The organism is Shewanella rhizosphaerae (assembly GCF_019457655.1).
Classification (GTDB): Bacteria; Pseudomonadota; Gammaproteobacteria; order Enterobacterales; family Shewanellaceae; genus Shewanella; species Shewanella loihica.
In genome coordinates, this window is the sequence record NZ_CP080420.1 from 4259839 (window position 1) to 4315977 (window position 56139).

Consider the following 56139-nt stretch of genomic DNA (forward strand, 5'->3'; position numbering starts at 1 on the left):
AATATCGCCCTCACGCTGACCCTGGCGATCTTGCTCTCGGGCCTCTTGTGTGGCCTGCTAGCCTGGCACTTAGGTAAGCCCCTGCGCGCCCTCAAACAGAGCGCCGAGGCGGTGGCCAGCGGCGATCTCGGCCACAGGGCCGACGCCAGTACCACGGCGCGCAAGGACGAGATAGGTCAGCTGGCGCAATCCTTTAACGCCATGGCCGACGCCATCGAGTCCATGGTCAACAGCCAGCAGCGATTGATCAGCGATATCTCCCACGAACTCAGGACGCCATTGACCCGACTGCAGCTGGCCCTCGCCCTCACCCGCAAGAAGGGCCAGGCCTCGACCGAGATAGACCGCATCGGCTATGAGGCGGAGCAGCTGGAGGCGATGATCGCCGAGCTACTCGAGCTGTCGCGGGTGAAGCTGGATATCCATGAGCACAAACATCGGCTATCGCTGGCCGAGACCCTGGGCCAGGTGCTGGACGATGCCGAGTTCGAGGCAGAGCAGCAACAGAAATCTCTGGTGATCGACATAGACGATAGCCTGATGCTGATGCTCAACCCGCGCCCCCTGGCAAGGGCGATTGAGAATCTACTGCGTAACGCCATCCGCTACGCCGAGCAAGAGATCAGCATCAGCGCCACTGCCGAACCGAATCAGGTGATCCTCACCATCAAGGACGACGGCCCGGGCATAGAGGATGAGGCGGATCTGCAGGCGATCTTCGAACCCTTCTATCGCCCACAATCGGCGCGAGAGCGAGAATCCGGCGGCTGGGGCCTGGGACTGGCCATCGCCAAGGCGGCGATTCAGGCCCATCAGGGCCAAATAGTCGCCAGCAACGCCAAGCCCCACGGGCTGGAGATCACCATCAGGCTGCCGCGTTAGTGTGCTGCTGTTCTATTTGCTGCAGCCAGAGTGAGAAAGTTTGCTTACTGGGAATACGTCTATCTGAATGGCCCATTAACTGGGCCATCGCATAACTAAATTGATAATAGGTTTGCACGTCATCACACCGCTTAAGACCATCATCGCTGTTGATCATAGTACCGCGAATATAATTCTTAAGGAGTTCGTAGCGATCAAATCCAGGACGCTCGCCCACAGCTGAGATGATGTTTTGATTCCACTTACAATATTGTGCAAGTAACTCATTAAATCTATCGCGATACACCTCTGATGCTTGCTGCAACAACTCTTGATTAGGCATGAGACGCTCTATCACAAAGCGCTTTTGCGCTAAGACATCATAGAGGCGCTGACAGTGATGAAACAGATAACATTCAAAGGGGTCTGTATAGCGTTGCTGTTCACTCTCGGCAACCCTGAGCCAACCTTGGTATTGCGCACAGGCTACGGCCACCACCAAATCGGCCTCTGTGGTGAAATGATTGTAGATGGTTCCCTTGGAGATCTGGCTGGCCGCAACGAGATGAGAACGGCACAGTTCAAAACTCTGATGCCCTCTCAGACAGCGCTGCGCCACCTCAACCAGATAGACCTCTCTTTGCTCCCAGCTACTCATATCGACCCCATCACACTTTCCGAAACATCTTAGTTGCAACTTCACAATCAAACGATAACAGTGTTCTGCGCCAGCGGATATTGAGTAATACTGATACCACTATGAACAATCTCAATAGCACATGTTAAAAATCGAATTACTCGAGAGTTTTATAGCGGTAGCCGAGGCGGGCAACCTGTCGAGAGCCGCCGATAAGATCTGTCGCACGCAATCGACCCTCAGCCTGCAAATCAAGAAGCTCGAAGAGAGTGTCGGTCAGCCTCTGCTATTGAGAGACAACAAGGGAGTCACCCTCACCGAATCGGGTGAGACACTGCTGAACTACGCCTATAAGATGATGCAGCTCAACTCCCAGGCGCTGGATGACCTCAAGGAGTGTCAGAACCGCGAAATCATCCGTCTGGGCGTACCGACCGACTATATCAAGCGTTACCTCGGCAGCTGCCTGCTGGAGTTTATTCGCGAATTTACCTGTATCGAACTGGTGATCGACACAGATGTCAGCGGCAACCTCTACAAGCGTTTGCAACAGGGGGAGTTCGACCTAATCGTCGCCACCCACTGGCAGCCGCCGGTCAATGGCGAACTTCTATTCGAGCGTAAGTTTCACTGGGTAGCGGCCAAGGGCGGTAACGCCCACAAGCGTGAAACCATTCCCATGGCTCTCTATCCGGAAAACTGCCCGATACGGGCCCAGGTATTTGCCAACCATCAGCTGACCATGAGGCCGATCAACGTACTATTGTCGACCCCCTCGCCACAGGCGCTATGTATGGCGGTCGAGAACGATCTCACCATAGCTCCCATCGCCGAGTTCAGGGTCAATGACAAGATGCAGATCCTGGATCCTCTGGAGCACCAGCTACCTGTACTGCCTGTGTTTAACGAGTCCCTCTACCTCAACCCAGATACCCAGACAGATGCGACACTGCAGCTGATCACTCTAATCAAGGCGAATGTGCACAATCTGGCTGAAGTAGCTGAAGACTAACGCCATCATAAATTGACAAGAGAAAGCCAACCCTAAGGTTGGCTTGATTCAATCAGCTTCAACTCGCTGCTGGCTAGAAGTAGTAGCCGAAGTTGATGTTAATCCGCTTATCCCAGCTGTCGCCAACTTCGGGCAGGCCCACATGGCCATTGTCACGGGTGGAGGCGTACATATTCTTGCCTACTATGAAGTCGACCATGGTATAGGTGGCACCTGCCGCGATGGCGCAGCCGGTGACGTTTTGATAGCTGGTATCGTAGCTGTCATCGGCCACATCCGGAGTGACCATGCCAAAGTCGTTATAGAACTTCAGGCTGCCCCAGTCGGTGGCTAACGTCTTGGCAAGGTTAACGCTATAGGCCAGGGCCTTAGCGGCGATCTCGTACTGCCAGTTGTAGGCCGCTACGGCGATCTTATTGCTATCTAGCGCGTCTGCCGCATCATATTCATACTGCATCGCCTGCAGTTGTAGGTTCCAGCCTTTGTAGCTGCTATCCATGTGCAGTGCAACGGCATAACGGTCGCCATTGTTGCCCGTCTTATTGTTATAGATCTGGCCATATTCGACCGAGGCACCAAACAATGTCTTGCCACCTTCATAGCTCATCTCATAGGTTTGACGAAGGTTTAACTGGTTGGTCTCCTCGTTGTGATATTCGGTGCCATTGACGACACCGCTATAGAGATCGGTCGAGTAGCGATCGGCGCGGCTGGCACCATATTCGGCATTCTTGTAGAAGGCCATTTCCGTGCCCCAAGCACCACTGGTATATACCCCTTTGATACCCAGGTCATAGTCATCCTCGAAGCCCAGGTAGTAAGGCACGCCAAACCAGAAGCTGTTGGAGATAAAGCCTGGATTACCGAAAGGCACCTGATTCACCCCGAACTGCAGTTGCCACTCGGGATTGAGGTCGTAAAATCCATAGCCATAACGCAGCGCCTGCCAACCATCATAGAAGCGATACTCACTCGCCAGCCCCCAGTCGCCGAGTTTGCCGTTAAATTTGACCGCCGCCATGTCGAAGGCAAGGTCACCGCCTTTGTCTTTTGAGCTCTCGCTGTAATCCTTGTAGGCGTAGTTCACCCTCACGGTGCCCGTCACATCGATGCCATCTTCTTGTTCTTGCGCCTGGGCCACTCCCGCCAAAGCCAGGGGCAACAGCGCCACAACGAAAGACACATTAAACTTCTTCATCATTTCACCCTTTATTGTTAATTGCCGTGCAACAAAGGCGCACGGCGAACCTTAAATTGGCCATATGCTTGGCCTTATTGTTTGTGCCGTTACCACTTCAGATGAGTCAGGTCGCACTGAATAATCTCATCCTTATTGGCCGGTGTGCCGGGATGCTTAGCCGATTCGCACAGGAGCGTGGTGCCGTAATCGTTACGCTTGTCGTGGGCATTACTTCTGGCCCAGACAGAGACTATGGCCCGCTCCTCAGGCTTGGCCTCGCAGCTGCCGTCCACATCGAAGGCGTGTATGGTGTTTTGGTGGAAGTAGAGCAGTGAATCTTGCTGGGAGCTGCCTGCAAGCCACTGGGTATGGCCGTTGTGCTGGGCGGCATCGAATTGCACCCTGCGCATCTTGTCATCTTCTTTGACCGTGGTAAGCAGAGGCGAGTCTGCACGTACGGCAAAGCTCTTAAACTGATTGGCACACGCGGGGACGCGCATGTTGTAGTAGATCTCAGAGATGGCATGGTTATGGTAGGGGTAAAGCGTATCGACCGACTGCACCGTCATCCCCACCTCGGCGCCCACCTTCTCATCATTGATCTCATCGATGCGCAGCAATCCCCAATGACCGAAGATCTCGGCGTAGGCATAGCCACCACGAATATTGTTGAAGTTCTTGTCGTTACGCTTGCTCTCTTCGGCGTACATAGGGAACCAGCCCGCCGCCGCCCAGAGGTTTGGCAGGGCATTGGCGCTGATGTCATAGGGGAAGGCCGACGGCATCTTCACTTCATCACCGGTAACCATCTTGGCGAAGTTTTTAGTAAAGGTTTTCCCCAGTTTCTGCACCTCCTTGTTGGTCACCTTGGTCTTGAAGAACTCATCGAAGGTGGTGCGCTTAAAATGTTGTGCCACGGGAGAATGCTTGGTGAGCTCGCCACCCGGATTGTAGATCCAGTTGACCTCTTCACGGGCACCGAAACACTGTTTGGCCTTGTCAGGGTTATTGATCACCTGATAGATGTTCTTCACCATCTGCTTCATGTCACGGCGATCCATGATGCAGATCTTCTGACCGCCCTGGGTCGAATCGACTATGGCCTCGTCTGAGTTCAGACAGTGGCTGTTCTCACCATTAGTTAAGGCAATGGCATAGGCCTTGAGGTAGGTCAGCGTCTCATCCCACAGCATGTCGACATACTTCTGATCCGCCTTGGTGTGCTTGACCGGTTCGCCCAGGCATTTGAACTCGGCATTGTCGATATCCTGCTGATCAAGAAAGTCGGGAAGGCTCGCCGCCATCGCGCCATTGGCCGACAATAATGACAACGCAATAATGGTCTTTTTCATTCATCTCATCCTTATTTACATATTATTTTTCACCACTTACTGAGCGGCATAATATGCTTGGAATCCGTTCCAAAAATGTAATCAGCACCTATTTGCAACAATCTGAATGGGGAAATAACAACCCAGCTCACACATTTGATAACTTTATGTTTATAAAGAAATTATTTGATTATCGATGCATAAAAAAAGCCCCTAAGCCATGTCTAACAAAGGGGCATATAAAGCGAAACGGCCAACGGTAAATTGTCTTTGCAGGGATAATTAACTGTCTTTGTCGCTCGAAGATGTTGCACAAGCCTGAGGGGAAGCTGTCAGTGCTCGTGACACCCGCTTTACAGCGGAGGAGATGCAAGATGAGAGAAGCCCATGAAGCTCATGGGCCTCTCTTAGAGGAAGTTACTCTTTATGCTTGTCAAACTTGAAGGTATGACAGTTACTGCATAAAGGTTTCTTCGACTTATGTTCGCCATGACATTCCTGACAAGGCAGGTCTTTACCATAGTGAAGGTTGTTGTGTGGATTCTGCCACTGATCCTCTTCGCTACGGGCCGTCTGTGCGGCCAGGTCATCGACATCATGGCACTGCAGACAGGCCTGATCCGATGGGAACTGTTTAATGCCATTGTCATGGCACACCTTACAATCTTTGCCGATCACCTCTTTGTGCCAGGCACGTTGCTCTACCGCCTGGGCCGACAGACTCACTAAGCCAGCTAAGACCAGCGCGAGTACAATATTTACCTTTTTCATTATTGATTCCTCTTAATAACCGGTCGTTAAGCTTTCATGACGCTGCGCGCAGCCGTCATACCCATTACCATACACTCAGGAATTGAGCAGCTACCCAGGCGACTGACGCCGTGGATACCACCACATACCTCGCCCGCGGCGTACAGACCAGGAATCGACTTGCCGGTGAAGCTGTCTTTCACCTCAGCCTTGGTATTCACCTGAACACCGCCCTGGCAGTAGTGCACTTTTGGCCATAGGCGAACCACGGTAAATGGCGCCTCGATATACTTATCTTTCGCCTTGGTCATGTTCTTGCCGAACTGCTTATCTTCACCGCTCTTCACATAGCCGTTGTACTCTTCAATCTGCGCTTTCAGCGGCTTCAGAGGTACATCGAAGTGTTTCGCCAACTCTTCGATGGTGTCGAACTTCCAACCCACGTTGTATTTGATCACCTTCTTGGTGTTCGGATGCTTCTTAGAATCCTTGTAGCTGGTGATCAAGATTGGCGGTAGCGCGTTACCCTGCTCGTCACGGCATGCCAACTCGGCATCGGCGCGGGTCTTGCGGTCGGCAATCTCATTCATGAAACGCTTACCCGTCAGGCGGTTGATCGCCATAGAGTGTGGGAAGTTGTAGATAGAGTAGTTAGACACATAGCCAAAGCCCCCCTCATCAGGCGATGCCCAAGGGCCAGACTGAATGTGTGCCAGATGCACTGGAATCGCGCCCAGGCGGAACATCTCATACATGCCTTCACCTGTTGCGCCTGGGGCATTGGTACAGCCCACCTCAGAGGTCAGTGTCGGGTCCTGCGCCATACGCAGATCCACGTTTTGCGCGAATCCGCCGGTTGCCATGATCACCCCGCGCTTGGCACGGATCTTCAGCACTTTGCTGGGCTGGTCTTCGCCGAAGTGGTAGTTCTCACGCATTTTCACGCCGAGCACTTCGCCCTTGTCGCCCACCAGGAAGCCTTCAAACTTAGAACGGTTATGGGTGTGAACACCCAGCTTCTTACACTCTTTATAGAGGGGCTGAGTAATACCGGCGCCACAGCTAACGGTCGTCTGGTAAGTACGAGCCACAGAGTGACCACCAAGCTGTTGCAGGTAAGGATGGAACTCGGCGCCCGCATCTATCGTCATCTGCAATGCCTCGACGGCGTGCGAAGCTACATGGCGCAGCAGGGCTTCGTCGGCGATGCCGCGGCCGGACTTGAGCTGGTCCGCCACCATACGATCGACCGAGTCTTCTACCCCCTCCTTCTTCTGCATCGGCGTACCAGGCGCCGCAAACAGGCCACCATTAATGGCAGAGTTACCACCGAAGTAGGCCATTTTCTCGAAGATATGGACATCTTTCGCGCCCTTGCGCGTGGCTTCAATCGCGGCCGCCAAGCCTGCGAAACCTGAGCCGATAATCAATACTTCAACTTCTTTGTCCCATTTCACACCGTCAGCTTTCTCGGAAACTGCCATCGCAGGCGCGGCCATTGCGACACCCGCAGCGGCTCCCATACCCTTAATGAAATTACGGCGTCCTAGCAGATCTACATTGCTCATCTGTTATCACCCTTTTGGTTTTATTCGACAGCACCATCTTAGGGCTGGAATGGGTTCCAAAACGGGAGTGAATCAACACTTGTTTTTAAAACAACTTGCTTACATAACCAAACTTGTAGCCAGCTCAAAAATCACCCAGAAACACTACCTTGTGAGTATTTTGGAAACCATTCCAAAGCATGACGCCGCAGTCCATAACCCCCGAGAGGAGTGAGACATGGTTCAATGGCAAGATAAAAAGTCAGGCAAGAGCTGGCCCGCACTGGTAAGTTAGGCCCTATGTAGACCTACCTCAGCCGACCTATGGAACTCGAAGATATCTATCGACAGGACTTAAGCCTATTAATCGCCCTGCAAGTCTTGGTCGAGGAGTGCAGCGTCACCCGCGCCGCTAAACGGTTACACCTGAGCCAATCAGCCACCAGCCGCATCTTGGCACGGTTAAGGCAAATGCTGGATGACCCGCTATTTTCTCGGGTGGGTCAGCAACTGGTACCCACTCAGTACGCCTTGGACTGCTACCGTCAGCTTCAGGGGCCGACCAGCGAACTGCTCACACTCTTGACGCCGAATGCTTTCGTGCCCGGCCAATGCCGACAAACCTTTACCCTGGCGGCCACCGACTTTGCCATTCAGGGTCTCTTGCCCTTCATCCTGCCGGAGATCTATCAACAGGCGCCAAACATCAGGCTGAACATCCTACCGGTACAGCACCAGACGCTCGCCTCGCAGCTCAGCCTGCAAGGGGTAGATATGGCAATCTGCCGCGCCTTGGGTCAGGTGTCGCCACTTGCCAGCACGCCGCTGGGTCGTGTCGGTGTTAGCTGCCTAGTCTCCAGCTATCACCCGGTGGCGGATCGCCCATTAACTCTCACGGATTACCTGCACTATCCCCACGCCACCATCGCCATCAGCGACGGGGTTAAGGCGATCGTCGATGCAGCCATCGCCCAACATCCGCCCCGGCACGAGTGCTTGCGCACCGCACATCTAGACAGCGCCCTGGCCCTACTGTCGATTCATCCCCTCATTATCACCCTGCCCGAGGGACTGGCAGAGATGGCCGCCGCCCGCCACCGACTCAGGGTCAAGCCCCTGCCCTTTGAGATCGCCGCGCTCAACTACAGCCTGTTTTGGCATTCGCGCTGCGAGCTGGATAAGGCCCAGGCCTGGTTGCGGGGCAAGATCACCGAACTCATTCGGCCGCTGCTTGGCCAGCAAGGGAAGCCCTAGGCGCGGCGAGCCACGCCTTAGCGGTAGAGATACCATTAGCCGATGAGCAGGCAAAAAAAAGTGGCCAAATGGCCACTTCTATATCTGAGAGTAAAGGCTACACCTTAACTAATACTCGGCCGGTGACCTTACCTTTGACTATCTTGTCGGCGTACTCGCCCAGCTGCTCAAGGCCTATGGTCTGGCAGGCCTGCTGATAGTAGCTTTCGGGTAGGAGTTCAAGCACCTGATCCCAAGCTTTTATCCGCTTGTCGATCGGGCAGGCAACAGAGTCTATCCCCAACAGATTAACCCCACGCAGAATAAAAGGCATTACGGTTGTCGGCAGGGCGAAACCGCCCGCCAGACCACAGATGGCGGCGCTACCACCGTATTTCATCTGCGCCAGCGCCGTGGCCAGAACCTTGTTGCCTACGGTATCGACCACACCAGCCCAACGCTGTTTCTCCAGTGGGCGGCTATCCAGTTCAAGCTCGCTACGATCAAGCACTTCACTGGCACCTAAAGATCTTAACCAGTCGCCGTTAACCTCGACGCGGCCCGAGCTGGCTACCACGCGATAGCCAAGCTGAGCCAGCAAGGTCACGGCCACCGAGCCGACACCGCCGCTGGCACCTGTCACCAACACATCCCCCTGCTGAGGGCTAACCCCCGCTTGCTGTAGCGCCTGCACACACAACATGGCTGTTAGACCTGCCGTGCCTATCATCATCGCCTTGGCACCATCGCAGCCCTTAGGCATGGGCACCAGCCAATCTGCTTTGACACGCGCCTTCTCAGCCATGCCGCCCCAATGGTTCTCGCCAACACCCCAGCCAGTCAATATCACCTCGTCACCGGGCTGAAAACGAGAGTCGGCCGACTCGCTCACCACACCGGCGAAGTCTATGCCCGGCACCATGGGGAACTCGCGAATGATCTTACCAAGGCCGGTGATCGCCAGGCCATCCTTATAGTTGAGCGATGAGTAACTCACCTCCACCAGCACCTCACCCTCGGGCAGATCGCTCTCAGGCAGCAGTTTCACATCGGCTTGGGTCTGTCTATCTAGCTGGGTCAATACGAGCGCCTTGAACATGGGGCCTCCTTAACAACAAAATGGACTGACAGATTAGTGCATCTGCCATCATGAATACACTGCACATTTTGCATGAACTGCATGCAGCTTGCGCATAGCTAGATCAGGGTTTGAGCCCCAAGGCCTTGAGTTTTCGATACAAGGTATTGCGGCTGATCCCTAAGTGTTTGGCACAGCGACTGACATTGCCCTCAAATCTGTGGAAGCTGGAGACGATATTGGCGTTGACCATCAGGCTAAGCTCGCTCTCGCAGGCCGCCATCTGCTCGTCCGCCTGCTCAGGCCCCTGCAGCTGGGCCTGCAGGGTGTCGGGCAGATGCTGCCAGTTGAGCTCGGGATCGCCATCGGCCATCAGACAGGCCACCTGCATCAGGTTATCCAGCTCCCTCAGGTTGCCCGGCCAGTCATGGGCCAGCAGACGCCTTAGCAGCTGAGGGCAGAGCTGCTGCGGCGCCTGACGATAGCGCCTATGCAGCTTGTGAATGATGCGCTCAATGTCGCTGCGCTGACGCAGGGGCGGCAGTGACACCTGCAGGCCGTTGAGGCGATAGTAGAGATCCTCCCTAAACGCCCCCTCACTCACCAGCTGGCGCAGATCCGCGTGGGTCGCGGCCACGACCTGAATATCCACCTTGTAGCTGCGATTGCCGCCCACAGGCACCACCTCGCGCTCCTGCAGCACCCGAAGCAAGCGGCTCTGGGTCGCCAGCGGCATCTCGCCTATCTCGTCGAGAAACAGAAAGCCGCCGTCGGCCTGACGTATCTTGCCCTCGAACCCCTGACGGGAGGCGCCGGTGAAGGCCCCGGCCTGATAGCCGAAGAGTTCAGACTCCACCAGATCGGCGGGCAGCGCGGCGCAGTTAACCGCCACCAGGGCCGCCTGGGCGCGGGCACTCTGTCCATGGAGCTTCTTCACAAACTGCTCCTTGCCCACCCCTGTCTCGCCGCAGATAAGCAGAGGAATATTGCGCCCCACCACTTTGTTGGCCTGCTGCCAGGCACGCTCTAGCTTAGGGTCGCGAAAACGCACGCCTATCTGCTGGCTCACCAGCTGACTAGGCCGAGTTTCGACCAGCTGCTGGGTCTTGAGGTGCAGGCGTTGGTCCTGACACACCTGCTCACCGCTGTTCCAGCTCGCACCCAGGTGACGGTCGATATCGTCGCCGATGCGCGGCCTGTGTAGCAGACGCTTGGCCATGGCGTTGCAGCCCAAGAGCTTACCGTCGACATTGGCCACCACTATCCCCTGCCAGCCTGAGGTGATCAGCGACGCCTGCTCGGCGAGATCGATGCGGTAGTGACTGCCGGGCAGATGACACAAGAGCGCCGTCTCTATCTGTTGCACCAGACTGGCGATGAGCACTAGGGTCTGCTGGGTGTGACGCTGCTGCTCGCTGGTGATGTCGATGGCGCCGAGCAGTTCTCCCTCGGGGGAGAAGATGGGGCTGGCGGTACAGCTCATAAATCTGTGGTGACGGATGAAGTGCTGCTCGCCTATCACAGACACCGTCTGCCTGGCGGTCAGGGCCGTGCCTATGGCGTTGGTGCCCTTGTGCTCCTCACGCCAATTGACCCCCACATCCAGGGCGACGTTGGCCAGCTTGTCCGAGTAGCGGCTGACGCCCCAATGGCAGAGCACATAGCCGTCGCGATCCGAGAGGATCAGCCGGCTCTGGCTGTGGGCCATCATCTGATTAAACAGGGGCAATGCATGCTGTTTGGTGAGATTGATGAGTTGCTTGTTGGCGTGATGCCGCTCGGCGAGCGCCTCGGCGTTGAGTCGTAATTCTTGCGGTAACTTGGCTTCGCTTAACCCTGCGCCCTGACTACGAGACCATGAGTCAGACAACCAAGCCTGTGTCTGTGGAGCTATCGTCATAACAGTGTTCCATTTTGGCACACCCGAGGTGCGCACTTATGTCACAGTGCATGCCAACTGCCAGTGCTACACCATCCTGGACCACGCACATTCGGACATCAAAAATTAGTTTTTCATCATACTGTTACTCCAGCCACATCACAACTCCTGCCAGTTTGGCCTAGGCTTTGCGTTAGCTAATCGGAGTCTGCGCCCTATTGAACACAAGCATGACACTCAAATGGGGCACAGCTAAAAAATTTAAACCTGTTGTTTTTTAAACATAAAAATAGGGCGCCCGGCAGAGGCGTCTTTCGACAAGACAAAAACCATACAAGGAAGCTCAAGATGATCTACAGCAAGCCAGGCACGACAGATGCCATAGTTAACTTCAACTGCCGTTACGATAACTTCATTGGGGGGCAGTGGGTCGCGCCTGTGGGCGGGGAGTATTTCGATAACCGCTCACCCGTCGATGGCCAGGTGTTCTGCCAGGTCGCCCGATCGGACGAGCGCGATATCGAGCTGGCGCTGGACGCCGCCCACGCCGCCAAGGATGCCTGGGGCAAGACCTCGGTGACCGAACGCTCCAACTTACTACTGAAGATCGCCGATCGCGTCGAGCAAAATCTGGAATTTCTGGCCGTGGCCGAAACTTGGGAGAACGGCAAGGCGGTACGCGAAACCCTGAATGCGGATCTGCCGCTGTTTGTGGATCACTTCCGCTACTTCGCCGGTTGTATCCGCGCCCAGGAAGGCAGCGCCGCCGATATCGACAACAACACCGTCAGCTACCACTTCCCCGAGCCGCTGGGCGTCGTCGGCCAGATCATCCCCTGGAACTTCCCGCTGCTGATGGCCGCCTGGAAGATCGCTCCGGCGCTGGCCGCCGGTAACTGCATAGTGCTCAAGCCCGCCGAGCAGACACCCGTCTCCATCCTGGTGATGGTCGAACTCATTCAGGATCTGCTGCCCGCCGGCGTGCTCAATGTCGTCAACGGTTTCGGTACCGAGGCGGGTCAGGCGCTGGCGGTTAGCAAGCGCATCGCCAAGCTGGCCTTCACCGGCTCGACTCAGATTGGCCACCATATCCTCAAGTGCGCCGCCGAGTCGCTGATCCCCTCCACCGTCGAGCTGGGCGGCAAGTCGCCCAACATCTACTTTGCCGACGTGATGGAACAGGAAGACGAGTATCTGGATAAGGCGGTTGAGGGCATGCTACTGGCCTTCTTCAACCAGGGCGAGGTCTGTACCTGCCCGTCACGTGTGCTGATCGCCGAGTCCATCTACGACAAATTTATCGACAAGGTGATCGCCCGCGCCAAGACGATCAAGCAGGGCAACCCGCTGGATACCGACACCCAGGTAGGTGCCCAGGCCTCCCAGGAACAGTTCGATAAGATCCTAAGTTACCTGGAGATAGGCCGCAACGAGGGCGCCGAGGTGCTAATTGGTGGCACCAGCTGCCAGCTGTCTGGCGATCAGAGCAGCGGCTTCTATATCGAACCCACCATACTCAAGGGCCACAACAAGATGCGCGTCTTCCAGGAGGAGATCTTCGGCCCCGTTATTTCGGTCACCACCTTCAAGGATGAGGCCGAGGCGCTGGCCATCGCCAACGACACCGAATATGGCCTGGGCGCAGGCGTCTGGACCCGCGACATGAACCGCGCCCAGCGCATGGGCCGCGGCATTCAGGCCGGACGCGTATGGATCAACTGCTACCACGCCTACCCTGCCCACGCCGCCTTCGGTGGCTACAAGAAGTCAGGCATAGGTCGCGAGACCCACAAGATGATGCTCAGCCATTACCAAAACACCAAGAACCTGCTCGTCAGCTACGACGTCAACCCGCTAGGTTTCTTCTAACCTCACTATCCGTTAAAAGCATAGAGCCTGCCGGGACACAATCCCGGCAGGCTCTATCTTTTCATAAAGATACCGCTAACTTGAACTGGATATCTTTATAATTTTGTTACTTCCACCTTTTTTCACATAGTCGATGGATACACATTGCCCATCTTTTAGAAAATTATCCAAGTGATCTTTGCTATGAAAATATAATGGGTCATCATAGTTTGAAAACTCGAAATCAACATTCCCCACATTAAAAGACTCGACAATAGTACCTTGCTTTGGCTTTTTCACCTTGTAATTTGTTAGGCAACCTTTGACATTTGAGTACGTTTTATTTTCGACTATATTTTGCAACTCGACTTGCCTCATATAACTAAAAATAAAGGCTATTACCCAAAAAGCCATTAAACCTGTGAATGCACGAACCAAAGTAACTCTTTTTATTTTGGTTACTTTAGATGCGACCTCCGAGAACACTGGATACTTGAGAACAATCGTGATTAGTAAAAAAATAAAAATTGGTGTTATCAATAAGTCGACACTTGCGTTTGTCGTAACTTCGAAATATGTAGTCAAACTATTTTCATCCAGTTAGCGCCCGTATAAGAGACCAAAAAAATCACTTAACCACATTTGCAACAAAGGAGCACATGGCAAGCATTTTCCATCCATTCCCCAATGGTACTTGTTAGGTACACTTTGCCATTTTATCCTTAACGACATAGAACAATAACAGCAAAACATAGCGATAAAACCACCATAATAGAACTCTTGATATGGAGCGTAAACAAACGCATCACTAAGACCGCTAAAGCGGATAGTTTCAGCACTACCAAAAAATATAAACAACACTAGTAAGATTGAGTTGTGAGCTTTTGTTCGAGGCCCCAATAAATAGCCGCAACTCACAAATAAGAAACCGGTCAGTAAATCAGGCCAATATCCGCAAATAAAAGCATTGTTTTCAACCGAGCAAGCATCAAAAGCAGGGCTAGGGAAAAGCAACAAGCAGAACAAAGCTACCGAAATAGCGCCAATACTCCTACCAATTTTTAGAATTCTTCCGTGACTTGCCATGTTTACCTAATGCCCACATTTGGGACAGCCGAAGCGCAGCATAAGCCGTCCCAACTCGTTGGGAGACAATATACACTTGTTAAATATTTTGGCACCAAACATCCAGAGTACCTTTTGTATACAAGCCAGAGTTTTCGGAGTAGATGCCATTTACCACTTGGCTCAAGTCAGTTAAATTTAATTTGCAGGAAAAAGGCAACTTACCATGAGATTGACTAACCGCAGATATACGAATTTGACCTGCCTGCTCTTCAAACCATGCATAGAAAATCATATTTAGATCACGGCTCTTTCGTTGGTAAAGATCTGCACAACCGGTTAAAAACTCCTCTGCTGATTCTCTACCCAACTCTTTGAGCAGTTCTTGATTAAAGCCAAACGACACCATATTTGATTGTGCCTCTTCATTGATTTCATCTGAGACACAAATCTTAGCTTCTTCCTCAAGCTCCTCGAGCCATTTATTGCATGTGGTATGTATTTTCTCTGACATTTAACACCCGCCTATTGGGAAAATTGAGTTAGCTAAACTTGAGCGACTCGAAAAACCTGTGAAAATCAGATGCGACAAACTAACCAATTAAATCAATATCTTACACCTTTCACTTATACATCCACCAGTAAAGCACATATAAATACAATACTGCTAATAACGCCATAAGCAACACATTTAGCATTACGAATTTGATGCTGTTTAGCTAATAAAAATAAATTCAAGTTATTATAGCGCTGATAGATGATTGCCATAACGACAAAAAACGCAATTACGACAGTAGCAATATAATGCTTCTCGCTAAATAAAACATTGTTTAGACTTGTAACTAAACCGCCAAAGAAATACTCGCTAAACAGTAACATTGACCACAAGTTTAGAAGTATAAAAAATGACAGAGTTGTCGAAGCGGATATAGCAGAATAAAAATGCGTACCGCCTTTATTTATTTCTCGAAGTGCTAAAGATAAGAATAGTGATTTCAACATCTAAACCCTCTGATACACCTAACTCTTAAATAAGGGGCGATAACGCGTAGGGCATAATAGCTAAGCGGCCCTGCATGTTAGCGTGCCAGCGAGCGATAGCGAGTGACTTAATTTTATTGTTATGTGCCATTGCTCAATAATACCTGCAGTTTGACTTTGGTAAGCTTTGCACTTCCGGTGATGACTTTACAAATGTCACAAACTCGGACTGCTCATTGTCTAACAGAGTAAAACAAGAGGTCGACGTACGAGAGTTAATGTTAAAAATAGTCACCTCAAACGGGTAGCTACTAACACAGATTTGCTCTATTTCATCTGAGTCTATAGTTCCTTTTGTTATATCCTCTTTAGCTAGCTCCAACATTTCTACACCGTCACGTTGATCAAAATGAATTTTGACTTGAACGGTGTCTTGTTCACCATTGCATAAACTACGTTCAAAAACATTATCAAGTGTACTAAAACTATCTGAGCCGGCCCGAAATGTTGCATATGTTTGTGTTCCTGTGCACGCAACGAACAATGGTAATGTCAGAATAAACAGGAATTTCATAGTATTTACCTTGGCACATAACATTTTATTAGTGGGCATGTGCATTTACCTCGTTAGAGCAGTGAAAATGCGCATTATTAACTGATTGTATTACAAAGAAGTTATCACCTTTGCTTCAAATAAACCATCCAGAAAAACGCGCACGAATACAGGCTAAAAATCGTTCAAAATCCTTATAATTTTAATATGACAGTATGCTGATTCAGTTTTTAATGGGGGGTAGTGAATTACATCACAGGAGTGTAACGATGAATATCTTTAGATCAGAAAGTAGGTTCGTTGCTGAACCACCGACAACGAGCTAACTCATTTTAGGGCATAAATAAGTCAGCGCTTTACCTCCCTTCTCTCCCCAACACCGCCAAATCGAAGAAACGATAGATACCGAGTGTAGATGCATCTGCGGACGTCGATGGCAGGGATGCCATCGTCGAGCCTCCAAGGACGGATTCACGGCGTGTAGCAGATGTATCTGCACATAAGCGAGCCGCAGGCTATTGACAGAATTTGAATGATCGACCTTCAAATCCCTATCAAACATTAACTCAGTCAGACGCTAAACCGTGACAACTAGAGCCCTAATGTAGTGAGGTTAGCTATGAATATCCTGGAGTGTCGACACCACCCCATCCAATACCGACAACCAACTTTCTACCGACTTATTCGTTTTCCAAACAGACGAGAACCCTGACTTGCAGGGCGTTAACATCAAAGCGTGGCTTTCTCCCTCATCACTGTAGGTGATCTTTATGTACTTGAGAGGAAAAGGTTTAGCCGTGCGTGGGTAAATCCCAGATTCAATATTAGAGATTGAATTCAAGGGGATAACAAATGCGTTTTTCTGACTCTTAAATGTTATCGATTCAGCTGTCAGCGTTAGCTCGCCCCTATCGGTATAGATATAAAACCATCGGCCGACAAAGGTTTGCATATGCTCTAATGTGGAGAGGTAACAGCCTTCTTGCTTTACAACATTTTCTTCCATGACTTCAATCCGTTACTTAGTCCATTACTTAATCTATTACTTAGCCAATGTATCATTCTAAGCTAATTGCACCGATTGGCTAACTCCTGATGCATGGCCACAGTAAAGGATATTCAGTCTAGGCGCTAGTCGCCCAGCTTTCTCCATCGGCCTACTCGCCGGAGCGATCCCATATATTCGGCATCACACTATTCGAATACCCAGATATAAATGGCTTCTTACTCCCGGTATCGGGGTCATAAACATGGCGCTGCACCGCACCTATGTTGCCGCCATAGACATGAATGCTAATTGATACTCCCTCCAATAGAGCATTAGAAACCCTATGGATATCGCCGATATCGGGCGAGACCAGATCGACACCGCCAACGGGCAACTCATGACTACCGCTGGCCCGCAAGCAAACCGCAGCCTCGTCCAGCTCATATTCCTCACAGCGCTCGGCGCCGCGCAGTACGCCCACCATACCCCACACAGTATGGTCATGAATGGGCGTGGTCTGCCCCGGTGACCAGACGAAGCTCACCACAGAGAAACGCTCCAGAGGATCGCAGTAGAGCAGATACTGCCGATAGCTCTCAATACTCGGCTGAGCAAAAGCATGGGGTAGCCAGTCATCATGAGCAATAAGCTCCGACAGCAGCGACTTGCCGTCGGAAAAGATACGCGCCTCATCGCCGCCGACCTGCTCGACCAGCCGAGTAAAGGACTGAACAAAATCCCGCAATCTGCCAATGTTTTCCATATACACTCCCTGGCCTTAATACCATCAATCAAGGCTAGGTGATCTGCCTTAGGCAATAAATAGGCAATAGGTCGATAGCGGATAAAAGCCACAACGACTAACCAGCCTCCCCTCATCAGTCAGGCCACAACCTTCTGCAAAAGGGCTGTTTTCCCCCATCCCCATTTCCCTTATAATCGCCGCTCATCCGTTCAAAGGTAAGCCAAGATGTTCCATATCGCCCTCTATGAGCCAGAGATTGCCCCCAATACCGGCAATATCATCCGCCTGTGCGCCAACAACGGCTGCCAGCTACACCTTATCGAGCCATTGGGTTTCGATCTTGAAGAGAAGAAGCTGCGCCGCGCCGGGCTAGACTATAGCGATCTGACCCGGGTTACCCGCCACAAGGACTTCGAGAGCTTCTTGAGCGCCATGGCCGGCAAGCGCATCATGGCCTGCACCACCAAGGGCAGTCGCCCACACAGCGAAATCGCCTTCGAGAAGGACGATGTCTTGCTATTTGGCCCCGAGACCCGCGGCCTACCGATGGAAATCATAGAATCTATTCCCACCAGCCAGCGCCTGCGCATCCCCATGGCCGCCAGCAGCCGCAGCCTCAACCTGTCTAACTCGGTCGCCATCATCAGCTATGAGGCCTGGCGTCAGCTCGGCTATGAGGGCGCCTGCTAAACCCTTGCTGTGGAGTTTATGAGGCAGGATTAAGGGCGATGCCGCGATAGACTTGATAGTCGTCATCGTCCTGATCCAGATATTGCACCTTCTGCAGCCATAACCAGCCATCTCCCTGCGGCGCGAAGCTTAAGCGGATCATCGCCGGGCGCTGCTGCACCAGGCCCTTGCCCAGCAGGGAGAAGCCACTCTCCTCCCGATACAGGGTAAAATAAAGCGTCTTATCCGGGTCGACGCCGTTGAAATAGGTAAGCTTTATCTCGCCATCTCCCTCGCGAAACCACCAGGTCTCGCTCAGCGGGTGGCTGGCGTGTTCGCTCACCGAGAGTGTCAGCTGACGCCGATCGCCGCTACATAGCCCCTGCACCTGTACCGCTTTTACCTGGCCCTTGGGCCTGGAGGCCTCCCCCTGCCAGCTCCCCGCCAGGGCCTGACAGAAGTCGGGCAGAGCTATCTTGCCCGCCGAAACCGAAGGCGAGAGTAAGATAGCTGAGAATAAAATGAGCGATTTAAAATAGTTCAACATCTTGTTTTGTTTGGTGTAAATGAGTTTCTCGATAGGCGTTTAGCGCCTCGTGTATCGGCACGCCCTCAAGCAGGGCCGCAAACATCTGCCGTTCGCAATCGAGAGAATAATGCGCCTGTATCTCCCCTTGCAAATTTGCCCACGCCGCCTGGGAGTGGCGCCGCTGCTCGTCCCCCAGCATGGCCTCCATCAGGCTCAGCGCGGTGATCACATGATTCAGCCGCTGGGAGATGCGATCGTAGAACTGAAACGCCATCACCCCGCTGTCGATTGCCTGCATCAGGCTGTCGCTGTGGGCCAGAATCTCCGCTGGTGTATCGGCCATACCATGAAGGTGTCGATTGACCTCGGTGAAATGCCCGGCCATCTGGGTAAACAGCTGCCCTAGGCCGGTGACGTTATGATCGCCATCGGTGAGCGATAGCTCTATCTGCGCCGTCGCCAATAGCAGCAGCTTAGTGGTCTCCTGCAGGTGGCACCAGTCGGTGTCATCACAGGCGCATGTGTCGCAGCGAGGCAGTATAACCTGGGTCATGGGCATCTCCTGATAGGGCTGGGCTAAGACTTGGTTAAGGTGTTAGTTAAGGCGTTAGTTAACCCTAGATGAAAGCCCATCGAAATGCGAACCGCTAACCCGTATATGCTGGTGCTATTCACCGATAAAAAAGGCCCGTCAGCGTTAGCCGACGAGCCTTTATGATTTAGCCTAACTAGCTATCTCTTATTAACAATCCTTACTGCGAGAAGCCGACCGCATTGATCTCCACCTGCTTCACCTCACCATACTGGGCGGCGATATCGGCGATCTTGCTGGCGTTGCCGATCAGCACATATTGCAGCTTATCCTGTGGGAAGTAGCTGTTCACCAGACGCTGGGTCTCCGCCAGGGTCAGGCCATCGACATTCTTCTGGAAGTCGTTGATGAAGCTATCGTCGAAACCGTAGAGGTACATGCTCGACAGCAGGCCGGCCAGCTGTTCGCTGGTCTCGAACTTAGGCGGGAACTGCCCCTTCACATAGGCCTTGGCCGAGTCCAGGGTCGGCTGATCTATCCCCGTCTGCCAAAGACGCGAATAGGTCTTCAGCGCCAGATCGATCGCCTCCTTGGTAGTATCGCTCTTGGTGAAGGTGCTGATCCTGAATACGCCCCCTTGAGAATAGGGGGTAAAGGCCGAGCGAGCACCATAGGTCAGGCCGGCATTCACCCTGAGCTCGTCGTTGAGCCATGAGGTGAAACGGCCACCCAGGATAGTGTTGACCACCTGCAGCCCAACGTAATCTGGATTGTTACGGCTAATGCCCTTACCACCAATAAGGAAGGTGGTCTCGATGGCATCGCCCTTGTTGACCAAGAGCACCTTGCTGGCATCCAGCGACGGCTGGCCTTTGGCCAGGTCTTGCTTGGCGATCGCCTCGCCGTTGTGCCAATCGCCAAACAGCTTGTCGAGTCTTGCCTTCATCTCGCCTGGCTTAAAATCACCGACGACCGAGATGGCAATGTTCTGTGGCTGATAATAGCTCTTGTGGAAGGCGCGCAGCTGGTTAACCGTCAACTCGGCCAGCGAGTCACGGGTACCCGATGCCGGATTGCCGTAAGGGTGATCGCCAAATACCAGCTTGTCGAAGTAGCGATGGATCACCACGCGTGGGCTCTCCTTCTCCTGGGCCAGGCCCGCCATCTCACGTTGACGCAGCTTGTCGAACTCGCCGCCGTCGAAATCAGGGGCGCGCAGCAGATCCCGCACCAGAGGCAGCATCTTGTCTGTGTCTTTCGCCATGAAGTCGGCATCGATAAAGCTGCCTTCCTTACCCGCATCGGCGGCAATTGAAGCGCCTAAGAAGTCAACCATCTGCTCGATATCTGACTTGCTCTTACCGTTAGCGCCCAGCAACAAGGACTTGGCTGTCATGTTGGCCACCCCTGAGGTGGTGTCCTTGACCGCACCGGCGCGCACCACGGCGCTGACGGTGATCAGCGGCACCTCTGTCTGTGGCATCAGATAGACAGTCATGCCGTTACTCAGTTGATACTGCTCGTAGGCGGGCATGCTGAAGCTGCCGGTGTCGACCGTCTGGCTCGTTGTCGTCGCGGCGCAGCCCGAGAGTGCCAGGGCGCCGGCCACCATGGCCGCCGTGCCCAGCTTGGCAAAGCCTTGGGGAATTTGAGTCAATAGGGTCTTCATTGGTCACTCTCCTCTGTGGCCGCCAGTACGGCAACGGTGCGGTTGGCGCGACGTAGATAGGTTTGCGCAACACGCTGAATATCTTCTGGGGTCACCTTGTTATAAGCCTCAGGCGCATTGAACAGCTTGTCGAAGCTGCCGAAATAGAGCTCGTAGGTCCCTAAGGTGTTGGCCTTACCGTTAATGGTTTCCATGGCGCGGTAGAAATTCATCAGCTTGATATTCTTCACCTTCTCAAGCTCATCCTGGGTCACACCGTCGCGGGCGATACGGTTGATCTCACCGATCATGCCGCTCTCCAGCTCCTGGGCTGTGATGCCTGGGTTGGCAACGCCCATCACATAGAAGAGGTTAGGGTCGAAGCTCATCGGCATATAGGTTTCCACCTCGATGGCCACCTGCTTCTCCACCAAGCCTTGATACAGGCGCGAGCTGTTGCCCGTGGTCAGGATAGAAGACAACAAGTCCAGGGCGTAGTAGTCCTGATTCGAGGTCGCCGGCACATGGTAGGCCAGCATCACGTTCGGCGTGCTGACCGAGGCCTTCTGTACGAAGACGCGGCGCTCACCCTTCTGCAAAGGCTCGACCGTCTTCACCTCGCGGGGCGGAGTCTGGGCGGGGATCGGCGCAAAGTACTTGTTGGCCAAGGCTTTGACTTCGTTAAGCTTTACATCACCGGCAATCACCACTACGGCGTTGTTGGGCGCATAGTAGGTCTTGTGATACTGCACCAGATCGTCCTGGGTCCAGGCGGCGATATCCGACTCGTGACCTATGACAGACCAGCTATAGGGGTGTGCGCGAAATGCGGCACCCTTGATCTCTTCCTGCAGGGTGCGCCAGTTAGAGTTTTCCAGGCCTGTGGTGCGCTCGGAGGCGACCACGCCACGCTCGCTCTCTACCATCTCAGGATTGATATCCAGATGGGCGATACGGTCGGCCTCGAGATCGAAGATGGTCTCCAGGGCATTGGCCGGGAACCAGTCGGTGTAGACGGTCAGGTTTTCTGTGGTGTAGGCGTTGTTGGCGCCGCCCGCCGCCTCCATGGTGCGGTCGAACATCTTAGGACCAAATTTCTTCGAGCCGTTGAACATCATGTGTTCGAAGAAGTGAGAGATCCCCGTGATGCCCGGCACCTCGTTGCGGGATCCCACCTTCCAAAATAGATACATGTTGGCATTTGGGATCGAGGCGTCTTCTAGCACCATGATTTTCATGCCATTATCTAACGTGAAGCTTTTTATGTCTTCGGCTTGAGTTGCCTGCGCCCCCATGGAGGAGAGGATTCCCCCAATGGAAAGGCACAGTGCGATAATCTTTCGCATCATCTGTCGTTCCCTCATTCGTGAGCAGATAGAATTTTTCTCGGTATCTGGTGGCATCGTTTGTGAGCCCCCAATCATCGACAACTATAAGAGGCGAAATTATAAATAAGATCAAGTCTGTTGTAGCCAGTATCACGCGAGAGAATTGTAACTTATTGCTTTTGTGCCATGCTAAGACACAAGTATGACGACACCTAACCCGAGGGAGAGTACGCCTTGCCACAAGCCACAGAGATCGATTTAGCCTACCTAAACCGTATCAACTGCAACACAGAGGCGCAGCTGCAGGTGCTTACGCCGCTCAGGCCCATCAGGCTCAAGACCCGGCTGATCGGCATAGACCCGGACAACGCCATCATTCTCGCCCTTGGCCAGGACAAATACTGGCAGGCCGCCCAGGACTATATTACCCAGGGACAAGGTGTGGTGGTGCGCCTGATCAACAGCGACGATCCCGAGGCCAACATCCTCGCCTTTCGCAGTCAGATCAAGACCCTGCTCAACAATGCCGGGCGCTGGTTAGTGGTGAAATACCCCAAGGTGCTGCAGAGCGTAGCCCTGAGACAACACTGCCGCATTCCGGTCAATCTGGCCGCCTCGATACATGAGCGCACGGCAGAGAGCCACTCCACCCATGTCTGTTCCAGCGGCTTTCTGCAGGATATCTCGGTCAAGGGCGGCGCCTACATAGGTGATGAGATTGAGGGAGGCGCCCTGAATCAGGGCTATCGTTTACAGGTCAAGTTTGAACAGTCGCTGGAGACCCTCAGCGTGCCTATCCTACTCAAGAACATCCAGCCTCCAGGCGTGGGGCGCAGCCAGTATCAATATGGCTTCATCTTAGATGAGAGTCAGGATGAGGAGACGCTGGGCGACTTTGCCCAGAAGGTGATCATCAATCACCTGATGCAGCAGCCTAAGGCATAGCCCTAAACATGAGTCTTTAAGGCCACGACCTGATGCTGAATCTGAGACTTAATCTGAGGTTTAATCTTAGGCTTAGGGTTTAGTAAAGAAGACCACATCCTTGTCGATCACCTCGAGCCGCCAGTTAAACGCTTTAGCGATCCACTCGAAGGTGGCCGTGCTGTAGAAGCGGATATGGGTCTGATCCTGCTTGTAATGCCAGTTGGCAAAGGCGGTCTCATCCAGCACCCGCTTGGTCATGACAGCCAGGCAGGCCCCCGGCTTCATCATGGCATCCAGCCTCTTCAGCAGGGCCGAGGCATCGGCCACATGCTCTATCACCTCTGTCATGGTGATAAAGTCATATTGCTGCTTCAGCAGCTGCTCGTCGGGAAAGTAGTAGAGATCATAGTTATCCATGGTAATCCCCGCCTCGCCCGCCATCACGCTGATGGTCGGCCCCGGGCCACAGCCAAAATCCAGCCCTCTATGCTCGCTGGTCAGTCGCTCACTCAGGGGTAACCAGGTGCGCCCCAGGAAGCGCCGATAGCCCTGATCCTTACTGTCGTTTTGGTGATGATCGTAAAATGCCTTCTCGGCTTCGGCACTTAACAGGTACTGGTCGGGAACGCTCACCAGCTGGCACTGATTACAGATCTCATATGCTCTGTGCTTATCGCGATGAAAGCACGCCAGGTTATCACTATGACAAAGGGGACAAAGACTCACAGGGCTTCCAATTAGCTTTGGGGTTTGGGAATTTTTCTTTCTTGGGCCGCGGCTTCGCGCGCCTCTTTTAAGTACTTAGACTCTCGACTCTCGCGCTCGTTAAACTGACGCTGCGCCTTCTCGCGCTGGTCTTCCTGCCATTCACCCGATTGCTGACGTTCGAGCACCGCCTGCTCTCTCGCCTGGGTGGCGTTGGCCGCCTTTCTGGCCTTCTCCAGCTGCTCCGCCTCCGTCTGGCGGGCAATCTTGCTGGCCTCCTCGGCCTTAGGGCTCATGCGCTTATGCTCCTTCGCCGCCAGATCCCAGCTCAGGCTAGCGAGCAACACCAAGACGATACAAGAAATTGAGCGGGTCAACATGACAGTTATCCTTAACCAGATGAGGGTCTGTGGTGATTCTAGCACTATCGCGAGCGCAAAGCTGAAAAACCTCAGGCTCGGCTTCCCGAAGGCATTTGTTAACAAATGTCATAAAAATGACTGAAAAACCATGCGAAAACCTGTCCTTAGGTTTGAGTCTCTTATCGATTCGCGGTATTTTTAACCCAATTGGCACAGAGAAGACCAGCGCAGGCAAGATATAAAGCTGCTCTATGCCCCATTTGCGAGCCATCTCTTGGAGCACCCTATGGGCCCTTGGTTTACCTTATTGGCGCAGCTTAGCAGCGCACAGCCTGAGATTCAGCGGCAACTCGACAGTTGGCGCCAGGATGAGTGCGCTTACCTAGCCGTTCTCAAGGGACACGCCTTCATCGGGGCCAGTCAGGGCACGCTGGATTATTTCGACACCCAGCGCGACAGCTTCATCACGGCCACCCCCTACGACTTCTCCCCACGGATCCAGGCCAGCGGCATCAACAGCATAGAGGTGGCGCAGCAGCTGATCGAACGCGTCCATCAGGGCGAGGTGGTCAGCATCAACTGGCTGCACATGAGCCAACTGGGGCGTGAGCTGCCCACCAAGGTCACCATGTTGCCGGCAGATCATGAGGGCAGCCAAGTGATATTGGCGCGTTTCGACCCCGCCGATCGCAGGGCAAAACGGCGCGAGACGGTATCCAACGGATTCGATCGCCTGCCGGCACAGTTGGTCTCCAGCATATTGGAAGACAGCGCCGAAGCCGTCTACATCAGTAACCACCAGCATGAGATAATCGCGGTCAACAAGGCGATGTGCCGCATCTGCGGCTATAGCGCCGACCAACTGTTGAATAAGAGTCCGCTGGATCTACAGGGATTTTGCGAGGCCAGCCAAAGACAAACCGATTTCCTACAGAGCCTGGAAGATCGCGGCAGCTGGCAGGGCGAGACCCTGAAGACCCGCTCCGATGGCAGCCAGTTTCCCGCCTGGAAGAGCTGCCGCAAGCTACAGATAGACGGTGAGATCTTCTATGTCACCCTATTTAGCGACATCAGCGCCAAGAAGCGGCTGGAGTCGCGCCTGACCGAGCAGGCCATGGTCGACACCCTGACCGGCCTGCCCAATCGCCACCAGCTCAAGCTGCATCTGGATCAGGTACTGGCCGATGCCATGGAGGTAGGCGGTAAGCCGGGCGCCGTGATGTTTATGGACCTTAACGGCTTCAAGAATGTGAACGATTGCTTCGGCCACGCCACAGGCGACAAGGTACTGCAACTGGTCGCGGCACGCCTCGAGGCCAGCTGCATCGACAATGCCCATATCGCCCGTCTCGGCGGCGACGAATTTACCTTGGTGTTAAACGATTGCCAGGATAGCGAGGAGATAGAGGCCATCTCGCAGCAGCTTCTGGCGATATTCGACGCGCCCTTCGAGATCAACGGTCAGAAGTTCTTCCTGGGGACCAGCATAGGCATAGCCTGCTTCCCCGAACATAGCGACCAGGCCGCGCAACTGCTCAGCTTTGCCGATACCGCCATGTATTGTGCCAAGAAGAGCCCTAACCATGTGCTCTTCTACGACAGCCAGATGCACAGGGATGCCCAATACAAGCTGAAAACCATCAACGACCTGCGCCATGCCTTTAGCCTGAACCAGTTCCAGCTGGCCTATCAGGTGATCGTCAATCTCGATGGCAGCCAGGTATTGGGAGTCGAGGCGCTGCTGCGCTGGCACAAGAGTGATACAGAGATAATCGAAGCCAGCGACTTCGTCCCCCTGCTGGAAGAAACCGGCCTGTTGATCAACATAGGTCAGTGGGTGCTCACCACTGCCTGTGAGCAGGTCGCCAAGTGGCGCAGCGAGATAGATAAACCACTTCAGGCCTGCGTGAATGTGTCGGCGACCCAACTGGAACATCCGGATTTTGTGAAGCAGGTGACCCATGCGCTCGAATCCAGCGGCCTGCCCGCCAACGGCCTGGTACTGGAGATCACCGAATCGGCCCTGCTGCGCCAACCCAAACGGGTGAAAGCCACTCTCAATCACCTCAAGGCTCTAGGGGTGCGTATCGCCATCGACGACTTCGGCGCCGGGCTCTCTTCCCTCAGCAAGTTGGGCAGCCTGCCCATAGACACGCTCAAGATAGATGCGGGCTTCGCCGAGCGACTCAACGATCCCCAAGGGCGCGAGCTCTGCCAGGCCATGATACAGCTGGCTCAGGCGCTAAAGATCCAATTTGTGGTGGAAGGGGTCGAGACGCTGGAGCAGAAGCAGATATTGGCGGGCATGGGCCAAGGGTTCGCCCAGGGGTACTTTTATGGTTATCCGACGGCGGCGGAGCAGTTCACCAAGGCAAACTTCATCCTGCATTGAACCGATAACTGTGTCAGCGCCTCGAGGGCATACTGCCTCCCTGCATGGACAGTAAACTGACACAGCTATCTGACCACTCTATCTTGAGTGACTCAGGCTATTAGACCTTAATTCGTTTCAGATTATCGTGATCTACCCCATAGGCTTTTCCGGCAACCTATAGCTGGTTCACAGTTTTATCACCAAGTTATTTGGGCTCGTATCTTTGCCTCACCGCCGCGGGCATGGCCGCCAAGCGTTTCTCCACCAGGGCCGCCAGGGCGTCATGAAGTGGCGACACATCGCAGCCAGGTTCTAGCGTCTCTATGGCCAGCGCCGCCGCCTCCAGGGTCGACAGACTATCCTCGCGTTTGGCCTTACGTATGGTGTACTTGGAGGGGGCGTCGAGATCCAGATGTACCCCAGTAAACTCAAGCAGCCAAGGATTTAGCTGCAGCAACTTGTAGGCCTTGCGCCAGGTGCCGTCGAGCAGCAACAAGATCGCCTCATGATCTGGCACCGAGGCCTCGAGCGGCTGGCTGGTTTCGCTGGGGTAGAGCAGACACACAGGCCGGGTTTGCGCCGCAAGATAGGCTCTGAGATCGGCAAAATCTTCCGGCGTCTCTCCCACCACCAACCGCAACTGCTCCCCCATCACCGCCTGCATCAGCTTGACACTGTTCTTAGCATGAGACACCTCGCTGGGGTGCTGCAACACGATCAGCTCGACGCGGGTAGATAACGGACGAATGCTGTCGCACAGACAGGCATTTACCGGGTATTGGCATTGGGGGCAAACGGGACGGCTCACAAGATCCTCAATAGCGATGGCTGAGTGCGATATCTAACCGAGCTGACGCATTACACGACTCGGCCACTTAAAACTCACGCATAAAAATCAAACCTTTACACAACAATCAATTAACAAATATAATCCGGCGCTGGGCAATGGCTCGTCTTAAAGCAAGATTATAACGGGCAGCTGAGTGTTATCACAGCATGGACGCTGCCAATATAACTACAAGGAAGAAGAACATGAAAAAACAGCTACTCACACTCCCTCTCCTCCTAGGGTTAACGACACAGGCGTTTGCCGGTGAAGCCGTTAATACCTTTCAACATGAAGCCAATGTGAGCTTCGGCACCGACACAGATCACTTCGAGGACGGTGTCTGGAACCTTGACTACCGCTTCTATTTTAAACCTGTAGAGAAGAACAATGCCCCCCATGCACTGGCGGGATTCCTAGCGCAATCCTCCTATCTTGGCGGTATGTATGCTCAGGAAAACGCCTATGACGATACGGTTCGCTACACAGTGGATGGCCGATATGTGATGGACTCCAAATGGTTTATCGGCGCCAATTATCTCTATCTCGATGTGGCTCAAGACGATTTGATTGCATCGGTTATAGATGAAGATCAAACCGGTTATGGCATCAACTTCGGCTACTATTTTAACGACAGCTCCGAAGTCGCCATCTATTACCAGTATCAAGGTAACTCAGATTCTTGGAGCCTGAGCACAGAGGAAGTCGTTAATTACGATCTAGACAATAGTCTCTATGGCGCTCATATCCGTACCTACTTCCCGCTGCAATCGACCACAGGCTTAGATCTAAAAGCCCAGATCGAATATGGCAAACTAGAAAGCAGCAGTGTCATACCTTCCCAATCGATAGAGAGTCGCTATGAAAATGACACGACTCACGTGAGCCTGAGCGCCGACTGGTATATAACCCCGGCCTGGTCCGTTGGCGCCGGTTATAGCTGGTTCAATAGCGATGCAAAAGCCCAGTTGCCCACCCAGGATAATACCGTTTACACATACAGCTATGATGACAGCATCAACCTGTTTAACCTGTCGACGAAATATTGGTGGCAAATCTCCAACAACTTCGCCGCTAACTTCGCCGGGGTTAAGCGATTTTCCGATGAAGATTTAGCAGATGAGTTCCTTATCGGAATTGGGGTAAACGCCCGCTTCTAACATCAGACCCAAAAAAAGCCTGCATTGAGGTCACTAATGCAGGCTAAAAGGGTGTTGCTAATGGATTAGGTTGCACCTATCAGTGGGCGTGACGCTCCTGGTGCCAGGTGTCTAGTCGACTCATGTTCATGGCAACCAGCAGTAGACTCGCCAGGCCACCCATGACGACGACTACGGCGTAGGGTGCGGTCAGCGAGGTCTGCTGTACCAGACCCGCCAGAATCGAGGCGCCACTCATCTGAATAAAGCCAAGCATGGCGGTCGCCGTACCGGCACGCTCACCAAAGCCCGCCAGGGCCATGCTGGTCGCCGGACCAAGCAGCAGGGCGAAACCGATACACAAGAGCATCATAGGCAGCATGAAGCCGAAGGCGGCCTCGAGTCCGGTCTGTGGGCCTGCCCACTGCACCGCAAGCTGCAGCAGTGCCGAGACCAACATGGCGCTCAGGGCGACGATAACGGTCGGGCGATTACCCAGCTTCTGAATCACCACGGGCGCGGCGAAACAGGCACCGATATTCACCAGGGCATTAAGACCGAACAGGCCGCTAAAGGTCAGCTCGGACACACCTATGGTTTCGATAAGCCACACGGGCGAATAGGAGACATAGGCAAGAATCGCCGCCATGCCCGCCATACAGGCGAAGGCATAAAACATAAAGTGCGGGTCCATCAGCACAGGCTTATAACGAGACCAGCGATAGAGCGGCCCTTCGGTAACCGTGTTGGCCGGGCGCGTCTCTGGCAGACGATAGCCGACGATGATCATTATGATGATGGCGTATAGTGTCATAAACACGAAGGTAGAGCGCCAGCCAAATTGCAGCGCCAGCAGGCCACCCAGAGTCGGTGCCAATGCTGGGATCACGCAGATCACCCCGTTGAGATAGCTGTAGTAGCGGGCGCCCTCTTTAGGTGTGAAACAGTCTCTGACGGCGCTAAAGACCACGATAGAGGTTGAGCATGCCGCCAGCCCCTGCAGCACTCGCGCCAGTTGCAGCCATTGAAACTCCATCGCCACCGCAGCCAACAGGCTGCTGGCGATATAGAGCAGCAGACCACCCAATGCGATAGGACGACGACCATAACGATCCGCCAGCGGGCCGATCAGCACCTGACCGACACCCATGGCAAACAGAAACAGCACCAGCGTCGACTGCACCTGACTGGCCGACACGGCAAATTCGGCCGCCATCACGGGCATAGAGGGCAGATAGATGTCGATGGCTAATGGGCTCAAGACCACCATCAACATGAGTATGGGTAACAGGTTCCGACGCATATTTCTCTAATTTTATGTAGGGGTAAAGGTAATGAAGCTTATTTTAGACCAGCCAAGTTATGAACAGAAATGGTATAATTTCAAAAGCTAATTTCCTGTAAGGAATATCTATGAATCTCGACAACTTGGCGCGTATCGACCTCAATCTACTGGTGATGTTGCAGGTGTTACTGGAGGAGCGCAGCGTGACCCGCGCCGCCAGCCGTCTGCATCTGAGCCAATCGGCCCTGAGCAAGAGCCTCAACCGGCTGCGCGATACCCTGGGGGATCCCCTGTTTATCCGCACCGCCCACGGCCTCAAGCCCACGGCCCACGCCGCCCTGCTGGGCCAGCAGCTGCCTGACATGTTGCAGGGACTCTACCAGCTGACTCAGCCGCCTAGCTTCAATCCCGCCAGCAGCAGACGCCAGTTCTCCTTCGCCATGGTGGAGAGTGCCTATGAGACGCTGATCCCCTACTTCATCGGCCCTTTGCTCAACAACGCCCCCAATCTCAGGCTGGACTCCTACCTGTGGACGGAGAAGTCTCTCTCCTCCCTGCAGAAGGGCCAGATAGATTTCGGCATCACGGGCAGAGACATCAACCCACAGTCGGATCTCATCATCGACAGGCTGCCGGAAGGGATCGCTCACCAGACACTGTTTACCGATCATCAGGTCTGCCTGGTGCGCCAAGGCCACCCCATGCTGCCGGCCATTCGTAATCATCAATGGGATCTCGACATCTATCTGGAGATGTCCCATGTACAGGTACGCTGCGAGGGCAACGAGTGGTGGGCGCTGGACTATTTTCTGGCGAAATCGGGGCAGAGACGTCACCTGAGCACCACAGTGCCCGACTTCTATGGTGCCGCCAGCGTCTGCGCCCATAGCGATCTTATCTTTACCCTGCCCTCCAGCTTCGCCGCCCACGCCCGCAAGCTGTACGCGCTGGAGGAACTGCCGCTGCCGTTCGACTTCCACTCTCTGGCCTATGTGCTGCTATGGCACGAGCGCAACGATGACGAACCCGGGCACAAGTGGATCCGCGAGACCATCTGCAAGCGTGTCTCCCAGGCGGTCAACCAGCCCGAAGAATCACTATCTGCATCCGGTTCAGCTTAGGTTAACCTTATGGCGGTTAAGATAAGTTTCTGCCGCCACCGAGACATTTGGTAACAGTTTAGGAAGAAGATTAAGCGAATTTAACGTGATCTCGTGGGGCGAATATGGGCACAATCGAGCCATCGCCATGAAGGAGAAACTATGATTTATCATCAATTTCAACAGACGCCTTTCCAGCATAGGTTCTCGGGCACTAAAGGCTGGATGGCCTTCGCTATCGGTTTAGTTGTGATGACATTGGTCTTGCTAGCGCTTCCCTTTGTCATTCTTGTCGGCGCCTTAAGCTTCATCATCCTGAGCCTGTTTGGCCGGGTCTTTCTTAAGCGCCAGCTGGCCAAGTTCCGCCAGCAGGGGAATGCCGCCTTCGGCGGACAGACGCAAGGTTTTGATCAAAAGGGGTTTTCGTCGCGGCCGTTTGAGACCGCTTCGCCCTTTGGCAAGGCCCAAGCCCCACGTCAGGGTCGCACCTTCGAGCACGACCCTAACGAATAATCCCACTCGCCGCCCTTGGCCTTGCTAGCAGGGCGGCAAACACCTTCCAGGCCTGTGCGTTATCACGGGCCTGATTTGTAACATATTCCCCAACGCTCGCCTCACCATGGTGATAGTTGAGTACATAGCTACGATTAGCCTGATAGAAACGCACCCGCTGCGCCGCCTTTTCTGGCGTGTAGAGGGCAAACTCAACCAGTAACTGCGCCGCCTCATCAGCCTGAATCTCGGCGTCGATCAATTGCCTGCACACCAGCGTATCCAGATTAGCAAGCTCTTTGTAGGCCGCCATCACCTCATGATAATGCTGCAGATCGCCCTCTATGCCAGCCATGGGCATCAGCACCCACTGCTCAAAATCGATTCTCTCCTCCTTAGTCATCAGCAGCGACAGCCCATAGTTAGCACTGCCCTCGGAGAGAAACGAGATGGGACTATAGAGGGGATAGATGGCATATTCCCACCAGCCAAGCCCCTTCACCAGTTCACGCTCCTGCAGCAGGTTAAACACGTGATGGCCTGGATAACCCTCGTGACTGGCCAGCTCCAGGGCGCGCTCAAGATGCAGGGGATGATCCTGATTGAGCTGGATCAGGCTGGCGTAATTTCCCTGGTACCAGTTATAGGCGGTCCAGATCTGATCTTTAACGAACTCGACCCTGAACTGCTCCCCTTCCGGCAGAGTAAGATGACGCTTTGTCAGCAACCTCGCCTGCTCCACTGCGGCGGTGAACACTTGAGGCACTCTGTCTGCCGGCACGATAAACTGACGCCGGTAAGCGTCAAAGCGTTTGGCCAGAGTGTCCTCTCCGGGCAGCAGGCTATCGATTAGTGCGAGCACCTCACTGAAGTCACTCAGATTCAGTTTGGGCGCCAGGGTATCGTAGAGGAGCCGCGACTCGGCATCGAAACTAAACTCCTGACCCATCAGGCGTTTCAGGTAAGTCGCCACAGCGCCAAGCTGCTTGCTCAGGAAGCCATGACGATCCCTAAGGAGCTGACAGGGCAGGTCCTGATCGGCATTGGCCAGCTGGTTCACCAGTGAAGCGCAGCGCGAAGCCAGCTCTGGCAGGGGCAGCATTGAGGCTTCGGCCTGCCACTGGGCGGGACCATAATAGGCATCCACATAGAGGGGCTCATGATGGCCTATGGCCAACACCAGCTTAACGTATTCTGCGGCGTGTTGGTTGAGAGTGTCGTCGTGCTCGGCGCACTGCGTCAAACAAGGTGTCTGCTGGCAGAGATGACAGCGAATAGGTTGGATTTGTGACAAGGCGACTCCACACCGGCTGAGAACAGAGGCGCACATTTAGCCACAAACGGATATTGTATGCAATGACTGTTAATTGCTAGCTATTGGGCGGGATCGCTCAGCAGCTCCCGTGCGCGCTGCAGGGCTCTCTGCTCCTCGGCGTCTTGGGTGACACTCAGAACCTTATCGATCTGCAGAGACAGCGACTCCCACAGTGGGGCTATCACCTCACGTTCGCGTTCATTGCCACGCTGACGCGCCATCTTCAGCAGTGCCGCCGAGCCCACAACGTCGATGCGCCCCAATATGCCGTCGGCCAGGGCGATGCTCAGCTCTATCATGGCCGGCACGCTGTGGCCATATTTCACCGCCTCCCTCAGGTAACGTTCGGCCAGAGAGAAGTCATTGCCCAGGGCATTCTCGTTGTTAAGCATCTGCTGGGCACAGTGCAGCATGGCATCGAGCTGCCCCTGCTCGGCGGCCTCGGCCATCCACTGCTCGCTGGCCAAAGGATCGGCCTCACAGCCCTCGCCCCTCGCCAACATGAGCGCCAGGTGATACTGGGCATGGGGGAATCCGGCCTGAGCGGCACTGGAGATATAGTGAAACGCCTGGGCATAGTTGGCCTGCTGATAGTAGAGCACGCCGAGGTTAGCCATGGCTTCCGACTGCTCGCGATCCGCCGCCGCCTGCAGGTATCTATAGGCCAGCTGAGTATCTATGCTGATTTGCTCACTACCGACCAGATAGAAATAGCCCAGCAGGGCCATGGCATTCACCACCCCGGCCTTGGCCGCGGCTATGATGGCACTCTCACCCGCCGCCACGTCCGCCTTGCCGGCATAGCCGTGCAGCAGGCTGACGCCATGTTCATATTTCGCCTCGGGCAGATAGGGCGCCGCCAGGGCAAACCAGTGGGCTGCCTGCTTGAAGTTGGCCTCGCTCTGAGGGTCAAGCTCTTGCTCCGCCTCATCATGCAGGGCTTGCTCCTGCTCTTTCTGCATCAGGGCGCGGGTCTTGAGCGACATGCCCACCAGATACTGCGCCTGAGGATCGTTTTCCATCACGGCCCGGTAGCAGAGATCCCGCCCGGCGAAGGCGTCGAAAGGCTCGAAGCGATACTCGGGGGCTGGCCCATTGCAGAGCAGGGGATAAAGATCTTCCACCAACTTGACCAGACGTTCGATCGCCTTCTCGGCCAGCTGCTCGAGCGCCTCGGCGGTGAGGTGATATTTCTCGGGATGGGCCCCACGGTTGCCGTCACTGCGCAGCCTATGCAAGGCGCGGGTCAGGCGCACATTGATCACCCGCTGACGGTTGAGCTGTTCGATACGGTCGTAGAGGTTGGGACTGTCGAAGACCAGCTGCTGGGAGGCCGCCAGCTTATCGGTCAATCTATGGGTGAAGCTACGCACGTGTAGCAGTGCCTGGGTCGGCACGTCACGCACATAGCTCTTGGCCACACGGTAGTCTTCACCCAGGTCGTGCGAAAATTGGCTAACCAGTTCGATATCGCTGAGCAAGGTGAGGACTCCGTCTGTGCTGTATTTAAAAGGCGCTGCTCTTTAGGATCACACCTGCTCGTCTATGCTGGGACGCGACACCATGTAGAGGCGGAACAGAGCGACGTTGACGAACAGGCCGAAGAAGGCCACCAGCACCTCGACCACCAGTACCAGCGGGAAGCCTACGGATTGTGCCAGGCTAGACAGGGTGCCGCCGATGAGCGACAGCGGAATATAGAGCATGAGTACCAGCAAGGTCTTAAAGGCGATAGGGCCACTAAACTTGAAGCTCCCCTTGATCGCTTCTAGCGGCGTCAGGCGCTCGACCACCACCATAAAGTTCACATAGGCCAGGCGAGCGAACACATAGATGCTGATCACTAAGCCCACCAGCCAGATAGGACCAAAGGCGGCAAACAGCATCACAGGAGCCAGAATTGCCAGACCAGAGAAAACACCGGCCAGCAGCAACGGCGGCACGAAACTCAGGCTAGTCTTGAGCAGTATGCCGGTCGAAGGCTCATGCCCATGGGATCTCACCTCCATAAACAGCGTCAGGGCGGCGATAAGCAGTGAAAAGACCAACAAGAGCACCATCATAGCGATCATGTGGGGCACGCCAAACTGGGGATTCTCCAGATCTGCGCTATTGATCTCCATGCCTAACCACATCTGAATCCCCACCTGTAGGAATAAGATAGGCACGGTAAGTGCGGCTAACTGGCGGATATGGTTACGAAAGAAGTTATAAGCTTCGGTCAAAATCGCTGATAATGACATGTGACTTTCCATTAGATAGATATAAACCAACTTGTGAGTGCGACAGGATACCGAAATTTCGCCGCCAATGCACAACACATGTCTAAAAATAGATACAAACTTGTTGCCAGGCTAGGCTAGAATAGGTCGCCTATCTAGCACTTAATCACCATGGGATGGCGATTCATGAAATTATCCACTATCAGCGCGGTTATCTTAGGCTCATTACTGCTCAGCAGCCCGGCGTCGGCTGGCTGGTTTGACGACCTCACCAAGAAAGAAGAGGCGCCTCAGGTCGCCACCCAGACACAAAACAACGATCTCGTTGGCACTGTGATGTCTCAGCTCGGTCTCAACCAGACCCAGGCGGAAGGTGGACTGGGCAGCCTGCTGTCGCTGGCGAAGACGACCCTTGGCGGCGACAGCTTCGGCCCTATCGCCGAGGCGATTCCTGGCATAGATGGCCTGCTATCGGCGGCGCCCCAGCTCGACAGTGACTCTGGCATGTCGGGCCTACTCTCTAAGGCGGGCGATCTCGGCAGCTCACTTCAGGGTGGCGCCCAAGTTTATGATTCTTTTGAGAAGCTTGGCATCTCCAAGGAACTGGCTAAGCCTATGGTCGATATCGTTAAGGGGTATCTCGACGCCAACGCCGGCGCCGGTACCACAGATCTGCTGATGCAGGGGCTGGGCGCCCTGCTCTAAAGATTGGATGAAACAGAGTTCATCTACACAAGATGAACTCTGTCCTTTCCTGGGACTCTAACTTCTACCCAAGTCTTGAAAGGTATGCGCGATGATCGCCAAGCTGAAACAGTTTCTCACCGCCCAGACACATGCGGAGTCTCCCGAGGAGAAGGCCAAACACCTGCAGTTGGCCGCCGCCTGTCTGCTGCTAGAAGTGGTGTACGCCGATCAGACCCTGGATGAGCAGGAAGCCGCGCTGCTGCCTGAGCTGCTGACCTCGGCCCTATCGCTGAGCATGCAAGAGGCCCAAACACTAATTGCCGAGGCAAGGCGGGTGCAGGGCAACGCCACCTCACTGTTTGAATTTACCAAAGAGATAAATGACCAGTGCACGCTGGAGCAGAAACAGCAACTGATCCTCGCCATGTGGACCCTAGCCTACGCCGATGGCAACCTGTGCCGCTATGAAGATCAGATCATCCGCCGCACCGCCGAGCTCCTCTACCTCAAGCACAGCGAACTGATCCAGCTAAGAAACGCCGCCATCAACAAGACGCGTTAGGGTTGCCTACTCGCAATCTCAATACCCAGCTTTCAAACTCGCTCTCAAACTCGCTCTCAAAAGCTAGGGCTTCACAAACTAAAGCTTCACAACTTAGGCTTCACAAACTTAAGCACGTAACGGCTGGTCCTGCCGCGCACCGCCTCATCGAAGGCCGACAGCGTCAGCTTATCCTCTGGGTTTTCCAGCACAGCCAGACTCCCTTGCAGTTTAAATCCGGCCGCCTCCATGGCATCTACCACATGGCGCTTAGCCAGACGGTGCAGCTCATGGGCCGTGTTGATGTCACTTTCCGGTGCGGCGTCGTGATCGATAATCGCCACGATACCGCCGGGTTTCAGGCTGACGAACATCTGCTGTAATAGCCTTTCCCTGTCGATGGCCGGCCAACCTGGCTCATGATAATAGGTGTCGTGGAAGCCCAGAATGAAGAAGATGCGGTCAAAGCTCGCCGCGGGCAATTGCAGCTCGTCGGCTTCGCTAATAATCACTTCGGCATTGGGCAGACGCTCTTGATAGTGGCGCTCGGCCAGATCTTCCTTGGCAAAGGGCAAATAGGCCTGATTATTGTGTACCAACACACTCCCCTGCTCGCCCACCACACGGGCCAGCAGCTCGCTGTAGTAGCCACCACCGGAGAAGAGATCGAGCACTCTCTGCCCAGGCGCCACCTCGAAGAAGTTCAAGATAGCTTCGGGATGCCGGCTGCCATCGCGCGCCTTGTCCCTTTCTAGCCTAGCCTCATGATGCACAGCTGCTTCAATTACCTTCGCGGTATCCTCGGCAATCACTTGCCCTGCCATGCTTAGCATTACGCCTCCTACAAAGTAACTAAATAATCGACTCGAAATGTTCATTATGCCCCCATGGCCATATAATGACAGATAGCCAAGGGTACACATTTCTTATCAGATAAAGGTTACAAATTTGTAATCAAACGTATCCTATGCAGGACATCAATTTACTTATCAGCTTGCCCGACAGGTCTGCTTACGCACCAGGTGAGTCTTCTGCCACCAGAGTAGCGGGGCAAGCACAGACACCAGCAACAGGGCGTAGAGCATGTTGGCGCCCAGCGCCACGGCCATGGCAAGACAGAAGGCCACGCCCATGATCACCAGAGGCAGATAGCGCTTACTCAGCAGCCTGGCCGCCGCCAGCATGGACACGAGATAGATGAGCACGAACACCCCATTGGTCCAGGCGATAAGATGTTCCAACTCCTGGCCTAGCAGATAAGTCAGGCTGATAACCGTGGCCATGGTGATCAGCACGGCCACCAGCGCCCGTACCGGCACTCTGTGTTGATTGAGCTTGTCGAAATAACGGGGCAGCACGCCTTCGCGGCTGAAACTCCAGATCAGCCTTGCCACACTGGCGGTATAGACGTTAACCGTAGAGAGCCCGCCGGCGATCCCCAGAATTCCTATCACCTGAGCACCATAACCGCCAAGCAGATGATCGAAGGCGGTCACCATGGCGAGCCCTTCACCCTTAGGCACAAACAGCAGGAGCAAGGTGCAGGTGACATAGACCAGGCCCACCAAGATGGTGCCTATGATCATCGCCGGCAGCATATCTTTGTCCGGACGCTTGAAGTCATTGGCCAGATGGGTCATCGCCTCGATACCGAGAAAACTCCAGAAGGCGATACCGGCCGCCGCCATCACCAGTCCCATATCGCTTCCCGCCTGGGGCGCCGCCAGTTCGAGATCGCCAAGCTTAGCACCACCGGCGCCGAACAGGATCACCACCACGGAGACGATGGCCAGAGTCAGGGCAAACTGCAACTTGGCCGACACCTGTATTCCCTTGAGGTTAAGCGCGAGCAGGAGCAGCAACAGCGCCAGCTCGGTCATCAACTGTTGCCAACCCACCAAGGGCACCAGGGCATTGATGAACTGGAAGGTCATCAAGATAGCGGCGGGTGTGCCTATGGGCACCACCAGGAGGAAGATAAGTCCCGTCGTGCGTCCGGCGGTGCGGCCGAAGGCCTTCTCGACAAAGTAGGCTGGGCCGGCGGCATGGGGAAATACCCCCGCCAGGCGAGCAAATACCAAGGTCACAGGGATGATCGCCAGGGTGAGTAATATCCAGGCCAGCAAGGCACCACTGCCCGCGGTGGCAATCGTCATCTCCGGCAGGATAAATACGCCTGTTCCAAGCAAAGTGGTGGCCATCAGACCGGCACCTTGCCAGCGACCAATAGTACCGTGATTATGTTCCATCTTAGGTTCTGTTAGGGTTATCTATGGGGATAGTATAGACTTAGCGGGTCAAACAATCTGTCAAAGATTTCCGCCGAAACTCAAAATAGAGCCGACACTTTGACGGAATTTTATCAATTTGCCGACACTTTGTCGGTTATATGCTTGGTCAGATACCAGAGAGGACAGCTTGGACAAGTTTGATAAGGCCATCATCAACGCCCTGAGACAAGACGCCAGACAGAGTGTTTCCAGCATCGCCGAGACCGTCAGCCTGTCGCGCAGCGCGGTTTCCGAACGGATCAAGAAGCTGGAACAGACGGGGATCATCCGCGGTTATCAGGTGCTACTCAGCGAGTCACAGAAAGAGGGGGTCTCCGCCTACTTCGAGATCCAACACCGCTGTCCCCGCTGCGCCGATGTGGTGCATGTGTTCCAGTCTATCCCCGAGGTGATCACCTGCCGCGGCATCACGGGCGACATGGATCTCCTGGTCTATGTACAGGCCGACTCCATGCGCCGCCTGCACGAGATCCGCGAATATATCGATGCTCAGACCGACATCATCAAGCTCAAGACCCATGTGGTGATGAGCGAATGGATCGACAATCGCGGCTAACGACCGTACTAACATGGATATTTCTCATGCCTGAACATGAGTAACAGTTTAGGCCTGTGGTTTCCTTTACTATATGCTTAACGATAGACTATCGTTTAACTCTTTCATTGGTTAAACCATTATGCAGATTGAAAAAACCGCCGAATTGAACCTTCTTTGGGGCTCGCTAATCCTCGAGGAGCTGGCACGCCTTGGAGTGCAACATGTCTGCATGGCGCCCGGCTCTCGCTCGACCCCACTCACCCTGGCGGCGGCCAAACAGACCAAGCTCAAACAGCATCTTCATTTCGATGAGCGTGGCCTGGGCTTTCTCGCCCTGGGACTGGCCAAGGCCAGCCGCGCCCCTGTCGCCATCATCACCACCTCGGGCACGGCGGTCACCAATCTCTATCCGGCCATAGTCGAGGCCTGGCTGACCCAGGTACCACTAATCGTCTTGTCCGGCGATCGCCCGCCAGAGCTACTGGGCTGCGGCGCCAATCAGGCGATCGTGCAGCCGGCCATCTTTGCCGACTATGCCAAACAGGTCAATCTGCCGACACCGGATATGGCGATACCGCCCCAGGCGCTGCTCACCCAGCTGGATGAGTCGGTCGCCAACGCCAAGGGGCCGATACACGTCAACTGCATGTACCGAGAGCCCCTCTATCCGGGCTCCATGAGCGCCGATTTCACCCACTATCTGAGTCCGCTGGGCAACTGGCAACATAGCGCCCTGCCCTATAACCTGTTTGCCGACGCGCAGCTGATCAGCGCGCCGACGCCTGACGCCCTGGCGCGCTTCGTTCATGGCAAGGGCGTGATCATCGCGGGCACCCTGGCGCCCGAGCAGCAACCCGAGCAGCTTATCGAACTGGCGCAGAAGCTCGGCTGGCCGCTGCTGACCGACGCCCAGTCTCAGCTGAGGCAACATGGCGCGGCAATTGGCAACATAGATCAACTCCTGCTACAACCCAAAGCCAAGGCGCTACTGCAGGAGGCCGACACTGTACTGGTGTTCGGCGGACGCCTGCTGTCGAAACGTCTGATTAGCTATCTTAGCGAGCAGAAATGGAAACGTTACTGGCAGGTGCTGCCCCAGCAGACCCGGCTCGATCCTAGTCATAGCGCCAAACAGGTGTGGATAAGCCCACTTGCGGCCTTTGCTCAACTGCCCTGGCCGAGATCTTCCGAGGCCAACTGGGCGCTGCAACTGATTAAGGCCAACGAGCAGCTGGCCACCCTGTTCCAGCAACAGATTGACGACGCCGAATTTGGCGAGGCCCAAGTGGTGCGCACCATCGCCGGGCGCGGTGAGCAGCAGCTGTTTATCGGTAACAGCCTGCCGGTACGACTCTACGACATGTACGCCCCCATCACACCTCTCGCGCCTCGCGTCTTTACCAACCGCGGCGCCTCGGGTATCGACGGCCTGCTGGCCACCGCCTGTGGAATAGCGGCCCACAAGGCCAGCCCGACCACGCTGATCATAGGCGATCTGTCACAGCTGCACGACCTCAACTCACTGGCGCTGGCGGCGAAGCAACAGGGCACTCTGGTGATCGTCATACTCAACAACGACGGCGGCAACATCTTCAACCTCTTGCCCGTGCCCGACGAGAAGCTGCGTAGCGGCTATTATCGTCTGGCCCACGGCCTGGAATTTGGCTATGGCGCGGCCATGTTCGGCCTGCCCTATAATCGCGTCGAGGATATCGTGAGTTTCAACGAGGCCTACGATGATGCCCTCGCCTACCCTGGCGCCTCAGTCATCGAGGTATGTGTGGCGCAGGACCAAGCCAGCGAACAGATAGCTCGCCTCGCCGCCTGGATCAAGCAAAGCTGATGCTGGCCTACCGATGCGATGGCGACAGCCAAAGACCCGTCTTAGTCTTATTGCATGGACTGCTGGGAGATAAAGATGACTGGCAGGCCATCCTCCCTAGGCTCAGTCACCATTTTTGCTGTATCGCCCTGGATCTGCCCGGTCATGGCAACAGCCCGGCGCTGGAGGGCGAGCCAGACTCGTCAGGCTTTCAGCGGGTCGTGACCCATATCCTCTCGACACTGGACGAGCTAAAGATAAACCGCTTTCATCTGCTGGGTTACTCCCTGGGCGGCCGCATCGCCCTGCATCTGGCGCAGCATCTTGCAAAACAGGCACCCGAGCGTCTGCTCAGCCTGCATTTGGAATCTTGTCACCCAGGGCTTGGCAATGACGAAGAAAGAGCCCAGAGGCTGGAGCACGACAGGCGTTGGCAGCAGAATTTACTGTCGCTGCCCATCACAGATTTTCTCGCCCTCTGGTACCAACAGGGGGTGTTTGCCTCCCTAAGCGACGCGCAGCGGCAGAGACTCATCCAGAAGCGGGCCCATAATAGCCCCGAAGCGCTGGCCAGCATCTACCTGCCCACCTCTCTGGGTCAACAGGCGGAACTGGCGCAGTTACCCAGTGAGCTGACGATCCCCTGGCACTACTATGTCGGCCTGCAGGACGATAAGTTTCTCGCCCTGGCGAGCGCCTGGCAGGCGAGACAGGGAATATCCCTCACCAAGGTGCCAAAAGCCGGACACAACGTGCATCTGGCGCAGCCCGAAGCCTTTTGCGATGCCCTTATCGCTAATCTCAGGATACAAGCATGATACTCAGCCAACTCAGCCTCTATCGCTATCAGATCCCCCTGGACAAGTTGCTGCCGGTGGGCAAGCAGCGTATCGACCACCGTCAGGGGCTGGTTCTCAAGGCCAGCGCGGTAACCGAGCAGGGCGAATCTGTAACCAATGAGGTAGAAATTGCCCCCCTGAGCGGCCAGGATGTGGACGAACAGCCCCTCAAAGGCTTTAGCCAGGAGTCGCTGAGCCAAGTGGTCGACCAACTCATGCCCCAGCTGGATGAGCTGATAAACCAACCGGTCGACGAGCTGGCAAGACTGGCCCAGGAGACACAACTTCCCGCCTTGGCATTTGGTCTTTCGCTGCTTCACGCCAGACTCTCGGGCCGATTACCCGCCGCCAGACGAGGCGCGCGAACCATCCCCCTTATCTATCAGGCTCAGGATGAATCGCCCCAGGCGCTGGATGCCCGCATCGATGCCTTAGAAAACTCGACTCATGCGGTGAAGGTCAAGGTGGGACAGACCTCGATGGAGCAAGAGGTCGCCATGATCCACCGCATCCTGGCCCATCGCCCCGATCTCAAGCTAAGGCTGGACGCCAACCGCTGCTTCTCCCTGGAAGCGGCAATCGATTTTCTCGCCTGTCTGCCGTTGGAGGCGATCGAGTATATCGAGGAACCTTGTGAAAACCCGGGCGATAACACGGCCCTGTATCAGGCCTTAGGCGTGGGATTTGCCTTGGATGAGACCCTGAGTAGCCCAGATTACCGATTTACCATGACGCCGGGGCTTAGCGCCCTAATCGTCAAGCCGATGATCTTAGGCTCGCTGGCGGATCTTCAGGCCCTGACCCAGGAGGCCCACGAGGCGGGCGTGCGGGTGATCCTCAGCGCCAGCCTGGAGGCCAGCCTGGGCATCAATGCACTGAGAGATCTCAGCGAGGCCCTGACCCCGGATGAGGTGCCAGGACTGGATACCCTAAGCGCCTTTAGCGCCGATCTGCTGGTATCTACGGGTAAGAATCGCTGCCTGACGCTGGAAAACCTGATCTGCCTGAAAAAGGTCTCGCGGGAGGCGGTGTGAAACACAGCAAGGAAATAATTAGTCAGGAAAGCATAGACACCTCGCCGCTGCACCTGATGGCGGCCAAGGCGCCCGGGCAAGTCGCCATGCATCACTGGCATGATGGCGGCTATCGCGCCATCGACTATGCTCAACTCGCCCAAAGGGTGCGACAGTGCGCACGCCAGCTGCATGATCTGGGCGTAACGTCAGGCGACAAGCTTGCCTGCGTCGATCAAAACTCTCTGGCGCTGGTGGTCCTCTACTGGGCCTGTATCGATCTCGGCGCCATCTTCTGTCCGTTAAATCCCAGATTTCCCAGGGCGCAGATAGCCAGGTTGGCCGAGCGCTACGATTTCAACTATTTCTGGGCTGGCGAGGCCTATCAAGACTTGCTGCCGGAGCCAGGCCTGACGCTCAGCTTAGACGCCGAGGCGTCACTCGCCAAGACTCGCGATAACCAAGTAGAAGCGACTAAAGTAGAAGCAACCAAAGCAGAAGTAACTAAAGTAGAAAAAATCAGGATAGACACGGCGCGGCCCTGCAACATCATACTCACTTCTGGCAGCAGTGGCATGCCCAAGGCCGCCGTACACTGCCTCAACAATCATATCGCCAGCGCTCTGGGCTCGACCCAGAAGATCCCCCTAGTTCGCGGGGACAACTGGCTGCTCTCCCTGCCGCTGTTTCATATCGGCGGCCTGGCCATAGTCAATCGTTGCGCCTTGGCCGGCGCGGCCATGACCCTGCCGGCGCCCGATCTGTCGTTGGCAAAGCAGCTAAAGGCAATGCCCCTGACTCACCTCTCCCTGGTGGCAACTCAACTAGTGAGATTGCTTAACGACGCCCCCGAGAGTCTCAAAGGGCTCAAGGCACTGCTGCTGGGTGGCGGCGCCATAGATGAGCAGCTGATCGAACGCCTGACACCGCTGGGCATTCCTGCCTTTACCAGCTACGGCATGACAGAGATGAGCTCGCAGATCACCACGGCCAGGGCCAATGCCCAGGGCAGTTGCGGGTTTGCCTTGCCCGGACGCGAGCTAAAAATTATCGATGAGGTGATCTATGTGCGCGGCGAGACACTGTTTCTCGGTTATCTGGGCGATAAACCACCCCATAAGCTCACCAGACCGCTGGATGACGATGGCTGGTTCTGCACCCAAGATCGCGGCCGATTAACGCCAGGTGGTGAGCTGCTCATACTCGGGCGCACAGACAATATGTTTATTTGCGGTGGCGAGAACATTCAGCCCGAAGAGATAGAGGTGCTGCTGAGAAGTTATCCCGGCATCGAAGAAGCATTGGTGTTTGGCGTAGCCGACGAGGAGTTTGGCCTGCTGCCGGCGGCCATCATCAAGGGGAAAGTCGCGTCGCCTGCAATGCTCGAAGCGTTCCTCTGCCAGCATATCGCCCGCTTTAAACGCCCAAGGCGCTATTTCCCCTGGCCCGAGGTTGAACAGACGGGGCTCAAGTTGCCCCGAAAACTCGTGATACAGGCGGTGGCAGAGCACCATGGATTAGCTACAAAAAAACCTGCTAAATAGCAGGTTTTTTCATTCTTAGTCATTCACACAAGGGGCGTTACATTTCCATGCGGCCCTTGAGCTTATTCATGGCGTTCTTCTCAAGCTGCCTGATACGCTCGGCAGAAACTTGATAGGTGGCCGCCAGCTCTTGCAGCGTGGTCTTCTCTTCGTCTAACCAACGCGCCTGGAGAATATGCTGGCTACGCTCATCAAGGGTCTTGATGGCCGCCAGAAGACGGGTTTGGTTATCGGCTTCGAAGTTGTCATTTTCGACCTGAGAGGCGATATCCGACGAATGATCCTCAAGGTAATGCACTGGAGCATAGTCCTGATCGTCATCGTTGTCGCTGGCCAGATCGAAGGCTGGATCCTGCGCCGCCATGCGTGATTCCATCTCGGTCACGTCGCTCTTCGAGACGCCCAGGTTTTCGGCAACCATGGTCACTTCTTCATCGCTGAACCAGCCAAGACGTTTCTTAGCCTTACGCAGATTGAAGAACAGCTTACGCTGCGCCTTGGTGGTCGCGACCTTAACGATACGCCAGTTTTTCAGCACGTATTCGTGGATCTCGGCTTTAATCCAATGCACGGCAAACGAGACAAGACGTACACCCACATCGGGATCAAAGCGCTTTACCGCCTTCATCAGACCAATGTTACCTTCCTGGATCAGATCCGCCTGTGGCAGACCATAACCCGCGTAACCTTTGGCGACATGAATAACGAAACGAAGATGAGACATAATCAACTGCTTCGCAGCCTGAATGTCACCGGTCTCCTGCAGACGTTTCGCCAGCTCATACTCCTCATTCGCCTCCAACATAGGAATGTTGTGCGCAGAATGGATATAAGCCTCTAAGCTACTGCTGCTTTGAGGTACCATTAGTGCCATTGATTGCGTTTGATTTGTCATTAACGCTCCTAACTTCTTATCTAGCTTAAATTTAACGCTTTGTGTGCTCAGCACCGCCTGAAAGCGGCATTCCGTGGGAGTATAAAGAAAGGGGATTACGCCCAGGGACAAGCTGATGAACTATTAACTATCTGACAGTCTATGTCAACACTCGAAGCTGAACAGGGTTTAATTTCACCCGATTCTATAGACATTGCAAGTGAAAATTAGTTCATAAATTCCTGGGAGTCCAACGTCCAGGCCTGCCTATTTCTGCGGCGACAAATGCCAGGCTGAACCTGTGTGGCACAACCCCTAGGAAGGCTCAATCGCCCTCAGGTGTTGACGCACAGACAGGTAGGAACCTAACCAGCCGAGGAAGGAGGCTAAGAGTATCAACTCGCCCAGCTCGATCAGGGTCAGCGACTGCATCTCCAGCGTGCTGCCATAGAGGCCGAGCAGGCTCGCCAGGGCGCCGTCCAAATACCAGACCAGCAGATTGATGATCACCCAGGCCAGTACGCCGCCGATCACCCCAAACCAGATCCCGGTGTAGAGGAAGGGACGCTGAATAAAGGCCTCTGTGGCGCCCACCAGCTTCATCACCTCGATCTCGGTGCGACGGTTCATGATCGCTAAACGTATGGTGTTACCTATCACCAGCACCACGGCCAACACCAACAGGGCAGCGATGGCCATCACTGTGCGCTCCAGCAGCCTCACCACGGCCTGTAGACGCTCCAGCCACTCAATATCCAGGCGACCAAAGCTTACCTCTGGCTCTAGCTCTAACTTCTTTAGCAGCTCGCGGGCGCCATTAGGGCTTGCATACTTGATACTTGGGGTTACCGTGATCACCGCAGGTAGCGGGTTCTCATCCAGATAGGCCAGGGCCTCGCCAAAGCCTGACAGGCGCTGAAACTCCTCCAAGGCCTTGTCGCGGTCGATATAGCGAACGGCGCTCACCTCAGGATAGGCGCTGATACGGCTGATGAGGCTCTGTATGCTGCGCTCGCTGCGGCCCTCATCGATAAACAGGGAGATCTCGGCGGCGCTGTTCCAAGACTGAGTAATGGTCTCGGCATTCTTCACCAACACCTGCAGAGCCGCCGGCAGGCTAAGACTTACCCCCAGCACGGCCATAGTCATCAGTGAGGAGACGGGATTGCGCCACAACTCCCCCATGCTGCCCATGGCATGTTGAATGTGACGGATGAAAAACATCACGATACGACCGCTGATAGGCAGCTTACTGCGCACCAATTGAGGTTGCTGACTCATCTGACTCTCCTCAATTATTGGCCGAAGGCGCTGGCAGTTGTGTGAGTGCTCGCCAGCTCGTCACCGCCCAGGATACGCCCCTGTTTTAGGGTCAGGGTGCGATAACGCATTCTGGCTATCAGGCCCAGATCATGAGTGGCGATCAGCACGGTTGTGCCGGCATCGTTAAAGGTCTCGAAAAGGCGCAGGATATCCATGGACAACTTAGGATCCAGGTTACCCGTGGGCTCGTCGGCCAACAGCAGAGGCGGCTTGTTGACAATGGCGCGGGCGATCCCCACCCGTTGCTGCTCACCACCGGATAACATGATGGGATAGTGACGCTCCTTGCCATACAGGCCCACCATATCCAAGGCCGCCAGCACCCGCTTCTTGATCTCGTGCAGGGCGAAGCCCTCGATCACCAAAGGCAGGGCAATATTGTCGAAGACGCTGCGGTCCATCAGCAGGTGATGGTTTTGGAAGATCATGCCGATATCCCGGCGCAGGAAGGGGACATCCTTGGGGCGTATGTTAGCGATGTCATGGCCATTGATGGCGACACGGCCAGCGTTAGCCCGTTCGATCACTGTGATCAATTTAAGCAGGGTACTCTTGCCCGCCCCGGAGTGGCCGGTTAAAAACGCCATCTCACCGCGTTTCAGATGAAAACTCACGTCGGTGAGGGCCTTCTGACCACCGGGATAAACCTTGCTAACCTGCTCAAATCGAATCATAAGTACCCAATCTTAGATGCTGCAATAGTGTTTTGATGGACCAGCCGAAATCGGCTGGCCCTGGCTTTACGCCTAGCCGTTTGCTACTTGGCCTCATCCTCATGGCTGAACAGGGCGTCGATAAAGTCTTTCGCATCGAAAGTTCTTAGATCGTCAATCTGCTCACCGACACCTATGTGCCTAATTGGGATGCCAAATTTATCTGCGATGGCAAAGATCACCCCGCCCTTGGCCGTGCCATCGAGCTTGCTCATGGTGATACCCGTGACGCCAACCGCCTCTTTGAACAGCTGCGCCTGGCTAATGGCATTCTGACCCGTACTCGCATCCAGGGTCAACATCACCTCGTGAGGGGCGCTCTCATCTTGTTTCTTCATCACACGCACTACTTTCTTCAGCTCATCCATCAGATGGGCCTTGTTCTGTAGGCGTCCCGCCGTATCGGCGATCAAGATGTCTATCTTACGGGCACGCGCCGCCTGCAGCGCATCGAACAGTACCGAGGCGCTATCGGCGCCTGTGTGCTGGGCGATCACAGGAATATCGTTGCGTTGACCCCAGACCTGCAGCTGCTCGACGGCCGCGGCGCGGAAGGTATCACCCGCCGCCAACATCACCGACTTGCCCTGCTGTTGATACTGCTTGGCCAGCTTACCGATAGTGGTGGTCTTACCCACGCCGTTTACGCCGACCATAAGGATAACGAAGGGGCCTTCGCTGTTTTCCGGCACCAGAGGGATGCTCACCGGCTCCAGGGTCTTCTGCATCTCTTCACGCATCAGCTCATAGAGGGCCTCGCCATCTTTGAGCTGCTTACGGCTTGCCTGCTCGGTCAGGCTGGCGATCAGGCGACTGGTGGTTTCTACCCCCACATCGGCGATCAACAGCTGCTCTTCCAGCTCTTCGAATAGCTCATCATCAATCTTCTTGCCCTTGAACAGGCCGATGAAACCACTACCGATATTCTCGCTGGTGCGCTTCAGTCCGCGTTTAAGGCGAGCAAAGAAACCCTCTTTAGTCGGCTTCTGCTGCGGCTCGGGCTGTTGTTCAACCTGCTCCTCTTGCGCTGCCTGTTCTGCTTGCTCGGCGACTAGACGCTCCTGCTCTGCCTGCTCCTCTGCTAAACGCTCTTGCTCTGCCTGCTCGGCAGCAAGACGGGCATTCTCGGCTTCGACGCGGGCCTGCTCTTCAACTAGACGTTGCTGCTCAGCTTGTTCGGCTGCAAGGCGTTCTTGCTCAGCTTGTTCGGCTGCTAGGAGCTCACTCTCTGCTTCGAGACGGGCCTGCTCGGCAGCTTGACGAGCATTCTCCGCTTCGACGCGGGCCTGCTCCTCGGCGATGCGTTGCTGCTCAGCCTGCTCCGCAGCTAGACGCTCCTGCTCAGCTTGTTCGGCTGCAAGGCGCTCACTCTCTGCTTCAAGACGGGCCTGTTCGGCAGCTTGACGGGCATTTTCCGCTTCGACGCGGGCCTGCTCCTCGGCGATGCGTTGCTGCTCAGCCTCGACACGGGCCTGTTCGGCGGCCAGACGGGCATTCTCCGCTTCGACGCGGGCCTGCTCGGCGGCCAAACGGGCATTCTCCGCTTCGACGCGGGCCTGCTTCTCGGCTAGACGCTCTTGCTCTGCTTGCTCAGCAGCTAGACGCTCATTCTCTGCTTCGAGACGGGCCTGCTCCTCGGCTAGGCGTTCCTGCTCTGCCTGCTCGGCAGCCAGACGTGCATTCTCTTCTTCGACGCGAGCCTGTTCGGCTTCTGCCTGGGTCGAAACTTCTACTTCTGGTGCCGCCGCTTCCTGCTTAGATTTATCTTTGCGGAACCAAGAAAAAAAACCTTTTTTTGCCATGTGTAATACCAGTACTCAACTAACTGATTCAAAATTCGCTATAAAGTCGTTTTGCGCCCGTTATTATAACCAGATAGCTAGGCTATTGACGCAGAAAAACACGGCATTTTTTTCGCTAATGCCCCGGGCTTTACACCTTTTTATTATGCTTTACGTTAAAATAGCGACCTCAATTTAGCGCAACAGTCTAACACTTAATCTGGTCAGGCCAAATTCCGCTAAATGAATCCACAAAATACAGGTAGAAAATGGCAAGAAATCGACCCGCAAGCGGACAGGTGAGGATCATCGCCGGACAATGGCGTTCCAGAAAACTCCCGATCCAAGATCTCGAGGGGCTAAGGCCCACCACAGACAGAGTCAGGGAAACCCTGTTTAACTGGATCGCGGGGGATCTTCCCGGTGCCCGCGTGCTCGACTGCTTCGGCGGTAGCGGCGCCCTCTGCTTCGAGGCGCTCTCTCGCTACGCCAAGTACGCCAAGGTATTCGAGCTACAGGCCGGCGCGGCCAAACAGCTCAAACAGAATCTTGCCACCCTCAAATGCGACTGCGCCGAGGTGGTACAGGGCGACACCTTAGTGCAGCTCAAAACGCCGCCCGCCGAGGGCTTCGATGTGGTCTTCATCGATCCCCCCTTTCGCAAGGGGTTGGCCCAGGCCTGTATCGACGGCCTGAATGAGCAGGCATGGCTCAATGAGGATGCGCTGGTCTATGTGGAGACAGAGCGTGAGCATCCGCCGCTAAATTTGCCTGGCCACTGGCTCCCTCTCAAGGAGAAACAGGCCGGTCAGGTGACCTATCGTCTTTATCGCGTCGAGCGCCCGGAGGCTGAATAATGAAAATGATCATTCTTATCGGCAAGGGGATCACCCTGTTTGCCTGGGCCGTGATGCTCTACAACCTGTTTGTCCCGGCAGAAGGCAACATAGGCATGCTGCTGACGCTGCTACTTGGGATCACCCTGGTGATGCACGGCCTGCAGACGCTGATCTTTCGCACCCTGTTTAAGCCGCTGATGACCATAGGTTACGGCGATTACCTGAGTGTCATGCTGTTTGGCGTCTTCAGCCTGCTGGAATATCGCCAGCGTGTGATGCAGCAAGCCATCACCGACAATCAGGCCTAAACGCTGGTCTTTTGCTAAAGATTAGCAGTCATTAAAAAAGCCCCGTAGAGGGGCTTTTTTGTATCTTAATCTCAACCACTAGAGGCCGGGAACCCGCCCCTGATAGTTGATCGGGTAGTAGCCCTGGCTGTCGCGTTTACCGAGGAAGCTTAGCGCCTGCTTAAGATCGTCGGGCTGCGCCTCTGTCTCTTTGATCTTGGCGGTTACCTGCACCAGCTTGTCGGCCTTAAGCAGCGCATGGCCACTGAGGCCTAAGGCATTCATGCTGTCATCCGTCTGCACCTTGATGTTGCCATCGACGCAGCTCAGCGCCACGGCGACATCACCCAAAGGATACTTACCGAACTGATTATTCACCTGCAGCTGCTGGGCAAAGAGTTTACCCGTAAGCTGCTGACACCAGGGTACGCCCTGCTCCAGGTCTTGCAGCATCAGGCTGAAGTTGCCCCCCACCTGAGTACGAAACGGCAGACGCGCGTTACCCACCAGGAACTCGCTCGGCGCGTCGAAACGCACGCCGCTGGCATCGATACCAGACATGGACAGGCTCACGAAACCCTTACCATTTACGGCGGTGGCGCGGCTGCCCACCACGAAATCGATGTTAGCCCTGCCGGTCAGCAGGCCCCAGGGGCTCAACTGCCAGCTTACCTGCTCCAGGCGACGCTTCTGCAGCATTAAGCTATCAATCTCACCAGACCAGATGGTGCCTGAGATCCCAGAGGCGCTCACCTGCTTAGGCAGGGGCGCTAACTTAACCGCCAGACTCGCCGGAAACAGGGCGATCAGAAACACCAGATAGACGAAAACGCCGATAACAATTTTTTTCACTAGACTCACAAAAAACCCTTACTACTTTGTTACTGCGAGAACTGGATGCGACGCACCTTGACGAAGCCTTCGGTCTCACCATCGGCCAGATCGATATTCTCCAGGGAAAGCCCCTTCTGTTGTACCAGATCGCTCAGGTAATCCAAGAGCGAATCGAAGGGCACCTCGTCCATCCACACCTGGATCTTGTTACCCTGGGGCTGCATGCGGGTGATCTCCAGGCCATAGCTTTTGGCGCTCTGGGTCACCACGGCGCTGAGGCTACCGGAGAAGCCCTTCTTACCGCCAGACTGCTTGAGACCGGCTATCTTGTTGGCCGTCTGCTTCACATAGTTGAGCGTGCTCTCCTGAGCCGTCAGGTTGCGCTGGGCATCCTCTTCGGCCTGGCTGATAGGCGTCCAGATCCCCCAGTAGAAGATGCCGAGCACCAACACTATGGCGCAAGCCGCCACGAGCTGCTGCTCGCGCAACACTAAGCCATTCCACCACGTCTTAATGTTGTCCATCTTACTTGCTCCTCAGGGTTAAGGTACTGGTCACTTCATCTTCGCCGCTGTTCATGGCGCCAGAATCCACCTGGAAGTGAGGCGAGATCAGCTCCTTAAACTGTTCGATCTGGGCATAGCTCTTGGCGGTGATCTGCATGCGCAGCTCGTTACGACCACCGTCGAAACGCAGACTGGTCGGCTTGAGCTCAGGCACCTTATCGAAACCAACGGCAAGATCGTCGAGCATGGTGAAGAAGGCCATGCCGCCACCCGTCCCTTGCAGTGTGCGTAGCTGACTCTCCATCTGCGAGCGCACGTTCACCATGCGCGAGCTGCCCATCACCTGCTTGAAGATCTCGCCCGTCTGCTGCTGCAGGCCCTCACGCTCGACATTCAGCTGATGAATATTGAGTCCCTTGTTGACCAGAGCCAACACCAGGGCCACCAGGATGACGATGGCAGCGTTACGCCATAGCAGCAGATGCTTGCTGTATTCGCGCTTAGGGGTATAGATACCGCTGAGCAGGTTTAGTGGCGCGTTGAGGATCCCCTTGGCCAACACCAACATAGGCAGATCCAGCGGCTGAGGCTTGACCTCGACCCCTTGAATATCCAGATCGCTGTAGCTCGCCAGGGTGATTGGCGTCTCTTCCTGGGCCTCGGCGAGTCTTGGCAGAGCGGCCTGGAACCAGCTGGCATCCAGGCTGACGCCGCTACCCGTGCTGGTACGCAGCAGGTAATCTGGGCCAAATTTCATCGCCGCCCACTGGCATTCCTGTAGCGGCAGCGCCAAACAGTCGGGCACCAGTTGACGCGCCTTGATACCGGCCTCGCTCAACCAAGAGAGCCAGGTCTGCATCTGCTCGTGAGCCACCACGGCAACACTCAGAGACTCGCCATTACGCGGGCCAGGGACAAAATGCAGTTCATCGACATTCTCGGCCAGGGTCTCTTCCAGCATGAAAGGCAGAGCCTTAAGCGCCTGACGCTGGCCCTTTTCCGGTAGCTGCACCGAGGTGAGGGTAATGGCAGAGGCGGGCACCAGAATATCCACCGGACGGTTGCCGGCGCGCTCGGTCAGGGTCGACAGCCCCTGGGCGTCGCTCAGCTCTCCCGAGGCGATGATCTCCTGCTCTTGCTCCGACCATACCAGCCAAGAGCAGCTCTGCTCCGCGCTTCTTCCTAATCGGATAAATAATCTTTCACTCAATGTCTTTCTCCACAAGTCTCATTAAGTTGCTCTCGATGAGCTTGTCCTTTTATTAGCCTAGACGAGCGCTGCTCACCTAAGTGATTATTTTTGGCCGCCATATTGACGGGTCAAGACGTCCAGCTGGTTGTTACCGCCCACACGTAATACACTTTGCATCCTAAAGGTGGCGCTATCAACCTTAGCGCCCGCCTCCAGCAGAAAATACTTACTCTTGAGGCTAAAGCTCGATTCCAGATTTTTGTCCTGGCGCAGCCCTGAGATAGAACCATTAGACCAGAAGTCATCCAGGCTGTCATAGCCGTCGCCCGGTCGCTGATTAATGATGCTTTCGGCCTCGCCCACACTGATCTTATTGTCAAACATGCCCGCCAGCAGCGCCGCCTGCTCCACCTCTATGGTGTTGACGTTCAGCACCTGGCGGTCATAGCCGGGGATGACGCAGATATAGGGCGCCAACTTGAGGTAGACCTCCTGGCTAAAGCCGATCACCGCCCGCAGCTCGCTGCGATGGCTCATCAGGGTGTTAGCCGCCCGGTAAGGCACGGTGCGCGACTCATAGTCGGCATCTTCGGCGCCGAACGGGCTGGCGACCGTATCCTCATCGATATAATCTTTCAGCGTATGGGTCAGACGCTCGGCGGAGAAGTCATCCATCCCCAGCGCCACCAACAGCCCCTTAAATTGTACCGCCGGCAGCGGCAGCTTGGGCTGGCCGTTTTCCACCTCTGTGGTCTCGATCGCCAGGGCATTTAGGTTAAAACAGGCCTGTAGATCGCTGATACGACCGCCTATCTCACCCTGCTCAGCGGGAAACACCACATCGGCCTGGGCCCAATATTGCTGACGATGCACCTTGCCCTCATCGGCATCATCCAAATCTTGTTTCAACACCTTCTTGGCCAACTCTTCGGCCGAGATCGCATACCAATAGGCTTGATCATACTGCGCCAGGTTGATGGTGCGGCGCACCGAGATCTGGTTACGGCTGTTGATGTTGGTGGCTATGATGGCGATCATGGCCACGATCAACAAGACGACAATCAGCGCGACCCCACGCTGCTTTCCTGGCAAGTTACCCATTTTCATCTTCCTCGCCATCGGAACCGCCATCTTTACCTCCGTCGCTGTTGCCGCCGGAGTTGTTGCCGTTGTTATTGCCGCCGTTATTACCCTTGTTGTTACCGTTGTTATTACCGTTATTATTACCTGAGTTCTCTTCGCTATCTTTAGTCAGGGTCGCTCCCAAAGGTAATAGGAACTTGCGCTGTACTTTACCCAGGCCTTCCACCTCAATTTCCATGGCGATCGCCTTGGGCAGGCTAGTAGCATCAAACTTACGCTGCCACTTGTCCTCGACATAGAAGGAATACTCCACCGACAGGACGTTTTTAATCACCACAGTCTTAATCGGCTCGGCGCCAAACTCCGGCTCGGGATAGGGAAAATACCAACGCTCCAGGTTATTTTCCTGTACCACATAGGCCACCGACTGCAGGCTGCCCCGGGGCAAGAGCCCGTCAGGATTCAACCAGCCGATACGATAGAAGACGATGGCCTCAGACTCTGAATCAAATAGATCTTTACCGGTCTGAATCACGGTCGAGCCACGCCCGCCTTCTAACAGACGTGGAGTTCGGGCCACCATCTGACCAAAATCCCGCTCCAGGGCACCGAAGCCCTGTTGCAACGACTTGAGTCGCTGGGCAAACTCGGCGGTGACCTCATCGTTTTTCATTACTGTGCTGAGCACGGCATTCGCCGCCAACCCCAGCATGGCAAAGATGGCGATGGCGATCAGCATCTCCAGCAGGGTAAAGCCCTGTGCCCGCTTAGTCTTGCTTAAGCACATAACTGCTCACCTGGGCGATGATGCGCTTATAGCGCTCATCGTCACTGACACTGATGCGTATCATTCGAAAATTATCATCTGTGGTTTTCACCACCTCTTTGCGCCAATACCACTCTTTTCCCGCCAGTTCGACGCTGCCGTCTTTACGGCCGAGATCCGGGAATTTCTTCTCCAGGCGGGCATCCACCATCTGGTTGCTGGCCACCCACTGGGCCAGGGTGCGCTCCTCGAGGATCGGCATGTTGGCCATCTGCTCACCCAGGCTCTTGGTGATGGAGACGGCGGCGATGGCAAACACCATGAGGGCCACGATCACCTCGAGCAGGGTCATGCCGGCGCTGCGGTGTCTGCCCTTGAGATTCAGGCCTAGCCTGCGCTTACTCATCGAATCCATCCTTTCTGCCCAGGGTCAGGCGGCCTAAGGCATCGCCAACCACCAGGGCCTCAATCTCCTGGCCACGCTCATCTTTACCGACGAAGGTCAGCTCGAAGACGCTCATCTCGCCGCTGGGAAACAGCAGCACCTGAGGTTCGGGAAACTTTTTCTTTTCATCTTCGCTACGCTCGATAAGCGGCTCATCGAACCAGGATTCATCCTCTTCATCTTCCTGAGTCAGGGGCAGACCGTCGAGCACCAGATGCATCTCGACCCCAGGCTCCATCTCTTTGGCCGCCAGCAGACGATCTTGCTGCAGCGGCTTCCATTTGCCCTCATCGTAGACGACAAACTCGTAGCGCTGCTTATCGATGACGATGCCAATGAAATGACCGCTGAGTATGGTCTCATCCAACACCAGCTCGGTGGCCGCCATAAACTGGCGCGCCGTGCGCTCCAGCGCCTTGTGTTGGTCGGCGCCGCTCGTAGTATATGTCACCGCGGCGGCAGCCAATCCCATCAGCAAGACGACCAGCAGGACCTCTAGCAGGGTGAAACCGAATTGGCGGACGCCACGCATAAACAGACTCGTCTTAAGGCTTATTGGAAATCTTGCAGATTCCAGTTACCGATATCGTCTTCGGTACCCGGTTGACCGTCAGGACCGGCACTGAAGATGTCGATCTTACCCTGCTCGCCTGGGCTCAATAGCAGGTAATCGTTACGCCATGGATCCTGTGGCAGACGCTTCACATAGCCGTCGGCGCGGTAGTTGCGCGGCTCGGGTGAGATAGTCGGCTTCTGTACCAGGGCTTCGAGGCCCTGTTCTGTTGTCGGATAGACGCTGTTGTCCAGACGATACATGTCCAAGGCATTTTCCAGTGCAACAATGTCAGATACCGCCTTTTGGATGTCGGCTTTATCTTTGTTGCCCATAAGGTTAGGCACAACCATAGAAGCAAGGATCCCTAAGATAACGATAACCACCATAACTTCCAGTAGGGTAAAACCTTTTTGCTTGTTTCTTGCTTGCATTAATACTTCCTCTATAAAAAATGCCCTAACATCTGCGGCTAGGACGGCAGTTGGTGATAAACGCCTGGGCGTTAACCACTAATCATGTTGTTG

At 54.9% G+C, this 56139-nt stretch carries 59 protein-coding genes (2 of these 59 cut by a window edge); 19 read left to right on the forward strand and 40 right to left on the reverse strand.

Features of this window, described 5'->3' with window-relative positions:
* A protein-coding gene (locus K0I63_RS18460) for an ATP-binding protein (RefSeq protein ID WP_220081966.1) crosses the window boundary here: on the forward strand, positions 1-882 show its 3' portion. It extends 486 nt beyond the left edge of the window; 882 of the gene's 1368 nt are visible here — the last part of the coding sequence; the start codon falls outside the window, past its left edge; it ends in the stop codon at positions 880-882.
* Here K0I63_RS18460 and K0I63_RS18465 read toward each other — a convergent pair.
* Positions 866-1519 (reverse strand): TetR/AcrR family transcriptional regulator, encoded by a 654-nt coding sequence (locus K0I63_RS18465; RefSeq protein WP_220081967.1) that lies wholly within the window; start codon positions 1517-1519, stop codon positions 866-868. The genes K0I63_RS18460 and K0I63_RS18465 overlap by 17 nt on opposite strands.
* A 121-nt stretch (positions 1520-1640) precedes the next feature.
* Between K0I63_RS18465 and K0I63_RS18470 the strand changes: the two genes are divergently transcribed.
* A complete protein-coding gene (locus K0I63_RS18470; protein WP_220081968.1) occupies positions 1641-2510 on the forward strand; it encodes a LysR family transcriptional regulator in 870 nt (289 codons plus the stop codon).
* 73 nt (positions 2511-2583) lie between these two features.
* Here K0I63_RS18470 and K0I63_RS18475 read toward each other — a convergent pair whose 3' ends face one another.
* The 4 genes from K0I63_RS18475 to ardA form a co-directional block, all read right to left on the reverse strand.
* Positions 2584-3711 (reverse strand): hypothetical protein, encoded by a 1128-nt coding sequence (locus tag K0I63_RS18475; protein ID WP_220081969.1) that lies wholly within the window; start codon positions 3709-3711, stop codon positions 2584-2586.
* Positions 3712-3797: 86 nt separating this feature from the next.
* Positions 3798-5042 carry a dimethylsulfoniopropionate lyase DddY gene (gene dddY / locus K0I63_RS18480; protein WP_220081970.1) on the reverse strand — a complete coding sequence of 415 codons (1245 nt, stop codon included), beginning with the start codon at positions 5040-5042 and terminating at the stop codon, positions 3798-3800.
* A gap of 396 nt (positions 5043-5438) precedes the next feature.
* Positions 5439-5792 (reverse strand): acrylate reductase cytochrome subunit ArdB, encoded by a 354-nt coding sequence (gene ardB, locus K0I63_RS18485; protein ID WP_220081971.1) that lies wholly within the window; start codon positions 5790-5792, stop codon positions 5439-5441.
* Between the two features lie 26 nt (positions 5793-5818).
* The gene (gene ardA / locus K0I63_RS18490) at positions 5819-7339 is read right to left on the reverse strand and encodes an acrylate reductase flavoprotein subunit ArdA (protein WP_220081972.1); all 1521 of its coding nucleotides are present in this window, start codon (positions 7337-7339) and stop codon (positions 5819-5821) included.
* Between the two features lie 303 nt (positions 7340-7642).
* Here ardA and K0I63_RS18495 point away from each other — a divergent pair, with 303 nt between their 5' ends.
* A complete protein-coding gene (locus tag K0I63_RS18495; RefSeq protein ID WP_220081973.1) occupies positions 7643-8572 on the forward strand; it encodes a LysR family transcriptional regulator in 930 nt (309 codons plus the stop codon).
* A 97-nt stretch (positions 8573-8669) separates the two neighbouring features.
* Here K0I63_RS18495 and acuI read toward each other — a convergent pair whose 3' ends face one another.
* Both acuI and K0I63_RS18505 read right to left on the reverse strand, forming a co-directional pair.
* Positions 8670-9650 carry an acrylyl-CoA reductase (NADPH) gene (acuI, locus tag K0I63_RS18500; RefSeq protein WP_220081974.1) on the reverse strand — a complete coding sequence of 327 codons (981 nt, stop codon included), beginning with the start codon at positions 9648-9650 and terminating at the stop codon, positions 8670-8672.
* Positions 9651-9753: 103 nt separating this feature from the next.
* Positions 9754-11529 carry a sigma-54-dependent Fis family transcriptional regulator gene (locus K0I63_RS18505; RefSeq protein ID WP_220081975.1) on the reverse strand — a complete coding sequence of 592 codons (1776 nt, stop codon included), beginning with the start codon at positions 11527-11529 and terminating at the stop codon, positions 9754-9756.
* A 327-nt stretch (positions 11530-11856) separates the two neighbouring features.
* Between K0I63_RS18505 and exaC the strand changes: the two genes are divergently transcribed.
* On the forward strand, positions 11857-13377 hold the full coding sequence (exaC, locus tag K0I63_RS18510; RefSeq protein ID WP_220081976.1) for an acetaldehyde dehydrogenase ExaC: 1521 nt from the start codon (positions 11857-11859) through the stop codon (positions 13375-13377).
* Between the two features lie 75 nt (positions 13378-13452).
* Here exaC and K0I63_RS18515 read toward each other — a convergent pair whose 3' ends face one another.
* From K0I63_RS18515 to K0I63_RS18545, 7 genes are all read right to left on the reverse strand, one after another.
* Positions 13453-13794 (reverse strand): hypothetical protein, encoded by a 342-nt coding sequence (locus K0I63_RS18515; protein ID WP_220081977.1) that lies wholly within the window; start codon positions 13792-13794, stop codon positions 13453-13455.
* Positions 13795-13956: 162 nt separating this feature from the next.
* On the reverse strand, positions 13957-14442 hold the full coding sequence (locus K0I63_RS18520) for a hypothetical protein (RefSeq protein ID WP_220081978.1): 486 nt from the start codon (positions 14440-14442) through the stop codon (positions 13957-13959).
* A 79-nt stretch (positions 14443-14521) separates the two neighbouring features.
* A complete protein-coding gene (locus K0I63_RS18525) occupies positions 14522-14935 on the reverse strand; it encodes a hypothetical protein (RefSeq protein WP_220079329.1) in 414 nt (137 codons plus the stop codon).
* 113 nt (positions 14936-15048) lie between these two features.
* Positions 15049-15423 (reverse strand): hypothetical protein, encoded by a 375-nt coding sequence (locus K0I63_RS18530; RefSeq protein WP_220081979.1) that lies wholly within the window; start codon positions 15421-15423, stop codon positions 15049-15051.
* Between the two features lie 133 nt (positions 15424-15556).
* On the reverse strand, positions 15557-15976 hold the full coding sequence (locus K0I63_RS18535; RefSeq protein WP_220081980.1) for a hypothetical protein: 420 nt from the start codon (positions 15974-15976) through the stop codon (positions 15557-15559).
* 592 nt (positions 15977-16568) lie between these two features.
* Positions 16569-16961, reverse strand: a complete 393-nt coding sequence (locus K0I63_RS18540) for a hypothetical protein (RefSeq protein WP_220081981.1) — start codon at positions 16959-16961, stop codon at positions 16569-16571.
* Positions 16962-17112: 151 nt separating this feature from the next.
* Entirely contained in the window at positions 17113-17706 is a 594-nt protein-coding gene (locus K0I63_RS18545) for a cysteine dioxygenase family protein (RefSeq protein ID WP_220081982.1), read from the reverse strand.
* A 207-nt stretch (positions 17707-17913) separates the two neighbouring features.
* Here K0I63_RS18545 and trmL point away from each other — a divergent pair, with 207 nt between their 5' ends.
* The gene (trmL, locus tag K0I63_RS18550; RefSeq protein WP_220081983.1) at positions 17914-18378 is read left to right on the forward strand and encodes a tRNA (uridine(34)/cytosine(34)/5-carboxymethylaminomethyluridine(34)-2'-O)-methyltransferase TrmL; all 465 of its coding nucleotides are present in this window, start codon (positions 17914-17916) and stop codon (positions 18376-18378) included.
* 16 nt (positions 18379-18394) lie between these two features.
* Here trmL and K0I63_RS18555 read toward each other — a convergent pair whose 3' ends face one another.
* From K0I63_RS18555 to K0I63_RS18570, 4 genes are all read right to left on the reverse strand, one after another.
* Positions 18395-18904, reverse strand: coding sequence for a single stranded DNA-binding domain-containing protein (locus tag K0I63_RS18555; RefSeq protein ID WP_220081984.1), 510 nt, complete (start codon positions 18902-18904; stop codon positions 18395-18397).
* On the reverse strand, positions 18888-19439 hold the full coding sequence (locus tag K0I63_RS18560) for a protein-tyrosine phosphatase family protein (protein ID WP_220081985.1): 552 nt from the start codon (positions 19437-19439) through the stop codon (positions 18888-18890). Before K0I63_RS18560 ends, K0I63_RS18555 begins: the two co-directional genes overlap by 17 nt.
* A 199-nt stretch (positions 19440-19638) precedes the next feature.
* Positions 19639-21030 (reverse strand): M16 family metallopeptidase, encoded by a 1392-nt coding sequence (locus K0I63_RS18565; protein WP_398351676.1) that lies wholly within the window; start codon positions 21028-21030, stop codon positions 19639-19641.
* A gap of 53 nt (positions 21031-21083) precedes the next feature.
* Positions 21084-22415, reverse strand: a complete 1332-nt coding sequence (locus K0I63_RS18570) for a M16 family metallopeptidase (protein WP_144201490.1) — start codon at positions 22413-22415, stop codon at positions 21084-21086.
* Positions 22416-22628: 213 nt separating this feature from the next.
* On the opposite strand from K0I63_RS18570, the gene K0I63_RS18575 reads away from it, so the two are divergent.
* The gene (locus K0I63_RS18575) at positions 22629-23339 is read left to right on the forward strand and encodes a flagellar brake domain-containing protein (RefSeq protein WP_220081986.1); all 711 of its coding nucleotides are present in this window, start codon (positions 22629-22631) and stop codon (positions 23337-23339) included.
* Between the two features lie 72 nt (positions 23340-23411).
* Here the strand turns inward: K0I63_RS18575 and K0I63_RS18580 are convergent, their stop codons facing one another.
* On the reverse strand, positions 23412-24047 hold the full coding sequence (locus tag K0I63_RS18580) for a class I SAM-dependent methyltransferase (protein ID WP_220081987.1): 636 nt from the start codon (positions 24045-24047) through the stop codon (positions 23412-23414).
* Positions 24048-24058: 11 nt separating this feature from the next.
* Positions 24059-24406 (reverse strand): hypothetical protein, encoded by a 348-nt coding sequence (locus K0I63_RS18585; RefSeq protein WP_220072534.1) that lies wholly within the window; start codon positions 24404-24406, stop codon positions 24059-24061.
* Positions 24407-24674: 268 nt separating this feature from the next.
* On the opposite strand from K0I63_RS18585, the gene K0I63_RS18590 reads away from it, so the two are divergent.
* Positions 24675-26780 carry a putative bifunctional diguanylate cyclase/phosphodiesterase gene (locus tag K0I63_RS18590; protein ID WP_220081988.1) on the forward strand — a complete coding sequence of 702 codons (2106 nt, stop codon included), beginning with the start codon at positions 24675-24677 and terminating at the stop codon, positions 26778-26780.
* 187 nt (positions 26781-26967) lie between these two features.
* Here K0I63_RS18590 and K0I63_RS18595 read toward each other — a convergent pair whose 3' ends face one another.
* A complete protein-coding gene (locus K0I63_RS18595) occupies positions 26968-27570 on the reverse strand; it encodes a tRNA-uridine aminocarboxypropyltransferase (RefSeq protein WP_220081989.1) in 603 nt (200 codons plus the stop codon).
* Positions 27571-27794: 224 nt separating this feature from the next.
* On the opposite strand from K0I63_RS18595, the gene K0I63_RS18600 reads away from it, so the two are divergent.
* A complete protein-coding gene (locus K0I63_RS18600) occupies positions 27795-28748 on the forward strand; it encodes a porin family protein (protein ID WP_220081990.1) in 954 nt (317 codons plus the stop codon).
* 79 nt (positions 28749-28827) lie between these two features.
* On the opposite strand, the gene K0I63_RS18605 is transcribed toward K0I63_RS18600, so the two are convergent.
* Positions 28828-30030 (reverse strand): multidrug effflux MFS transporter, encoded by a 1203-nt coding sequence (locus tag K0I63_RS18605; protein ID WP_220081991.1) that lies wholly within the window; start codon positions 30028-30030, stop codon positions 28828-28830.
* A 110-nt stretch (positions 30031-30140) separates the two neighbouring features.
* On the opposite strand from K0I63_RS18605, the gene K0I63_RS18610 reads away from it, so the two are divergent.
* Together K0I63_RS18610 and K0I63_RS18615 are read left to right on the forward strand one after the other, a co-directional pair.
* A complete protein-coding gene (locus K0I63_RS18610) occupies positions 30141-31133 on the forward strand; it encodes a LysR substrate-binding domain-containing protein (RefSeq protein WP_220081992.1) in 993 nt (330 codons plus the stop codon).
* A gap of 141 nt (positions 31134-31274) precedes the next feature.
* The gene (locus K0I63_RS18615; RefSeq protein ID WP_011867384.1) at positions 31275-31625 is read left to right on the forward strand and encodes a hypothetical protein; all 351 of its coding nucleotides are present in this window, start codon (positions 31275-31277) and stop codon (positions 31623-31625) included.
* Here K0I63_RS18615 and K0I63_RS18620 read toward each other — a convergent pair.
* From K0I63_RS18620 to K0I63_RS18630, 3 genes are all read right to left on the reverse strand, one after another.
* Complete coding sequence (locus K0I63_RS18620; RefSeq protein ID WP_258406904.1) at positions 31615-32898, reverse strand: hypothetical protein; 1284 nt, start codon at positions 32896-32898, stop codon at positions 31615-31617. The genes K0I63_RS18615 and K0I63_RS18620 overlap by 11 nt on opposite strands.
* Before the next feature lie 80 nt (positions 32899-32978).
* Positions 32979-34400 carry a tetratricopeptide repeat protein gene (locus tag K0I63_RS18625; RefSeq protein WP_220081994.1) on the reverse strand — a complete coding sequence of 474 codons (1422 nt, stop codon included), beginning with the start codon at positions 34398-34400 and terminating at the stop codon, positions 32979-32981.
* Between the two features lie 48 nt (positions 34401-34448).
* A complete protein-coding gene (locus K0I63_RS18630; protein ID WP_041406790.1) occupies positions 34449-35162 on the reverse strand; it encodes a hypothetical protein in 714 nt (237 codons plus the stop codon).
* A gap of 165 nt (positions 35163-35327) precedes the next feature.
* Between K0I63_RS18630 and K0I63_RS18635 the strand changes: the two genes are divergently transcribed.
* Together K0I63_RS18635 and K0I63_RS18640 are read left to right on the forward strand one after the other, a co-directional pair.
* Positions 35328-35846, forward strand: a complete 519-nt coding sequence (locus tag K0I63_RS18635) for a DUF2780 domain-containing protein (protein ID WP_011867388.1) — start codon at positions 35328-35330, stop codon at positions 35844-35846.
* A gap of 91 nt (positions 35847-35937) precedes the next feature.
* Positions 35938-36390 carry a tellurite resistance TerB family protein gene (locus tag K0I63_RS18640; RefSeq protein ID WP_220072541.1) on the forward strand — a complete coding sequence of 151 codons (453 nt, stop codon included), beginning with the start codon at positions 35938-35940 and terminating at the stop codon, positions 36388-36390.
* Positions 36391-36476: 86 nt separating this feature from the next.
* Here the strand turns inward: K0I63_RS18640 and K0I63_RS18645 are convergent, their stop codons facing one another.
* Both K0I63_RS18645 and yjeH read right to left on the reverse strand, forming a co-directional pair.
* Positions 36477-37202: a class I SAM-dependent methyltransferase gene (locus K0I63_RS18645; RefSeq protein WP_220081995.1), complete on the reverse strand. Its 726-nt coding sequence runs from the start codon at positions 37200-37202 to the stop codon at positions 36477-36479.
* A gap of 156 nt (positions 37203-37358) precedes the next feature.
* The gene (yjeH, locus tag K0I63_RS18650; RefSeq protein WP_220081996.1) at positions 37359-38618 is read right to left on the reverse strand and encodes an L-methionine/branched-chain amino acid transporter; all 1260 of its coding nucleotides are present in this window, start codon (positions 38616-38618) and stop codon (positions 37359-37361) included.
* A 169-nt stretch (positions 38619-38787) separates the two neighbouring features.
* On the opposite strand from yjeH, the gene K0I63_RS18655 reads away from it, so the two are divergent.
* The 5 genes from K0I63_RS18655 (at position 38788) to menE (ending at position 44416) form a co-directional block, all read left to right on the forward strand.
* The gene (locus K0I63_RS18655) at positions 38788-39216 is read left to right on the forward strand and encodes an Lrp/AsnC family transcriptional regulator (RefSeq protein ID WP_011867392.1); all 429 of its coding nucleotides are present in this window, start codon (positions 38788-38790) and stop codon (positions 39214-39216) included.
* Positions 39217-39337: 121 nt separating this feature from the next.
* A complete protein-coding gene (gene menD / locus K0I63_RS18660; RefSeq protein ID WP_220081997.1) occupies positions 39338-41041 on the forward strand; it encodes a 2-succinyl-5-enolpyruvyl-6-hydroxy-3-cyclohexene-1-carboxylic-acid synthase in 1704 nt (567 codons plus the stop codon).
* On the forward strand, positions 41041-41838 hold the full coding sequence (menH, locus tag K0I63_RS18665) for a 2-succinyl-6-hydroxy-2,4-cyclohexadiene-1-carboxylate synthase (protein ID WP_220081998.1): 798 nt from the start codon (positions 41041-41043) through the stop codon (positions 41836-41838). The genes menD and menH overlap by 1 nt, the downstream gene beginning before the upstream one ends.
* Entirely contained in the window at positions 41835-42893 is a 1059-nt protein-coding gene (menC, locus tag K0I63_RS18670) for an o-succinylbenzoate synthase (RefSeq protein WP_220081999.1), read from the forward strand. Before menH ends, menC begins: the two co-directional genes overlap by 4 nt.
* A 56-nt stretch (positions 42894-42949) precedes the next feature.
* Positions 42950-44416 carry an o-succinylbenzoate--CoA ligase gene (gene menE / locus K0I63_RS18675; protein ID WP_434086805.1) on the forward strand — a complete coding sequence of 489 codons (1467 nt, stop codon included), beginning with the start codon at positions 42950-42952 and terminating at the stop codon, positions 44414-44416.
* A gap of 37 nt (positions 44417-44453) precedes the next feature.
* Here menE and rpoH read toward each other — a convergent pair whose 3' ends face one another.
* The 4 genes from rpoH to ftsY all read right to left on the reverse strand — a co-directional run bounded on the left by rpoH (position 44454) and on the right by ftsY (position 49128).
* Entirely contained in the window at positions 44454-45311 is an 858-nt protein-coding gene (gene rpoH / locus K0I63_RS18680; RefSeq protein WP_011867397.1) for an RNA polymerase sigma factor RpoH, read from the reverse strand.
* Positions 45312-45605: 294 nt separating this feature from the next.
* Entirely contained in the window at positions 45606-46571 is a 966-nt protein-coding gene (ftsX, locus tag K0I63_RS18685; protein ID WP_220082001.1) for a permease-like cell division protein FtsX, read from the reverse strand.
* Between the two features lie 14 nt (positions 46572-46585).
* The gene (ftsE, locus tag K0I63_RS18690) at positions 46586-47287 is read right to left on the reverse strand and encodes a cell division ATP-binding protein FtsE (protein WP_220079350.1); all 702 of its coding nucleotides are present in this window, start codon (positions 47285-47287) and stop codon (positions 46586-46588) included.
* Between the two features lie 83 nt (positions 47288-47370).
* Positions 47371-49128, reverse strand: a complete 1758-nt coding sequence (ftsY, locus tag K0I63_RS18695) for a signal recognition particle-docking protein FtsY (RefSeq protein ID WP_220082002.1) — start codon at positions 49126-49128, stop codon at positions 47371-47373.
* Positions 49129-49376: 248 nt separating this feature from the next.
* Here ftsY and rsmD point away from each other — a divergent pair, with 248 nt between their 5' ends.
* Both rsmD and K0I63_RS18705 read left to right on the forward strand, forming a co-directional pair.
* Positions 49377-49964, forward strand: coding sequence for a 16S rRNA (guanine(966)-N(2))-methyltransferase RsmD (rsmD, locus tag K0I63_RS18700; RefSeq protein WP_220082003.1), 588 nt, complete (start codon positions 49377-49379; stop codon positions 49962-49964).
* On the forward strand, positions 49964-50254 hold the full coding sequence (locus K0I63_RS18705; protein ID WP_220082004.1) for a DUF1145 domain-containing protein: 291 nt from the start codon (positions 49964-49966) through the stop codon (positions 50252-50254). The genes rsmD and K0I63_RS18705 overlap by 1 nt, the downstream gene beginning before the upstream one ends.
* 78 nt (positions 50255-50332) lie before the next feature.
* Here the strand turns inward: K0I63_RS18705 and K0I63_RS18710 are convergent, their stop codons facing one another.
* The 9 genes from K0I63_RS18710 to gspF all read right to left on the reverse strand — a co-directional run.
* Positions 50333-51094 carry a type II secretion system protein N gene (locus tag K0I63_RS18710; RefSeq protein WP_220043624.1) on the reverse strand — a complete coding sequence of 254 codons (762 nt, stop codon included), beginning with the start codon at positions 51092-51094 and terminating at the stop codon, positions 50333-50335.
* Between the two features lie 20 nt (positions 51095-51114).
* Positions 51115-51591 carry a type II secretion system protein M gene (locus K0I63_RS18715; protein WP_011867404.1) on the reverse strand — a complete coding sequence of 159 codons (477 nt, stop codon included), beginning with the start codon at positions 51589-51591 and terminating at the stop codon, positions 51115-51117.
* Between the two features lies 1 nt (position 51592).
* Positions 51593-52783 (reverse strand): type II secretion system protein GspL, encoded by a 1191-nt coding sequence (gene gspL / locus K0I63_RS18720; RefSeq protein WP_220082005.1) that lies wholly within the window; start codon positions 52781-52783, stop codon positions 51593-51595.
* An 84-nt stretch (positions 52784-52867) separates the two neighbouring features.
* Positions 52868-53866, reverse strand: coding sequence for a type II secretion system minor pseudopilin GspK (gene gspK, locus K0I63_RS18725; RefSeq protein ID WP_220074029.1), 999 nt, complete (start codon positions 53864-53866; stop codon positions 52868-52870).
* A complete protein-coding gene (gene gspJ, locus K0I63_RS18730; protein ID WP_220082006.1) occupies positions 53859-54635 on the reverse strand; it encodes a type II secretion system minor pseudopilin GspJ in 777 nt (258 codons plus the stop codon). The genes gspK and gspJ overlap by 8 nt, the downstream gene beginning before the upstream one ends.
* The gene (gene gspI / locus K0I63_RS18735) at positions 54616-55020 is read right to left on the reverse strand and encodes a type II secretion system minor pseudopilin GspI (protein WP_011867408.1); all 405 of its coding nucleotides are present in this window, start codon (positions 55018-55020) and stop codon (positions 54616-54618) included. The genes gspJ and gspI overlap by 20 nt, the downstream gene beginning before the upstream one ends.
* Positions 55013-55591 carry a type II secretion system minor pseudopilin GspH gene (gene gspH / locus K0I63_RS18740; RefSeq protein WP_220082007.1) on the reverse strand — a complete coding sequence of 193 codons (579 nt, stop codon included), beginning with the start codon at positions 55589-55591 and terminating at the stop codon, positions 55013-55015. The genes gspI and gspH overlap by 8 nt, the downstream gene beginning before the upstream one ends.
* 20 nt (positions 55592-55611) lie before the next feature.
* On the reverse strand, positions 55612-56046 hold the full coding sequence (gene gspG / locus K0I63_RS18745; protein ID WP_011867410.1) for a type II secretion system major pseudopilin GspG: 435 nt from the start codon (positions 56044-56046) through the stop codon (positions 55612-55614).
* Positions 56047-56117: 71 nt separating this feature from the next.
* Positions 56118-56139, reverse strand: the 3' portion of a protein-coding gene (gene gspF / locus K0I63_RS18750) for a type II secretion system inner membrane protein GspF (RefSeq protein WP_220043629.1). Its footprint extends 1199 nt past the window's final position; 22 of the gene's 1221 nt are visible here — the last part of the coding sequence; the start codon falls outside the window, past its right edge; it ends in the stop codon at positions 56118-56120.

What these genes read in the sequence shown, in the direction of transcription:
- K0I63_RS18465 (WP_220081967.1), bottom strand. Translation starts at nt 1,519, where the DNA reads ATGAGTAGCTGGGAGCAAAGAGAGGTCTATCTGGTTGAGGTGGCGCAG.
- K0I63_RS18470 (WP_220081968.1), top strand. Translation starts at nt 1,641, where the DNA reads ATGTTAAAAATCGAATTACTCGAGAGTTTTATAGCGGTAGCCGAGGCG.
- K0I63_RS18475 (WP_220081969.1), bottom strand. Translation starts at nt 3,711, where the DNA reads ATGATGAAGAAGTTTAATGTGTCTTTCGTTGTGGCGCTGTTGCCCCTG.
- dddY (WP_220081970.1), bottom strand. Translation starts at nt 5,042, where the DNA reads ATGAAAAAGACCATTATTGCGTTGTCATTATTGTCGGCCAATGGCGCG.
- ardB (WP_220081971.1), bottom strand. Translation starts at nt 5,792, where the DNA reads ATGAAAAAGGTAAATATTGTACTCGCGCTGGTCTTAGCTGGCTTAGTG.
- ardA (WP_220081972.1), bottom strand. Translation starts at nt 7,339, where the DNA reads ATGAGCAATGTAGATCTGCTAGGACGCCGTAATTTCATTAAGGGTATG.
- K0I63_RS18495 (WP_220081973.1), top strand. Translation starts at nt 7,643, where the DNA reads ATGGAACTCGAAGATATCTATCGACAGGACTTAAGCCTATTAATCGCC.
- acuI (WP_220081974.1), bottom strand. Translation starts at nt 9,650, where the DNA reads ATGTTCAAGGCGCTCGTATTGACCCAGCTAGATAGACAGACCCAAGCC.
- K0I63_RS18505 (WP_220081975.1), bottom strand. Translation starts at nt 11,529, where the DNA reads ATGACGATAGCTCCACAGACACAGGCTTGGTTGTCTGACTCATGGTCT.
- exaC (WP_220081976.1), top strand. Translation starts at nt 11,857, where the DNA reads ATGATCTACAGCAAGCCAGGCACGACAGATGCCATAGTTAACTTCAAC.
- K0I63_RS18520 (WP_220081978.1), bottom strand. Translation starts at nt 14,442, where the DNA reads ATGGCAAGTCACGGAAGAATTCTAAAAATTGGTAGGAGTATTGGCGCT.
- K0I63_RS18525 (WP_220079329.1), bottom strand. Translation starts at nt 14,935, where the DNA reads ATGTCAGAGAAAATACATACCACATGCAATAAATGGCTCGAGGAGCTT.
- K0I63_RS18530 (WP_220081979.1), bottom strand. Translation starts at nt 15,423, where the DNA reads ATGTTGAAATCACTATTCTTATCTTTAGCACTTCGAGAAATAAATAAA.
- K0I63_RS18535 (WP_220081980.1), bottom strand. Translation starts at nt 15,976, where the DNA reads ATGAAATTCCTGTTTATTCTGACATTACCATTGTTCGTTGCGTGCACA.
- K0I63_RS18540 (WP_220081981.1), bottom strand. Translation starts at nt 16,961, where the DNA reads ATGGAAGAAAATGTTGTAAAGCAAGAAGGCTGTTACCTCTCCACATTA.
- K0I63_RS18545 (WP_220081982.1), bottom strand. Translation starts at nt 17,706, where the DNA reads ATGGAAAACATTGGCAGATTGCGGGATTTTGTTCAGTCCTTTACTCGG.
- trmL (WP_220081983.1), top strand. Translation starts at nt 17,914, where the DNA reads ATGTTCCATATCGCCCTCTATGAGCCAGAGATTGCCCCCAATACCGGC.
- K0I63_RS18555 (WP_220081984.1), bottom strand. Translation starts at nt 18,904, where the DNA reads ATGTTGAACTATTTTAAATCGCTCATTTTATTCTCAGCTATCTTACTC.
- K0I63_RS18560 (WP_220081985.1), bottom strand. Translation starts at nt 19,439, where the DNA reads ATGACCCAGGTTATACTGCCTCGCTGCGACACATGCGCCTGTGATGAC.
- K0I63_RS18565 (WP_398351676.1), bottom strand. Translation starts at nt 21,030, where the DNA reads ATGGTGGCCGGCGCCCTGGCACTCTCGGGCTGCGCCGCGACGACAACG.
- K0I63_RS18570 (WP_144201490.1), bottom strand. Translation starts at nt 22,415, where the DNA reads ATGATGCGAAAGATTATCGCACTGTGCCTTTCCATTGGGGGAATCCTC.
- K0I63_RS18585 (WP_220072534.1), bottom strand. Translation starts at nt 24,406, where the DNA reads ATGTTGACCCGCTCAATTTCTTGTATCGTCTTGGTGTTGCTCGCTAGC.
- K0I63_RS18590 (WP_220081988.1), top strand. Translation starts at nt 24,675, where the DNA reads ATGGGCCCTTGGTTTACCTTATTGGCGCAGCTTAGCAGCGCACAGCCT.
- K0I63_RS18600 (WP_220081990.1), top strand. Translation starts at nt 27,795, where the DNA reads ATGAAAAAACAGCTACTCACACTCCCTCTCCTCCTAGGGTTAACGACA.
- K0I63_RS18605 (WP_220081991.1), bottom strand. Translation starts at nt 30,030, where the DNA reads ATGCGTCGGAACCTGTTACCCATACTCATGTTGATGGTGGTCTTGAGC.
- K0I63_RS18610 (WP_220081992.1), top strand. Translation starts at nt 30,141, where the DNA reads ATGAATCTCGACAACTTGGCGCGTATCGACCTCAATCTACTGGTGATG.
- K0I63_RS18615 (WP_011867384.1), top strand. Translation starts at nt 31,275, where the DNA reads ATGATTTATCATCAATTTCAACAGACGCCTTTCCAGCATAGGTTCTCG.
- K0I63_RS18630 (WP_041406790.1), bottom strand. Translation starts at nt 35,162, where the DNA reads ATGTCATTATCAGCGATTTTGACCGAAGCTTATAACTTCTTTCGTAAC.
- K0I63_RS18635 (WP_011867388.1), top strand. Translation starts at nt 35,328, where the DNA reads ATGAAATTATCCACTATCAGCGCGGTTATCTTAGGCTCATTACTGCTC.
- K0I63_RS18640 (WP_220072541.1), top strand. Translation starts at nt 35,938, where the DNA reads ATGATCGCCAAGCTGAAACAGTTTCTCACCGCCCAGACACATGCGGAG.
- K0I63_RS18645 (WP_220081995.1), bottom strand. Translation starts at nt 37,202, where the DNA reads ATGCTAAGCATGGCAGGGCAAGTGATTGCCGAGGATACCGCGAAGGTA.
- yjeH (WP_220081996.1), bottom strand. Translation starts at nt 38,618, where the DNA reads ATGGAACATAATCACGGTACTATTGGTCGCTGGCAAGGTGCCGGTCTG.
- menD (WP_220081997.1), top strand. Translation starts at nt 39,338, where the DNA reads ATGCAGATTGAAAAAACCGCCGAATTGAACCTTCTTTGGGGCTCGCTA.
- menH (WP_220081998.1), top strand. Translation starts at nt 41,041, where the DNA reads ATGCTGGCCTACCGATGCGATGGCGACAGCCAAAGACCCGTCTTAGTC.
- menC (WP_220081999.1), top strand. Translation starts at nt 41,835, where the DNA reads ATGATACTCAGCCAACTCAGCCTCTATCGCTATCAGATCCCCCTGGAC.
- menE (WP_434086805.1), top strand. Translation starts at nt 42,950, where the DNA reads ATGGCGGCCAAGGCGCCCGGGCAAGTCGCCATGCATCACTGGCATGAT.
- rpoH (WP_011867397.1), bottom strand. Translation starts at nt 45,311, where the DNA reads ATGACAAATCAAACGCAATCAATGGCACTAATGGTACCTCAAAGCAGC.
- ftsX (WP_220082001.1), bottom strand. Translation starts at nt 46,571, where the DNA reads ATGAGTCAGCAACCTCAATTGGTGCGCAGTAAGCTGCCTATCAGCGGT.
- ftsE (WP_220079350.1), bottom strand. Translation starts at nt 47,287, where the DNA reads ATGATTCGATTTGAGCAGGTTAGCAAGGTTTATCCCGGTGGTCAGAAG.
- ftsY (WP_220082002.1), bottom strand. Translation starts at nt 49,128, where the DNA reads ATGGCAAAAAAAGGTTTTTTTTCTTGGTTCCGCAAAGATAAATCTAAG.
- rsmD (WP_220082003.1), top strand. Translation starts at nt 49,377, where the DNA reads ATGGCAAGAAATCGACCCGCAAGCGGACAGGTGAGGATCATCGCCGGA.
- K0I63_RS18705 (WP_220082004.1), top strand. Translation starts at nt 49,964, where the DNA reads ATGAAAATGATCATTCTTATCGGCAAGGGGATCACCCTGTTTGCCTGG.
- K0I63_RS18715 (WP_011867404.1), bottom strand. Translation starts at nt 51,591, where the DNA reads ATGGACAACATTAAGACGTGGTGGAATGGCTTAGTGTTGCGCGAGCAG.
- gspK (WP_220074029.1), bottom strand. Translation starts at nt 53,866, where the DNA reads ATGGGTAACTTGCCAGGAAAGCAGCGTGGGGTCGCGCTGATTGTCGTC.
- gspJ (WP_220082006.1), bottom strand. Translation starts at nt 54,635, where the DNA reads ATGTGCTTAAGCAAGACTAAGCGGGCACAGGGCTTTACCCTGCTGGAG.
- gspI (WP_011867408.1), bottom strand. Translation starts at nt 55,020, where the DNA reads ATGAGTAAGCGCAGGCTAGGCCTGAATCTCAAGGGCAGACACCGCAGC.
- gspH (WP_220082007.1), bottom strand. Translation starts at nt 55,591, where the DNA reads ATGCGTGGCGTCCGCCAATTCGGTTTCACCCTGCTAGAGGTCCTGCTG.
- gspG (WP_011867410.1), bottom strand. Translation starts at nt 56,046, where the DNA reads ATGCAAGCAAGAAACAAGCAAAAAGGTTTTACCCTACTGGAAGTTATG.